Source organism: Azospirillum argentinense, assembly GCF_000632475.1.
Lineage (GTDB): Bacteria > Pseudomonadota > Alphaproteobacteria > Azospirillales > Azospirillaceae > Azospirillum > Azospirillum baldaniorum.
The window spans coordinates 222,344-278,127 of sequence record NZ_CP007793.1 but is presented as its reverse complement, the minus strand read 5'-3'; the positions used below and the strand labels follow the sequence as shown (position 1 = coordinate 278,127).

The 55,784-nt window shown below is 69.5% G+C and carries 53 protein-coding genes and 1 tRNA gene (2 of these 54 running past the window's edge); 24 read left to right on the top strand and 30 right to left on the bottom strand.

Annotated elements, in window-relative coordinates; translation table 11 throughout:
* The 3 genes from aroB to ABAZ39_RS01295 all read left to right on the top strand — a co-directional run.
* On the top strand, positions 1-234 hold the final stretch of the coding sequence (gene aroB, locus ABAZ39_RS01305; RefSeq protein WP_038525933.1) for a 3-dehydroquinate synthase. The gene continues 915 nt to the left of window position 1, outside the view; 234 of the gene's 1,149 nt are visible here — the last part of the coding sequence; its start codon lies off the left edge, out of view; its stop codon occupies positions 232-234.
* A gap of 113 nt (positions 235-347) precedes the next feature.
* Positions 348-833, top strand: coding sequence for a CBS domain-containing protein (locus ABAZ39_RS01300; RefSeq protein ID WP_038525930.1), 486 nt, complete (start codon positions 348-350; stop codon positions 831-833).
* A 124-nt stretch (positions 834-957) separates the two neighbouring features.
* A complete protein-coding gene (locus ABAZ39_RS01295; RefSeq protein ID WP_035671124.1) occupies positions 958-1,572 on the top strand; it encodes a DUF2889 domain-containing protein in 615 nt (204 codons plus the stop codon).
* Between the two features lie 160 nt (positions 1,573-1,732).
* Here ABAZ39_RS01295 and ABAZ39_RS01290 read toward each other — a convergent pair whose 3' ends face one another.
* Both ABAZ39_RS01290 and ABAZ39_RS01285 read right to left on the bottom strand, forming a co-directional pair.
* Entirely contained in the window at positions 1,733-2,155 is a 423-nt protein-coding gene (locus ABAZ39_RS01290; protein WP_247875127.1) for a ribbon-helix-helix domain-containing protein, read from the bottom strand.
* A 311-nt stretch (positions 2,156-2,466) separates the two neighbouring features.
* Positions 2,467-2,739, bottom strand: coding sequence for a BolA family protein (locus ABAZ39_RS01285; RefSeq protein ID WP_014239259.1), 273 nt, complete (start codon positions 2,737-2,739; stop codon positions 2,467-2,469).
* Between the two features lie 165 nt (positions 2,740-2,904).
* On the opposite strand from ABAZ39_RS01285, the gene ABAZ39_RS01280 reads away from it, so the two are divergent.
* The 5 genes from ABAZ39_RS01280 (at position 2,905) to cobT (ending at position 7,130) form a co-directional block, all read left to right on the top strand.
* Positions 2,905-3,489, top strand: a complete 585-nt coding sequence (locus tag ABAZ39_RS01280; RefSeq protein WP_038525925.1) for a J domain-containing protein — start codon at positions 2,905-2,907, stop codon at positions 3,487-3,489.
* A gap of 73 nt (positions 3,490-3,562) precedes the next feature.
* A complete protein-coding gene (gene cobS, locus ABAZ39_RS01275) occupies positions 3,563-4,567 on the top strand; it encodes a cobaltochelatase subunit CobS (protein WP_014239256.1) in 1,005 nt (334 codons plus the stop codon).
* A 29-nt stretch (positions 4,568-4,596) separates the two neighbouring features.
* Positions 4,597-4,863, top strand: coding sequence for an AbrB/MazE/SpoVT family DNA-binding domain-containing protein (locus tag ABAZ39_RS01270; protein ID WP_038525922.1), 267 nt, complete (start codon positions 4,597-4,599; stop codon positions 4,861-4,863).
* Entirely contained in the window at positions 4,860-5,255 is a 396-nt protein-coding gene (locus ABAZ39_RS01265; RefSeq protein WP_038525919.1) for a type II toxin-antitoxin system VapC family toxin, read from the top strand. Before ABAZ39_RS01270 ends, ABAZ39_RS01265 begins: the two co-directional genes overlap by 4 nt.
* Positions 5,256-5,264: 9 nt before the next feature.
* Positions 5,265-7,130: a cobaltochelatase subunit CobT gene (cobT, locus tag ABAZ39_RS01260; RefSeq protein WP_038525916.1), complete on the top strand. Its 1,866-nt coding sequence runs from the start codon at positions 5,265-5,267 to the stop codon at positions 7,128-7,130.
* 93 nt (positions 7,131-7,223) lie between these two features.
* Here cobT and ABAZ39_RS01255 read toward each other — a convergent pair whose 3' ends face one another.
* The gene (locus ABAZ39_RS01255; protein ID WP_014239253.1) at positions 7,224-7,736 is read right to left on the bottom strand and encodes an invasion associated locus B family protein; all 513 of its coding nucleotides are present in this window, start codon (positions 7,734-7,736) and stop codon (positions 7,224-7,226) included.
* A gap of 278 nt (positions 7,737-8,014) precedes the next feature.
* Between ABAZ39_RS01255 and ABAZ39_RS01250 the strand changes: the two genes are divergently transcribed.
* Complete coding sequence (locus tag ABAZ39_RS01250; protein ID WP_038525913.1) at positions 8,015-9,043, top strand: Fe(3+) ABC transporter substrate-binding protein; 1,029 nt, start codon at positions 8,015-8,017, stop codon at positions 9,041-9,043.
* Between the two features lie 66 nt (positions 9,044-9,109).
* Here the strand turns inward: ABAZ39_RS01250 and ABAZ39_RS01245 are convergent, their stop codons facing one another.
* The 12 genes from ABAZ39_RS01245 to ihfB all read right to left on the bottom strand — a co-directional run bounded on the left by ABAZ39_RS01245 (position 9,110) and on the right by ihfB (position 19,116).
* The gene (locus ABAZ39_RS01245; protein WP_038525910.1) at positions 9,110-9,958 is read right to left on the bottom strand and encodes a pirin family protein; all 849 of its coding nucleotides are present in this window, start codon (positions 9,956-9,958) and stop codon (positions 9,110-9,112) included.
* Positions 9,959-10,062: 104 nt separating this feature from the next.
* The gene (locus ABAZ39_RS01240) at positions 10,063-11,787 is read right to left on the bottom strand and encodes an ABC transporter permease (RefSeq protein ID WP_038525907.1); all 1,725 of its coding nucleotides are present in this window, start codon (positions 11,785-11,787) and stop codon (positions 10,063-10,065) included.
* A gap of 153 nt (positions 11,788-11,940) precedes the next feature.
* The gene (gene upp / locus ABAZ39_RS01235; RefSeq protein WP_014239248.1) at positions 11,941-12,591 is read right to left on the bottom strand and encodes a uracil phosphoribosyltransferase; all 651 of its coding nucleotides are present in this window, start codon (positions 12,589-12,591) and stop codon (positions 11,941-11,943) included.
* 108 nt (positions 12,592-12,699) lie between these two features.
* Complete coding sequence (locus ABAZ39_RS01230; RefSeq protein WP_038525904.1) at positions 12,700-13,614, bottom strand: diguanylate cyclase; 915 nt, start codon at positions 13,612-13,614, stop codon at positions 12,700-12,702.
* A gap of 184 nt (positions 13,615-13,798) precedes the next feature.
* Positions 13,799-14,443: a phosphoribosylanthranilate isomerase gene (locus ABAZ39_RS01225; protein WP_038525902.1), complete on the bottom strand. Its 645-nt coding sequence runs from the start codon at positions 14,441-14,443 to the stop codon at positions 13,799-13,801.
* 12 nt (positions 14,444-14,455) lie between these two features.
* Positions 14,456-15,169 (bottom strand): orotidine-5'-phosphate decarboxylase, encoded by a 714-nt coding sequence (gene pyrF / locus ABAZ39_RS01220; protein WP_038525899.1) that lies wholly within the window; start codon positions 15,167-15,169, stop codon positions 14,456-14,458.
* 104 nt (positions 15,170-15,273) lie between these two features.
* Entirely contained in the window at positions 15,274-15,894 is a 621-nt protein-coding gene (locus ABAZ39_RS01215) for a hypothetical protein (RefSeq protein ID WP_038525896.1), read from the bottom strand.
* A gap of 42 nt (positions 15,895-15,936) precedes the next feature.
* Positions 15,937-16,080: a hypothetical protein gene (locus ABAZ39_RS36005; RefSeq protein WP_014239243.1), complete on the bottom strand. Its 144-nt coding sequence runs from the start codon at positions 16,078-16,080 to the stop codon at positions 15,937-15,939.
* Between the two features lie 100 nt (positions 16,081-16,180).
* A complete protein-coding gene (locus ABAZ39_RS01210) occupies positions 16,181-17,293 on the bottom strand; it encodes an NAD(P)/FAD-dependent oxidoreductase (RefSeq protein WP_038525894.1) in 1,113 nt (370 codons plus the stop codon).
* A gap of 14 nt (positions 17,294-17,307) precedes the next feature.
* Positions 17,308-18,264: a bifunctional Delta(1)-pyrroline-2-carboxylate/Delta(1)-piperideine-2-carboxylate reductase gene (gene lhpI, locus ABAZ39_RS01205; RefSeq protein WP_038525893.1), complete on the bottom strand. Its 957-nt coding sequence runs from the start codon at positions 18,262-18,264 to the stop codon at positions 17,308-17,310.
* A gap of 88 nt (positions 18,265-18,352) precedes the next feature.
* Complete coding sequence (locus ABAZ39_RS01200) at positions 18,353-18,742, bottom strand: lipopolysaccharide assembly protein LapA domain-containing protein (RefSeq protein WP_038525891.1); 390 nt, start codon at positions 18,740-18,742, stop codon at positions 18,353-18,355.
* Between the two features lie 89 nt (positions 18,743-18,831).
* Positions 18,832-19,116 carry an integration host factor subunit beta gene (gene ihfB, locus ABAZ39_RS01195; RefSeq protein ID WP_014239239.1) on the bottom strand — a complete coding sequence of 95 codons (285 nt, stop codon included), beginning with the start codon at positions 19,114-19,116 and terminating at the stop codon, positions 18,832-18,834.
* 261 nt (positions 19,117-19,377) lie between these two features.
* On the opposite strand from ihfB, the gene ABAZ39_RS01190 reads away from it, so the two are divergent.
* Positions 19,378-20,184, top strand: coding sequence for a DUF2189 domain-containing protein (locus tag ABAZ39_RS01190; protein ID WP_038525889.1), 807 nt, complete (start codon positions 19,378-19,380; stop codon positions 20,182-20,184).
* A gap of 122 nt (positions 20,185-20,306) precedes the next feature.
* Here the strand turns inward: ABAZ39_RS01190 and rpsA are convergent, their stop codons facing one another.
* The 4 genes from rpsA to ggt form a co-directional block, all read right to left on the bottom strand.
* A complete protein-coding gene (rpsA, locus tag ABAZ39_RS01185) occupies positions 20,307-22,013 on the bottom strand; it encodes a 30S ribosomal protein S1 (RefSeq protein WP_038525887.1) in 1,707 nt (568 codons plus the stop codon).
* A gap of 155 nt (positions 22,014-22,168) precedes the next feature.
* Entirely contained in the window at positions 22,169-22,831 is a 663-nt protein-coding gene (cmk, locus tag ABAZ39_RS01180) for a (d)CMP kinase (RefSeq protein WP_038525885.1), read from the bottom strand.
* Positions 22,832-22,836: 5 nt separating this feature from the next.
* Entirely contained in the window at positions 22,837-24,174 is a 1,338-nt protein-coding gene (aroA, locus tag ABAZ39_RS01175; RefSeq protein WP_038525883.1) for a 3-phosphoshikimate 1-carboxyvinyltransferase, read from the bottom strand.
* An 87-nt stretch (positions 24,175-24,261) separates the two neighbouring features.
* A complete protein-coding gene (gene ggt, locus ABAZ39_RS01170; protein WP_038525882.1) occupies positions 24,262-26,028 on the bottom strand; it encodes a gamma-glutamyltransferase in 1,767 nt (588 codons plus the stop codon).
* A 206-nt stretch (positions 26,029-26,234) separates the two neighbouring features.
* Between ggt and ABAZ39_RS01165 the strand changes: the two genes are divergently transcribed.
* From ABAZ39_RS01165 to ABAZ39_RS01150, 4 genes are all read left to right on the top strand, one after another.
* A complete protein-coding gene (locus ABAZ39_RS01165; protein WP_038525880.1) occupies positions 26,235-26,630 on the top strand; it encodes a TIGR02300 family protein in 396 nt (131 codons plus the stop codon).
* A 141-nt stretch (positions 26,631-26,771) separates the two neighbouring features.
* Positions 26,772-26,847: transfer RNA gene (locus tag ABAZ39_RS01160), tRNA-Ala, on the top strand.
* Between the two features lie 169 nt (positions 26,848-27,016).
* Positions 27,017-27,295: a hypothetical protein gene (locus ABAZ39_RS01155; RefSeq protein ID WP_035671069.1), complete on the top strand. Its 279-nt coding sequence runs from the start codon at positions 27,017-27,019 to the stop codon at positions 27,293-27,295.
* A gap of 89 nt (positions 27,296-27,384) precedes the next feature.
* Entirely contained in the window at positions 27,385-28,287 is a 903-nt protein-coding gene (locus tag ABAZ39_RS01150) for a pirin family protein (protein WP_014239231.1), read from the top strand.
* Here the strand turns inward: ABAZ39_RS01150 and ABAZ39_RS01145 are convergent.
* Genes ABAZ39_RS01145 through ABAZ39_RS32770 form a run of 5 tightly spaced genes read right to left on the bottom strand, consistent with a single transcriptional unit; the run spans position 28,265 to position 38,624 of the window.
* The gene (locus ABAZ39_RS01145; protein ID WP_038525878.1) at positions 28,265-30,235 is read right to left on the bottom strand and encodes a molybdopterin biosynthesis protein; all 1,971 of its coding nucleotides are present in this window, start codon (positions 30,233-30,235) and stop codon (positions 28,265-28,267) included. The two genes, ABAZ39_RS01150 and ABAZ39_RS01145, sit on opposite strands and share 23 nt — an antisense overlap.
* Positions 30,236-30,260: 25 nt before the next feature.
* Positions 30,261-31,493: a molybdopterin-binding protein gene (locus ABAZ39_RS01140; protein ID WP_038525876.1), complete on the bottom strand. Its 1,233-nt coding sequence runs from the start codon at positions 31,491-31,493 to the stop codon at positions 30,261-30,263.
* Positions 31,494-31,524: 31 nt separating this feature from the next.
* A complete protein-coding gene (locus ABAZ39_RS01135; protein ID WP_038525874.1) occupies positions 31,525-32,445 on the bottom strand; it encodes a diguanylate cyclase in 921 nt (306 codons plus the stop codon).
* Between the two features lie 57 nt (positions 32,446-32,502).
* Complete coding sequence (locus ABAZ39_RS01130; protein ID WP_144243442.1) at positions 32,503-36,402, bottom strand: response regulator; 3,900 nt, start codon at positions 36,400-36,402, stop codon at positions 32,503-32,505.
* A 59-nt stretch (positions 36,403-36,461) separates the two neighbouring features.
* Positions 36,462-38,624, bottom strand: a complete 2,163-nt coding sequence (locus ABAZ39_RS32770; protein WP_051657733.1) for a response regulator — start codon at positions 38,622-38,624, stop codon at positions 36,462-36,464.
* A gap of 591 nt (positions 38,625-39,215) precedes the next feature.
* Between ABAZ39_RS32770 and ABAZ39_RS01120 the strand changes: the two genes are divergently transcribed.
* The 5 genes from ABAZ39_RS01120 to ABAZ39_RS01100 all read left to right on the top strand — a co-directional run bounded on the left by ABAZ39_RS01120 (position 39,216) and on the right by ABAZ39_RS01100 (position 43,028).
* On the top strand, positions 39,216-40,319 hold the full coding sequence (locus tag ABAZ39_RS01120) for a glycosyltransferase family 2 protein (RefSeq protein ID WP_038525873.1): 1,104 nt from the start codon (positions 39,216-39,218) through the stop codon (positions 40,317-40,319).
* A complete protein-coding gene (locus ABAZ39_RS01115; protein WP_038525871.1) occupies positions 40,316-40,741 on the top strand; it encodes a GtrA family protein in 426 nt (141 codons plus the stop codon). The genes ABAZ39_RS01120 and ABAZ39_RS01115 overlap by 4 nt, the downstream gene beginning before the upstream one ends.
* A 188-nt stretch (positions 40,742-40,929) precedes the next feature.
* A complete protein-coding gene (locus ABAZ39_RS01110; protein WP_014239222.1) occupies positions 40,930-41,409 on the top strand; it encodes an Hsp20 family protein in 480 nt (159 codons plus the stop codon).
* Positions 41,410-41,484: 75 nt separating this feature from the next.
* The gene (locus ABAZ39_RS01105) at positions 41,485-41,718 is read left to right on the top strand and encodes a DUF1150 family protein (RefSeq protein ID WP_038525869.1); all 234 of its coding nucleotides are present in this window, start codon (positions 41,485-41,487) and stop codon (positions 41,716-41,718) included.
* A 212-nt stretch (positions 41,719-41,930) separates the two neighbouring features.
* Positions 41,931-43,028 carry a hypothetical protein gene (locus tag ABAZ39_RS01100; RefSeq protein WP_035671054.1) on the top strand — a complete coding sequence of 366 codons (1,098 nt, stop codon included), beginning with the start codon at positions 41,931-41,933 and terminating at the stop codon, positions 43,026-43,028.
* 42 nt (positions 43,029-43,070) lie between these two features.
* Here the strand turns inward: ABAZ39_RS01100 and ABAZ39_RS01095 are convergent, their stop codons facing one another.
* Positions 43,071-43,472: a DUF2141 domain-containing protein gene (locus ABAZ39_RS01095; protein WP_051657732.1), complete on the bottom strand. Its 402-nt coding sequence runs from the start codon at positions 43,470-43,472 to the stop codon at positions 43,071-43,073.
* Between the two features lie 186 nt (positions 43,473-43,658).
* On the opposite strand from ABAZ39_RS01095, the gene ABAZ39_RS01090 reads away from it, so the two are divergent.
* Together ABAZ39_RS01090 and ABAZ39_RS01085 are read left to right on the top strand one after the other, a co-directional pair.
* Positions 43,659-44,510: a LytTR family DNA-binding domain-containing protein gene (locus ABAZ39_RS01090; RefSeq protein ID WP_038525866.1), complete on the top strand. Its 852-nt coding sequence runs from the start codon at positions 43,659-43,661 to the stop codon at positions 44,508-44,510.
* A gap of 444 nt (positions 44,511-44,954) precedes the next feature.
* Entirely contained in the window at positions 44,955-46,877 is a 1,923-nt protein-coding gene (locus ABAZ39_RS01085; protein WP_051657731.1) for an acyltransferase family protein, read from the top strand.
* A 63-nt stretch (positions 46,878-46,940) separates the two neighbouring features.
* Here ABAZ39_RS01085 and acnA read toward each other — a convergent pair whose 3' ends face one another.
* Complete coding sequence (acnA, locus tag ABAZ39_RS01080) at positions 46,941-49,631, bottom strand: aconitate hydratase AcnA (RefSeq protein WP_038525864.1); 2,691 nt, start codon at positions 49,629-49,631, stop codon at positions 46,941-46,943.
* Positions 49,632-49,863: 232 nt separating this feature from the next.
* Here acnA and ABAZ39_RS01075 point away from each other — a divergent pair, with 232 nt between their 5' ends.
* Positions 49,864-51,192: an ABC transporter substrate-binding protein gene (locus ABAZ39_RS01075; protein WP_038525862.1), complete on the top strand. Its 1,329-nt coding sequence runs from the start codon at positions 49,864-49,866 to the stop codon at positions 51,190-51,192.
* A gap of 7 nt (positions 51,193-51,199) precedes the next feature.
* Here ABAZ39_RS01075 and ABAZ39_RS01070 read toward each other — a convergent pair whose 3' ends face one another.
* On the bottom strand, positions 51,200-51,925 hold the full coding sequence (locus ABAZ39_RS01070) for a class I SAM-dependent methyltransferase (RefSeq protein WP_247881602.1): 726 nt from the start codon (positions 51,923-51,925) through the stop codon (positions 51,200-51,202).
* A 614-nt stretch (positions 51,926-52,539) separates the two neighbouring features.
* Between ABAZ39_RS01070 and ABAZ39_RS01065 the strand changes: the two genes are divergently transcribed.
* Both ABAZ39_RS01065 and ABAZ39_RS01060 read left to right on the top strand, forming a co-directional pair.
* A complete protein-coding gene (locus ABAZ39_RS01065; RefSeq protein WP_038525860.1) occupies positions 52,540-53,130 on the top strand; it encodes an NUDIX domain-containing protein in 591 nt (196 codons plus the stop codon).
* A gap of 11 nt (positions 53,131-53,141) precedes the next feature.
* Positions 53,142-53,765, top strand: coding sequence for a 3'-5' exonuclease (locus ABAZ39_RS01060; RefSeq protein ID WP_038525858.1), 624 nt, complete (start codon positions 53,142-53,144; stop codon positions 53,763-53,765).
* A 19-nt stretch (positions 53,766-53,784) separates the two neighbouring features.
* Here ABAZ39_RS01060 and ABAZ39_RS01055 read toward each other — a convergent pair whose 3' ends face one another.
* The 3 genes in view from ABAZ39_RS01055 to ABAZ39_RS01045 are tightly spaced (each overlapping or abutting the next) and all read right to left on the bottom strand, a layout consistent with a single transcriptional unit that may run on beyond the window.
* Positions 53,785-54,249, bottom strand: a complete 465-nt coding sequence (locus ABAZ39_RS01055) for a DUF2141 domain-containing protein (protein ID WP_063922617.1) — start codon at positions 54,247-54,249, stop codon at positions 53,785-53,787.
* A complete protein-coding gene (locus ABAZ39_RS01050; protein WP_038525856.1) occupies positions 54,246-55,397 on the bottom strand; it encodes a glycosyltransferase family 2 protein in 1,152 nt (383 codons plus the stop codon). Before ABAZ39_RS01050 ends, ABAZ39_RS01055 begins: the two co-directional genes overlap by 4 nt.
* On the bottom strand, positions 55,394-55,784 hold the final stretch of the coding sequence (locus ABAZ39_RS01045; protein ID WP_038525854.1) for a lysophospholipid acyltransferase family protein. 443 nt of this gene lie beyond the right edge of the window; the window shows 391 of its 834 coding nt (coding positions 444-834); its start codon lies beyond the right edge, outside the window; its stop codon occupies positions 55,394-55,396. The genes ABAZ39_RS01050 and ABAZ39_RS01045 overlap by 4 nt, the downstream gene beginning before the upstream one ends.

Sequence of the window (55,784 nt, the reverse complement as noted above, 5' to 3'; positions counted from 1 at the left end):
GCCGAGAAGGCGCGCGCCCATCTGGCCCGCGTCGGCCTGCCGGTCCGCCCCGCCGACGTGCCCGGCGTGGAGTGGGACGTCGACGGGCTGATCCTGTCCATGGCCAAGGACAAGAAGGTCAAGGACGGGCGCATCACCTTCGTGCTGGTGCGCGCGCTGGGCGACGCCTTCACCCAGCGCGATGTCGATCCGGCGGTGGTGCGGGCGCTACTGGAGGATGCCGTCGCGCGCTGATGCGCTGCACCATAATCCCTTGACCGTTGGGGTGGCAAACTGTCAGAGTTAACGACAGTTCCGATTCGCGTCCAAGATGCGAGGAAAAGCCGCCCCAAAAAGGGAGACTGGACATGCCGAACCGCAAGCTCATCCCCGACGTCATCAAGGACCAGCAGCTCGTCTGCCTGCCCCCGGAGGCCAGCGTCCGGGATGCCGCCGTTCTGATGGCGGAGCGCCGCGTCGCCGCCCTCCTCGTCACTCAGGACCGGCCGAAGGGGGGCCGGACGCTGAAGGGCATCTTCACGGAGCGCGATCTCGCGGCCCGCGTCGTCGCCGCCGGCCGTGATCCCGCGGCGACCCGGCTCGCCGAGGTCATGACCGCTTCTCCCGACACGCTGGGACCGGACGCTCACGCCTATGAGGCGCTGGACCTGATGGAGCGCCACCACTACCGCCACCTGCCGGTCACCGCGGACGGCGAGTCGGACGGCATGGTGATGGGCATCGTCTCCATCCGCGACCTGTTCGCCGTAGTCCGCGCCCATCTGGAAGACGAGATCCGCGACCGCGAGGCCTTCATCTTCGGGTCGAACTACTCCGCCAGCGTTCCCCCATGAACCACGGGGACGTAATGCTGCAATGCGGCGAAGCCGGCTTGACCTGAACGCTGGCCCCACCGATATTCCAGGGTACGCCCCAACAACCCGGCCATCCGAATTAGGCCGAACGTCAGAGAGTCCCATGCCGCTGTCCGAGCCCGCCGCACGCGAACCGATCCACACCCGGGAAGTCACTTGCCGGGGCTATCGGCGGACCGATGGGTTGTGGGATGTCGAAGGCCATCTGACCGACGTGAAGAGCTACGCCTTCCACACCGAGCAGCGCGGCCAGATCCTGCCCGGCGACCCGGTGCACGGCATGTGGCTTCGCCTGACGGTGGACAACGACCTGACCGTCCAGGCGGTCGAGGCGGTGACGGAGAAGAGCCCCTACCGCACCTGCGGCTCCGTCACCCCCAATTTCCAGCGGCTGGTCGGGCTGAAGATCGGGCCGGGCTGGACCCGCGCGGTGAAGGAGCGTCTGGGCGGCGTCCAGGGCTGCACGCATCTGGTGGAGCTTCTGGGGCCGATCGCCACCACCGCCTTCCAGACCATCTACCCCATCCTGGCGCGCGAGCAGGCCGAGAAGGCCCGGGCGGCCGGTGGCGGCGAGGCGGGCAGCAAGGAGGACATGCTGCGCACCAAGCGCCCGGTGCTGCTGAACACCTGCCACATCTTCGACAGCAACGGCGAGGTCGTGCGGAAGAACTGGCCCGACCACTACACCGGCGACCGTCCGCGCGACGCCGCGGACTGAGACGGCGGCCGGTTTACGCGAGAGCCCCCAACCCCGAGGAACCGCGCTTCCCCGCCTCGACCGCAGCACACTCGGCCGTGGCACCCTCGACCACAGAAAAAAAGGGCGCGCCCCCATGGACGCGCCCTCTCTCTTTTCCCGAATCGGGACGGTCGGACCGTCACGCCTCCAGAGCGGACCGCAAGCCTTCGCCCGGCGTGGCCGGGCTGGCCGCCGGCGGCATGGTGGACGCCGTGGTGTCGGCACCGCTTTCCGGCCGGTCCAGCTCGTCCAGCGGCGGCAGGTCGAAGGGCGTGCCGACGAAGGGGTCTCCCCCGCCATGCCCGGCCTGGACATGGCCGTCCTCCGTGCAGGCCCGGCGGAAATAGGCCGCGATGAAGACGCGGACCGCCGAGGTCAGGGTGACCTCCGCATTGTCCGCGCCCGGGCCGCGCCGCCGGATCTGCTCGTCCAGCCGGTCCTTGATCAGGGTGCAGAGACCGTTGACCGTCAGGCCTTCGCGGCGGGCGATGTCCTCCAGAGCGTCCCACATGGTCGGCTCCAGACGCATGCTCGTGCGGCGCCCGGCAATCATGATGTTCATGCTCTTCAGCGGCTCCACACACGCGGTGGGATTCACTGTTAACCGCTTCTTCGGCCCGCGCTTCGCCATACGCCGCCCTCTCCACGAACCCGCCGGACGACGCGCGAAAAGTGCATCGCCCACGGCGCATTGATTGGTTGCATGCGCTGCACTCTACTAAATACAGCGAGAATTGCAACCACGGCAGCACTCCAATTATGTTTGAAGACGGAAAAGAACCTCTAGTAGTTGCATGCGTATGTATGCATTTGCAGGTGGCGCTTTTCCCTTGCTGCACGGATGGCGGCCGGGCGTTCTTGTCGGCGTTGCTGTCAGCGGGCCTCCTCGGGCGTCAGCGTGGTCAGGCCGAGGGCGTGAACGCGCTCCGCCATTTCTTGGGCCAGCAGGCCATAGACCAGCCGCTGGCGCTCCACGCGCGACTTCCCGGCGAAGGCGGCGGAGACGATGGTGACGTGGAAATGCGTCTCGCCCTCCGGGTGGGCGCCGCCATGGCCGGCGTGCCGACCGGAATCGTCCTGGATGTCGAGCCGCTCGGGGGCCAGCGCGTCGGTCAGCTTCCGGCGCATGCGGGTGGCGTATTCCATGGGGGTCCTCACTGGGTTTGGGCTGGGTCGGGTTTTGGATTGAGGTGACGGCGCGGCATCGCTCCCGTCAAGACGCCAATGCCGCAGACCGGCCATTTTCCGCAGGTCGGCACCGTCCCCTTGCGTGCGCTTGCCAGAAAGGATGCCTCTTCCCATACTTCGCACATGAGCAAGCCACGCACCCGCTACGACTTCAGCCGCTACGACCAGCCGCGCACCGCCGTGCGCGCCTGCGATCATCCGGGCTGTGCCGGCGAGGGCGAGTACCGGGCGCCGAAGAGCCGTCGGCAGCTCAACGACTACTACTGGTTCTGCCTTGACCATGTGCGCGAATACAACCGCGCCTGGGACTATTACGCCGGCATGAAGCCCGAGCAGATCGAGGCCGAGGTCCGCCGCGACACCACGTGGCAGCGGCCGAGCTGGCCGCTCGGCTTCTGGGGGGTGCAGGAGAAGTTCCTGCGCGACCGCGCGATGCACGGCTTCAGCTTCGAGTTCGGACGCGAGGCCGGCAAGGACCAGTCCGAGGAGAGCAAGCAGCGCCGCCAGGCCGCCCGCAGCGCGGAGGAGGAGGCGCTGGTCGTCCTCGACCTCGCCCCGCCGGTGGATTTCCCGCGCATCAAGGCGCGCTACCGCGAGCTGGTGAAAATCCACCATCCCGACGCCAACGGCGGGGACAAGGCGGCCGAAGAAAAGTTGAAGGAGATCAATCAGGCCTACAACACGCTGAAAGCCTGCTATGGTGCGTAACCCCGACGGTTGGCCGGACCAGATTGGCCGGGCGGCCCCGACAACAGACACGTTGGAACGATAAGAACCTCCCATGCCTTCTCAAGGAGCCACCCAGGCCAGCTCGGCCCTGTTCGATCACGTTCCCGACATCACCCTGTCGGTGCGTCAAGTGTTCGGCATCGACAGCGACATGCAGGTGCCGGCCTTCAGCCAGCGCACGGAGCATGTGCCGGACATCGACGAAGCCTACCGCTTCGACCGCGACACGACGCTCGCGATCCTGGCGGGCTTCGCCTACAACCGTCGCGTCATGGTCCAGGGCTATCACGGGACCGGCAAGTCCACCCACATCGAACAGGTGGCTGCGCGCCTGAACTGGCCCTGCATCCGCATCAATCTGGACAGCCACATCAGCCGCATCGACCTGATGGGCAAGGACGCCATCGTCCTGCGCGACGGCGTCCAGGTGACGGAATACCGCGAAGGCATCCTGCCCTGGGCGCTCCAGCACGCCTGCGCGCTGGTCTTCGACGAGTATGACGCGGGCCGTCCCGACGTGATGTTCGTGATCCAGCGCGTGCTGGAGGTGGAAGGCAAGCTGACCCTGCTCGACCAGAACCGCGTCATCCGCCCGCACCCGGCCTTCCGCCTGTTCGCCACGGCGAACACCGTCGGCCTGGGCGACACCACCGGCCTCTACCACGGCACGCAGCAGATCAACCAGGGCCAGATGGACCGCTGGAACATCGTGGCGACGCTGAACTACCTGCCGGTGGACGCCGAGGTGAAGATCGTCGCCTCCAAAGTGCCGGAGTACGACAGCGAGGCCGGCCGCAAGACCGTGGCGTCGATGGTGCGCTTGGCCGACCTGACCCGCGCCGGCTTCATCAACGGTGACATCTCCACCGTGATGAGCCCGCGCACGGTCATCACCTGGGCGCAGAACGCCAACATCTTCAACGACATCGCCTTCGCGTTCCGGATCACCTTCCTGAACAAGTGCGACGAGGTGGAGCGGCCGACCGTCGCCGAATACTACCAGCGCTGCTTCGGCACCGAACTGCCGGAGACGGGGGTTCAGGCCAACCTGGTGTGACGGGGGGCGAGCCGAGGGAAAGGCCGGCAATGGGGTACATCGAGGTCGGACCAAACGGCGAGTTGGCGTTGCCTCAGGATCTGCGCGAGCGGCTGGGCGTGAAGCCCGGCGACCGCGTCGAGTTGATCCTGCGCGACGACCGCACCGTCTTGGTCAGACCCCGCCCCCACAGTCTGGACGATCTCATCGGCAGCGGGGGCACGTTCACGCGCGCCCTGTCCCAGGAAGAAATGGACGACGCGATCCGCCGGCGCATGGCGGAACGGCACGCCGAACCACAGGACCGGACGTCGTGATCGGATTGGACACCAACGTCCTGCTTCGGCTGGTGGTGGAGAACGATCCGGACCAAGCCGCCAAGGCGCGGACCGCCGTTCGCGCCCTGGTCGCCGATGGTGAGGTTTGCTTCGTCGGCGACATCGTCCTGTACGAGTTCGTCTGGGTTCTGGAAGGCGTCATGCGCCGGGACCGTGAGACCATCGCGCGCATCCTAGACCTCATCCTCGACAACGCGGACATCCGGGTGGAAAGCGAAACGGCCGCGCGGACCGCATCGGCCCTGCACCGGCAAGGCTTCGACTTTTCCGACGCCCTGATCGGCCTCCGCAACCGGGACGCCGGCTGCGCCACCACGCTGACGTTCGACCGAAAGGCAGCCCGGCTGCCGGAATTCCAGATTTTGAGCTGACAGCCCACCATGACCGACCGTGAAAACCCCGTCGAGGCCTTCAAGCGCTCCACCGCCGCCGCGGTGCGGGCCCTCTCCCGCCGGGCCGACGTGCAGGTGGGCTTCTCCACCGAGCCGCCCGGCGTCGCCGGCCTGCGCGTGCGCATTCCCACCCCGGCGCGCGACCTGAACCCGCATGACGTCGCGACGCTGCGCGGCGCCGCGGACGCCGTGTCGCTCCGGCTGCGCTTCCATGACAACGCCATCCATCTCCAGCGCATGCCGCTGGGCGACAGCGCCCGCGCCGCCTACGACGCGCTGGAGCAGGCCCGCTGCGAGGCGCTGGGCGCCAGCCACATGCCCGGCGTGGCCGCGAACCTGGAAGCGGCGCTGGACGAGCGCTACCACAAGCAGGGCTTCGAGCGGCTGGAGGAGCGCGAACAGGTCCCCCTGCCCGAGGTGCTGCGCCTGATCGCCCGCGAGGCGATGACCGGCGCCGCCCCGCCCCCCGCCGCCGAGCACGCGGTCAGCCTGTGGCGCGGCTGGATCGAGGAGCGGCTGGGCAAGGACCTGCACGGGCTCGCCGGCCACATGGCCGACCAGGACGCCTACGCCCGCGCCGTGCGCAAGCTGCTGACCGAGCTGGACATGGAGGTCGGCAACGACCCCGACGAGCCGCAGGAGCCGGAGGAGGACGAGCGCGACTCCGGCGAGAACGAGAACGAGCCGAACAAGGGCCAGACCCAGGGTGAGGACGACACCCAGAGCCAGGCCGAATCGATGACCTCGCAGGAGACGCAGGAGTCCGACCAGGGCGAGCAGGCCGAGGAGGGCACCGGCGAGGAGGGCGACACCGAGATGGGCCAGGGCGAAGGGGCGGAGGAGCCCGCCGGCCCCGGCCAGCCCTGGCGCCCGGAGGCCAGCCGCCGCAACGAGCCTGACCCCAACGCCTACAAGCCATTCACCACCCGCTTCGACGAGGTGGTCGACGCCGCGGAGCTGTGCGACCCGGAGGAGCTGGCCCGGCTGCGCCACATGCTGGACCAGCAGCTCGTCCATCTCCAGGGGGTGATCTCCAAGCTGGCCAACCGCCTGCAGCGCCGCCTCCTGGCCAAGCAGCAGCGGTCGTGGGAGTTCGACCTGGACGACGGCATCCTCGACGCCGCCCGTCTCGCCCGCATCGTCGTGAATCCGGTCCTTCCCCTCTCCTTCAAGAAGGAGAAGGAGATGGATTTCCGCGACACGGTGGTGTCGCTGCTGATCGACAACTCCGGCTCGATGCGCGGGCGGCCGATCTCCATCGCCGCGATGAGCGCCGACATCCTGGCCCGCACGCTGGAGCGTTGCGCGGTGAAGGTGGAGGTGCTGGGCTTCACCACCCGCGCCTGGAAGGGCGGACAGGCGCGCGAGAACTGGATCTCCTCGGGCAAGCCCGCCAACCCCGGCCGCCTGAACGACCTGCGCCACATCATCTACAAGGACGCCGACCAGCCCTGGCGCCGCGCCCGCAAGAATCTCGGCCTGATGCTGCGCGAAGGCATCCTGAAGGAGAACATCGACGGCGAGGCGCTGATGTGGGCGCACAACCGCCTGATCGGGCGGCCCGAACAGCGGCGCATCCTGATGGTGATCTCCGATGGCGCGCCGGTGGACGACTCGACCCTGTCGGTCAACGCCGGCAACTATCTGGAGCGGCATCTGCGGCAGGTGATCGATTACATCGAGACCCGCTCGCCGGTCGAGCTGGTGGCCATCGGCATCGGCCACGACGTGACCCGCTACTACCGCCGCGCCGTCACCATCGTGGACGCCGAGCAGTTGGGCGGCACCATGATGAACAAGCTGGCCGAGCTGTTCGACGAGGACGACCGCCGGGGCCGCAGCGGCTGGCGCTGAGGCCGAAGACAGGACCGGAAACGACAACAGCACAATCGACAACGGCGCGGATCACTCCGCGCCGTTTCTGTTGATGCCGCCCGGTTCGTCCGGTCACTGCAGGCTGCGCTGCATCTCTTCGAAGTTGCGCGAGAAGCCGTTCAGCGGGAAGTCGATGTCGCGCTTGCCGGCGCGCAGGAAATTCACGCGGACCAGCACCGTGGAGCCGTTGCGGAACTGGTCGACCACGCGGCCCGACACGAAGTTCGGGAACATGCACATGTTGAGCGTGGCGATCTGCGTCTCGATCCGCGGCTGACGGTCGACGCGGATGGCGCAGTTGTCGATCATACCCTGGCTGGTCGTCAGGAACAGGTGGTAGTCGTTGCCGGTCGGGATGACGCTCAGCGCCACGAAGCCGACCTCCTTGCCGTCGTCGAACAGCCGGTAGTTCATCAGCCGGCAGACCTTGGTGTCGGTCATCCGGTCGATCTCGCAGCGGCTGGTCCAGGCGCCCTCCGGGCCGTACTCGGCGGCGGACTTGGAAAAATCGACGGCAGAGGCCGGCGTGACGGCCAGCGCGGACAGCAGCGCCGCACCAAAAGCGAAGAGACCTGTCCAACGCATCCTGACGCTCCCCATCTGTCGTCCCGTTCGGCCGCTCGACCTCCCGCCCGACGGCGGGTATCGCGAACGGATTATAGGCATACCCCAAAGACGAACAAGCCTTTACACCTTTGGTTGGCGTCTTAGTCCGCGATGATCGTTCCGCTCCGCATCCTTTTTGAATATTGAGAATGCTTATCGTTCACGCTTGACACCCCGGCCCCCGAATGGTCAAGTCGGCGCATGAGAACGCTTCGCAATTGCGGGCGTGAACCGACAAGAATTCGGGAGTCACGAGGATGCACATCGGATCGCGCGGCGTCTTTGCCGCCACCTTCGCCGCCACGCTGCTGACCATGACGGGTCTCGCCAGCGCCGCCGAGGTGAACGTCTACTCCGCGCGCCATTACGATGTGGACAAGGACCTCTACGACGCCTTCACCAAGAAGACCGGCATCAAGATCAACGTCATCGAGGGCAAGGAAGAGGAGCTGATCGAGCGGATGAAGACCGAAGGCGGCAACAGCCCCGCCGACGTGTTCATCACCGTCGACGCCGGCCGCCTGTGGCGCGCCCAGGAAGCCGGTCTGCTCCAGCCGACCCGCTCCAAGGTCATGGAGGAGGCCATCCCGGCCCACCTGCGCGAGCCGGAAGGCCATTGGTTCGGCATCTCCAAGCGCGCCCGCATCCTGGTCTACAACAAGGCCTCGGTGAAGCCGGACGAGATCAAGACCTACGAGGAACTGGCCGATCCGAAGTGGAAGGACCGCGTCCTCGTCCGCTCCTCGACCAGCGTCTACAACCAGTCGCTCGTCGGCTCGCTGCTCGCCGCCCACGGCGAGAAGGCGACGGAGGATTGGGCCAAGGGCGTCGTCGCCAACATGGCGCGCAAGCCGCAGGGCGGCGACACCGACCAGATCAAGGGCGTGGCCGCCAACGAAGGCGACGTGGCCGTGACCAACACCTACTACTTCGCCCGCATCGCCTCCTCCGCCAAGCCGGAGGACAAGGCCATCGCGGACAAGCTGGGCGTGATCTTCCCCAACCAGGACGGTCGCGGCACCCATGTGAACGTCTCCGGCGCCGGCGTCATGAAGAACGCGCCGAACAAGGAGCAGGCCATCCAGTTCCTGGAGTATCTGGTCAGCCCCGAGGCCCAGAAGATGTTCACGGAGAAGAACTACGAGTACCCGATCGTCGCCGGGGCCGAGACCGCGCCGGTGCTGGTCACCTGGGGCAAGTTCAAGGAAGACCCGCTGAACGCCGCCGTCTACGGCAAGAACAACGCCGAGGCTCTGAAGATCATGGATCGCGCCGGCTGGAAGTAAGCCACCGTCCGGCGTAGCGAAGGGGCGCGTCCCAGCGGTGGAGACGCGCCCTTTTTGTTTGTGGATTTAGAACTTGTCCTCTTCGTAGTCGCGGTAGGCCTGCATCACCTCCTCGCGGCTGTTCATGACGAAGGGGCCGCCCCAGGCCACCGGCTCGCCGAGCGGGCGGCCGGAGAGCAGCAGGAAGCGCGCGCCGGACGGGCCGGCGGTGATCTCCGCCCGGTCGCCCTCGCCCAGCACCAGAACCCGCGGCCCGCCCAGCCGGACGGAGCTGCCGGGCGCCACCACCGATCCTTCGAAGACCACCAGCGCCGCCGCGTGGCCGGCGGGCACCGGCTCGGAGAAGGTGGCACCCGCCGGCAGATTGACGTCGAAGTAGCGGGCCTCCGTCGGGCCGCTGCGCACCGGGCCGGCGGTGCCGTTGCCGGTGGTGCCGGCGATCACCGTCACCGTGGTCCCGCCCTCGCGCGTCTCGACCGGGATGCGGTCGGCGGCGAACTCCTGGTAGGCGGGCTCCGACATCTTCAGCCGCGCCGGCAGGTTGATCCAGAGCTGGAAGCCCTTCATCAACCCTTCGGTCTGCTCCGGCATCTCGGAATGGATCACGCCGCGCCCGGCGGTCATCCATTGCACGCCGCCGGTCTCGATCACGCCCTCATGGCCGTGGTTGTCCCAGTGGCGCATGCGGCCGGCCAGCATGTAGGTGACCGTCTCGAAACCGCGGTGCGGGTGGTCGGGGAAGCCGGCCAGATAGTCCTGCGGCGTGTCGGACCCGAAGTAGTCCAGCATCAGGAAGGGGTCGAGCATGCGCAGGCGCGGCGTGCCGACCATGCGGGTCATGCGCACGCCGGCCCCGTCGGACGCTTCCATGCCTTCGACGGCGGTCAGGACGGGGCGGACGGTTTCGGCGGTCATCGGACGCTCTCCTCAAGCAACATCGCTGAGAGAGAGGTATTCTTTCCAGGGCACCGGATAAAGCCCCACCGCCGCTCAACACTGTTGCGGCGGGGACAACAGCCTCACTCGTCCGTCTGGCCGGGGCGGGAGCGGCTGATCGACAGGCTGAGCAGGATCACCGGCACGATGCCCACCGCGACGATGGCCAGCGCCCCCGTGGCGGCCTCGGTCAGCCGCTCGTCGGAGGCCAGCGTGTAGACGCGCACGGCCAGCGTGTCGAAGTTGAAGGGCCGCACGATCATCGTCGCCGGCAGCTCCTTCATCACGTCGACGAAGACCAGCAGGCCGGCGGTCAGCAGGCTGCCCCACATGATCGGCGCGTGCACCCGGATCAGCGTCCGCCCCGCCGTGTGGCCGAGCACGCGCGAGGCGAAGTCCATCGTCGGGCGGATCTTGCCCAGGCTGGCCTCGATCGTGTTGAAGGACACCGCCAGGAAGCGCACCAGATAGGCGAACAGCACCGCCGCGATGGTGCCGCTCAGCAGCAGGCCGGTGGACACGCCGAAGGTCTGGCGCATGAAGGCGTCGACGGCGTTGTCGAGATGGGCGAAGGGAATCAGCACGCCAACCGCGATCACCGAGCCGGGAATGGCGTAGCCCATGGCGGCGACGCGCACCGCGCCCTTCAGCAGCGGCGTCGGGCGCAGCCGCTGCCCGTAGGCCAGCACCAGCGCCAGCGACACCGCCAGCACCGCGGCCAGCGCCGCCAGCGTGAAGCTGTTGCGGGCCAGCGTCAGGAACACCGGCCCAAAGGCCTGGTCCCCGGCGGTGACCGCCATGCGCACCAGCAATCCGGCGGGCAGCAGGAAGCCGAGCAGCAGCGGCAGCCCGCAGGCCGTCATGGCGGCGGCGGCGCGCCAGCCGGTCAGCTGGTGCTTGGGCAGGCGGCGGTAGCGGGTGGTGGTGTGGTGGTAACGGGCCTGACGGCGCGACCAGCGCTCCATCAGCACCAGCACCAGAACGAACATCATCAGCACGGCGGCCAACTGCGCCGCCGCCACCGGCTGCCCCATGGCGAACCATGTCCGGTAGATGCCGGTGACGAAGGTGTTCACCGCGAAATACTGCACGGTACCGAAATCGGCCAGCACCTCCATCAGCACCAGCGCGAGACCAGCGACGATGCTGGGGCGGGCCAGCGGCAGCGCCACCGTGAAGAAGCTGCGCCACGGTCCGCGGCCGAGCGTACGGCTGACCTCCAGCACGCAGACGGACTGCTCCAGGAAGGCAGCGCGCGACAGCAGATAGACGTACGGGTACAGCACCAGCGTCATCATCAACGCGGCGCCTTCGAGCGTACGGATGTCGGGAAACCAGTAATCCCGCCGCGACCAGTGGAAAAGCTCGCGCAGCGCGGTCTGCACCGGGCCGACGAACTGGAGCAGGTCGGTGTACACGTACGCCATGACGTAGGCCGGCACCGCCATCGGCAGCAGCAGCGCCCACTCCAGCGTACGGCTGCCGGGGAACCGGCACATGGTGACCAGCCAGGCGGTGCCCACCCCGATGACCAGCGTGCCCACCCCCACCCCGAAGACGAGGCGCACGGTGTTCAGCAGATACTCCGCCAGCACCGTGTCGACCAGATGCTGCCACACCCCGTCCGTTGGCACGAAGACGCGGCTGATCACCGCCAGCACCGGCAGGGTGACCAGCGCCGCGATCACCAGCGTCGCCAGCGTCCAACCGCTGAAACCGATGCGTTGCCACAGGGAGGAATGGAAGCCGGCGGCCTGAACCGGGCCGCCCGGTGTCGGGCCGGGGGTTTGAAAGGTGTCCGTCGTCAAGGCCGGTTACGCCCATAGGGATGTGTCGAACGGGAGCCCTATGGTCTCACACTGTGCGAATAACTCGCAATGACAACATGCCGCATCCCTTTCCCCTGATGGTATGACAGGGATGCGGCCGCCGTTTACGGTTACTTGGTGCCGAACATGCGGTTACTTGGTGCCGAACATGCGGTCGCCGGCGTCGCCCAGGCCGGGGACGATGTAGGCGTTCTCGTCGAGATGGCTGTCGAGCGAGGCGGTGAAGACCTTCACCCGCGGGTGGGCGGCGGCAAAGACGCGCATGCCCTCAGGCGCCGCGACCAGCGCCATGAAGCGTATGTTTTCGTCGTCCACGCCGTGGCGGTTCAGCACGTCGCAGGCGTGGACGGCGGAGTTGCCGGTCGCCAGCATCGGGTCCACCACGATGAACAGGCGGCCTTCGGCCTCCGGCAGCTTCACCAGATACTCGTGCGGCATCTTGGTGTCGTGGTCGCGGTAGAGGCCGATGTGCCCCTCGCGCGCCGACGGCACCAGCTCGTGCAGGCCCTGGGCCATGCCGAGGCCGGCGCGCAGCACCGGCACGATGGCCAGCTTCTTGCCGGCGATGACCGGCGCGTCCATGGGCTGGAGCGGCGTGTCGATCCGCTCGGTCGTCAAAGGCAGGTCGCGGGTGATCTCATAGCCCATCAGCAGCGAAATCTCGCGCAGCAGGGTGCGGAAGCCGCCGGTGGAGCGTTCCTTGGCCCGCATCAGCGTCAGCTTGTGCTGGATCAGCGGGTGGTCGAGGATGAACAGATTGGGAAATTCGGTGTGGGTGCGCATGGATCTCGTGCCGCGGCCTGTCTAGACCCCGATCCTAACCCGGCGGACCCGCTTCGGCCAAGCCGCCCTTAAGCGATCCCGCCGGATGCACCGCTCGCGAGACGAAAATCAGCGGCGGTTGGGAAGCGCCGATCGCCCCGCCGCAACCTCCGGCTGGTCGACCCCGTAGCGGACCACGCGGTTGCGGCCGCTGTTCTTCGCCTGATAGAGGGCGCGGTCGGCGCAGACCACCATCTCCTCCACCGGCAGATCCTCCCCGGCCTCGACCAGCCCGAAGGAGGCGGTGACCGCGATCCGCCGCCCGTCCGGCAGCGTCACCGGCGTCCGCGCCAGCTCGCCGCGCAGCCGCTCGATGACCCGGAAGCCCTCGGCGAGGCCGGTTTCCTTCAGGCAGATCAGGAATTCCTCCCCGCCCATGCGGAAGGCCTCGTCGAAGCTGCGGATGCCCCGGCTGATGGCGGCGGCGGTGGCGGCCAGGACGCGATCCCCGATGTCGTGGCCGTAGGTGTCGTTGATGCCCTTGAAGCGGTCGATGTCGCAGATGGCGACGCAGAAGGCCGGGCCGTTGCGGCGGAAGCGGTTGTGCTCGCGCTCCAACGCCTCCTGCATGCCGCGGCGGGTGCGCAGGCCGGTCAGCGGGTCCAGCCCGCTCGCCGCCGCGCCGAAGGCGCGCTCGACCCGGCGCAGATGCAGGACGAACTCCTCGAACCGGGCGATCACCCCCTCATAGTCGGCCTCGCTGGGGCTCTCGCCGCCGGCCGCCTTCAGCAGAAGCAGCTTGGCCTTGCGGTGCATCTGCTCATGCAGGGTGACCAGCTTCTCGACGGCGGGCTGGTGGGCCAGATCGTCGGCGTTGACCGCCACGCACCACGCCGCGAAGGAGGCCGGGGCCGACACCCGCTCGCCCCCCTGCCCGCCGCGGAAGAAAACGGCGCGGTGCCACTGCCCGATCCATCGCAAATGCTCGTCGAGGACGAGGCCGAGGCTGTCGGATGGCGAGCGTGTGTCGGACGAGTTGGTCATCGGGCTTGCACGGCTTCCCTTCGGACACATCCATCGGTCGCAGCCGGCGGATGCCAACAGTATCGCACGAAGTCATACCCCGGGTCCGCAACCCGGTCGTGCGATTAAGTTGTGCCTATGCGCCAAAAGGGAAAGCCCCGCGGCAACATCAAATTTTATTCAAATGCCTCGCCGCGACGCGGCGTCACAGCCCGGCCACGCTGTCCAGGAAGCGGCGGATCAGCTCCGGGTCCTTGTGGCCGGGACGGTCCTCCACGCCCGACGACACGTCGAGCGCCGTGGCGCCGGTCGTCCGCACCGCCTCCGCCGCGTTCTCCGGCTTCAGCCCGCCGGACAGCATCCAGGGTTTCGGCCAGCTCCGCCCGGCGAGCAGCGTCCAGTCGAAGGCGATGCCATTGCCGCCCGGCAGGGCCGACACCTTGGCCGGCGGCTTGGCGTCGAACAGCAGACGGTCGGCGACCTCGGCGGCCTCCAGCGCGGCGGCCAGATCCTCCGGCCCGCCGACCTTGATCGCCTTCATCACCGGGATGTTGAAGGCCGCCTTCACCTCGGCGATGCGGCGCGGCGTCTCCTTGCCGTGGAGCTGGATCAGGTCGAAGGGGACCTGGCTGACCACATGCTCCAGGAAGTCGTTTTCCGGATCGACGAACAGCCCGACCGTGCGCACGCCCGTCGGGACCAGCCGCGCCAGCTCCGCCGCCATGGACGGTGCTATGGAGCGCGGGCTCGGCGGGTAGAAGACGAAGCCGACGTAGCGCGCCCCGCCGGCGACCGCGGCGTGCAGCGACAGGGGCTCGGTGAGGCCGCAGATCTTCACGCTGACGGACATGGGAACAGATCCTTACAGTTCCGAAACGATACGTCGGGCGGCGGCTTCCGGATCGGCGTCACCGGTGATCGGGCGCCCGATGACCAGATGGTCCGCCCCGGCGGCCAGCGCCTCGGCCGGGGTCATGACGCGCTTCTGGTCGTTGGCGGCGGCCCAGGCGGGGCGGATGCCCGGCACCATCAGGATGAAGTCCGGCCCGCAGGCCTCGCGGATCAGCGCCACCTCGGCGGGGGAGCAGACGACGCCATCTACCTCCGACTCCTTGGCGAGCAGCGCCAGCCGCTTCACCTGATCGGCCACCGGGACGCTCTGCCCAACGGCCTGGAGGTCGGCAGCGTCCATGCTGGTCAGCACGGTGACGGCGAGGATCTTCGGACGGTCCGCGCCCGCGCTGGCCGCGGCGTCCGCCGCCGCGCGCATCATCGCCGGGCCGCCGGAGGTGTGGATGGTCAGGAAGGCGGGCTTCAGCGGCAGCGCCGCCCGGATGCCGCCCGCCACCGTGTTGGGGATGTCGTGCAGCTTGAGGTCGAGGAACAGCGGCGGGCCATCCTCGCCGATCACCGTGCGGATGCCCGTCGGGCCATGGGCGATGAAGAACTCCAGCCCCAGCTTGATCCCGCCGACCACCCCCGCGATCCGCCGGCCGAGGTCGCGGGCGGTGTCGAGGTCGGTCGTGTCGACGGCGCAGAAGATGCGCGAGGCGGGCGCGATGCTGGGCGTGCTCATGGAAAAACGGCTCTCCGAACCCTGGAAGGTGGTGATGGCGCGCAGCCTAACAAGGGCCGGCGGCAATCACCAGACTTCCGGGGCCGGAGAGTGGGTCGGAACCGCTATTCGCGGTTCACGTCGACGCGGCCGGTCGGCGGAGTCGCCGGGGTGCCCATCGGAGTCGCGATCGGCGTGGCCGCCGGAGCGCCTGCTGCCGGGTTGGCGCCCTGCGTGTTGACGTCGCGCAGCGAGGCGGCGGCGGCGCGGCGGCGCTCCTCGGCGACCTGGGCGCTGTCGTAATCGGCGGTGGCGGCGTCATAGCCGCTCCAGCCGGCCTCGCGGTAGCCCTGCGCCCGGCCGGGAATGTCCACCGAGCCGTGGCGCTGCATGACGGCCAGCGCGGAGTCGCACATCGACTCCTCGACCCGGCCAACCAGCAGCACGCCGCCGCGGCGCACGCCCTCGGCGAAGACCTCTGCGTCCTCCCGCGTCACGCCGACACCGGTCAGCATGGAGACGCGGCGGTCGCGGGCGTCGAAGTTCGGGTCCCCCCCGAAGTCGGCGGCGTGGCGCCAGCTTTCCAGCCGGTTCTCGGTGGCCAGACTGGACGAGGAGCCCAGCTTCGCGCTGTCGGCGCCCATCATGGTGAAGTCCTGCCGCAGATTGGCGGCTTCGAGTTCGCTCAGCGCGCGTTCGGCGCCGGACAGATCGTCATACAGCGCGACAATGGTCTTCTTGTTCATGAACCCGCTCCTGTGCTGGTCCGATCCGGACGCGGTCCGGACTCAGAGGAAGAAATAGAGGAGGGCGAGGACCACCAGCACGACCAGCGCGATGACCCACCAGTTCATGGAGCCGGCCGCACCGCCCGTCGCCGTCCGGTTGCCGTCCGTGTCATAGACACCCACTTTGCGAGGTTCGTCGGCCATGGATGCTTCACTCCCTGTCGGTAAGGCTTCAGCCAAAGCAGGCTGATTGCCCTCTCAACAGGGGTGGAGCCGCACCGTTCCGCCGGTTCCGGGAGGGCGCTCAGCGCCCGGCGGCCCAATCAGGCAGTTCGGACGCCCGCGCCGGATCGCCGATGGCGTCCGCCAGCGCCTCGCCCAGCGCCGGGGCGAACTTGAAGCCGTGGCCGGAGCAGGCGCTCATCAGCCAGCAGCGGGCGGACAGCGGCTCGACCACGAAGCCCTCGTCGTCGGTCACCGTGTAGAAGCAGGTCGCCGCGTTGGCGAGGCTGTAGCGGTGGCCGCCCGCCAGCACCCGGCGGGCGCGGTCCAGCACGTCGCGCGCCTCGTCCGGATCGGGGTCGCGGTCGGTGTCCGGGTCGCCGACGCGCGAGAAGCGGTGGTCGCCCGCCTTCATCGTCGTGCCGGCCACCGGGGGAACGACGTAGACTCCGCTCTCCCCGTCCGCGTCGATCAGCATCGGCGCCTTGGCCCAGACGCCGCGCAGCCCCTCCGGCGGCATCAGGTAGGCCACGACCTGCCGTGACGGGGTCAGGCGCGCCGCCGTTTCCGGCAGCAGCTTGGTCACCCAGGCCCCGGCGGCGACCACCAGCGCGTCGGCGCCGATGGTGCGGCGGTCGGCCAGCGTCACCGTGGCGCGCTCGGCGTCGATGGCCGTCACGGGGGCACGCGCGTGAACCGTCACCCCCAGCGCGTTCAGATGGTGGCTGAGCAGCTCCACGATGCGCCCGGCGAGCAGCACGCCGCCCGACTCCAGATGCAGCCCCTCCGCCACGGCGTTGGCGTCGACCAGCGGGAACTCCGCGGCGATCTGCGCCGGGGTCAGGCGGCGGACAGGATGGCCCAGCGACTCCAGCACTTCGACGCTGTCGGCCAGCCAGCGCCGCCCGTCCTCCGCCGAGGCAGTGCAGAGCGTACCGCTGGGGACGAGCAGCCGTTCGCCCAGATCGGTCCACAGCCGCTCCCACGCCTGGAAGGCGGTGTCGGCCATGCGGGCGTAGCCGGCGCTGGCGCCGTAGGCGTGGCGGAACAGCCGGTGCTGGTCGACGGAGCTGCCGAAGGGGTTGGGCACCTGTCCCTGGTCGAAGACCGCGACTTCGTGCCCGGCGCGGGCCAGCGCCCAGGCGGTGCACAGCCCCATGATGCCGGCGCCGACGACGGTGATGCGGAGAGTCATGATGGAAAAACGCCTCAGCGGATCGTGTCGTTGTGGATCACCATCTCCACCGCCAGCTGGGCGGCGCAGAGATCCTCCAGCGCGGTGCCGACCGACTTGAACAGGGTGATCTGGTCGTAGAAGCGGCGCCCGGCGCGCTGGCCGCGGGTCAGGTCGTAGAGGTCGCCGGCGATGTCCGCGTCGGTCAGGATGCCGGCCTTCATCGGCTGCACGATGTCCCCCGCCTCCGTGCAGGCGCCCTCGCGGGTGTCCACGAAGACGCGGGAGCGGCGGATGCAGTCGTCGTCCGCCTCGCGCATCTCCGGGGTGAAGCCGCCGACGAGGTCGAGATGGGCGCCCGGCTGAAGCCACTCGCCGCGGATCAGTGGCTCCTTCGCCAGCGTGGCGCAGGAAATCACCTGGGCGCCGCGCACCGCCCCCTCCAGATCGGCGGTGGCCTCGATGCGGAATTTCGGGCGGTGGAAGCGGCTGGCCACCTTCTTCGCCTTCTCCAGGCTGCGGCCCCAGACCAGGACATGCTTGATCGGCAGGACGGTGGCGAAGGCCTCGATCAGCTCGGGCGCCAGCGCCCCGGTGCCGACCATCAGCAGCCGCTCCGAGTCGGGCCGCGCGAGGTAGGAGGCGGCGAGCGCGGAGGCCGCCGCGGTGCGCCGCTTGGTCAGGGCGGTGCCGTCCAGAACCGCCTGGGGCATCCCCGTCTTGCCGTCCATCAGCAGGTAGAGGCCCTGAACCGCCGGCAAGTCCTTCGCCCCGTTGTCGGGGAAGACGGTGACCACCTTGACGCCGATGGACTGGTTGACCTGCCACGCCGGCATCAGCAGCAGCGTGCCGTCGTTCTGGCCGTAGGTCTCGACCGTGTGGTGGTGCCGCATCGGCACCTCGACCCCGGCGCGGAAGGTCTGCCGCATGCGCTCGATCAGCATGCGGAAGTGCAGGACGGATTTCAGCTCGGCTCCGGTGACGGTGCGCATCGGCGGCTCCCTCCACAGGTCCGGCAAAGCGGAACCCCCCTCCCGCCCCCCGGCCGGACGGGAGGCCGAAGGGGTTACCGGCGGGCGGTCAGTGGACCGTGGTCGCCGGCAGGGCGGCGCCGGACCCGGTCACCGCGGGCAGGCCGGCGGTGCCGGACAGCGGGCGGTTCATCTCGGCCAGACGCTTTTCCGCGGCGGCGGCGCGGGCCTGCGTCTCCTTCAACTCGCGCTCCAGGTAGGACACGCGGTCCGAGGAGCGGCGGGCGCGGCGGCGGTGGCGGCGCTGGGCGTTCCAGGCGACGACGCCGCCAGCCAGGAAGCCGATCACCAGCGCCACCAGCGTGGCGAGATAGACCGGAACCTCCAGCGTGAAGGGCAGCGGCCAGAGCGACAGCGTGACCAGGCCACGGTTGGAAATGGCGAACAGCACCGCGGCCAGCGCGATGGGAACGGCGATGATGAGGGCGATGAAACGCACGGGTGTGGTCCTCGTATCCATGATCGGGGGCCGGGTCAGCGCCGGGTCCGGGCCGATTGAGTCAGCGACGGTCTGTCAATGAACGGACATCATTCGTCGGTGTTCAAGCGCTCGCGCAACTGTTTTCCGGTCTTGAAGAAGGGGATCGCCTTCTCGCCCACCTCCACCGCCTCGCCGGTGCGCGGGTTCCGGCCCGTGCGGGCGTCGCGGCGCTTGACCGAGAAGGCGCCGAACCCGCGCAACTCCACCCGGTCGCCGCGGGCGAGCGCTTCGGAGATCTCGTCGAAGATGGTGCCGACGATCTTTTCGATGTCGCGCTGGTACAGATGCGGATTGCGCTCCGCGAGCCGTTGGATCAGCTCTGATTTGGTCATGGCGATTCCGTTTCCCCCGGTTCGAGCGCCCTTGCACCGCGCTCCTTGACCTGCGCGCAAGCGTGCCACCGGGTCCGGTGACCGTCAAGCTAAGCCTTTCTGGCGGAACCCTTTTCCCGGCAACGCTCCGGCTTGCCCGACCTCCGCCCCGAAAAAGGCCCGAAATGTGATTAATCCGTCTTACGGATTGCCTTTGAACGCACCATTTCCGATGAGTTGGTTGGCACGGTCCCGGTTGCCGGACCCGGTTGGAGGTTCGCCATGACACACACTCACCACACCGGCCCCGCCGACCCGCTGGCCGGCCTGCCCTACGCGGACCGCGTCCGCACCGTCACCACCGCGCAGGCGCTGGGCTGGCTGCGGGCGGGCTGGATGGACCTGCGGGCGTCGGGCTGGGTCAGCCTCGCCTACGGCGCCCTGTTCGTCGCCATCGGATTCGCGCTGACCGGCGGGCTGGTGCTGGCCGGGATGGCCTATCTGATCGCGCCGATGATCGGCGCCTTCCTGCTGATCGCTCCGCTCCTGGCGCTCGGCCTCTACCGGATTTCCAAGGACGTCGAGGAGGGGCGGCGGCCCAGCCTGTGGCGGGCGCTGACCGCGTGGCGGGCCAACCCCTACCACATCCTGACCGCCGGCCTGATCCTGATGCTCTATGTGATGATTTGGGCGCGGATGAACGTGGTGGCCTTCGCCCTGTTCTTCCCGCACGAGGCCATCGCGCTCGACCACTTCGTGGCGCAGATGTTCAGCTTGGACGGTCTGGTGTTCACCGTCTTCATCACGGCGCTGGGCTTCGCCTTCGCCGCCTTCGCCTTCATCACCAACGTCACCGCCCTGCCGATGATGATGGACCGCCCGGTGGACGTCTTCGCCGCGGCGCTGGCCTCGGCGATGGCGGTGCTGCGCAACCCGCGCGTCCTGGCGCTGTGGGCCGGGCTGATCGTGCTGGTGACCGGCGCCGGGCTGCTGACCGGCTTCCTGGGGCTGATCGTCGCCCTGCCCCTGGTCGGGCACGCGAGTTGGCACGCTTACCGCGACCTCATCAAGGAGGATGAGGAGGGGTGAGAGCGGTTTGAAAAAGGAAAAAGCCGCCGCGGGGTGACCGCGGCGGCTTTTTCGTAACCGAGTGCGAGAGGCGGGCCCCCCGACCCTCCCCCGCTTGCGCAGGGGAGAGGGAGAGACATGCCTTACTCGTCGTTCTGCTGCTTGCGCTTCAGAGCCGCACCCAGGATGTCGCCCAGCGAGGCGCCCGAGTCGGACGAACCGTACTCGGCCATCGCCTGCTTCTCCTCCTCCATCTCGCGGGCCTTGATGGACAGCGAGATGCGGCGGGAGCCGCGGTCGATCTGGGTGACCTTCGCGTCGACCTTCTCGCCGACGGCGAAGCGGTCCGGACGCTGCTCCGAACGGTCGCGGGACAGGTCCGACTTGCGGATGAAGCCGGTGTAGCCCTCGCCGACCGTGACCTCGATGCCACCATCGGTGACCTGGGTGACGGTGCAGGTGACGACCTCGTTCTTCTTCAGGCCGGCCGTGGCAGCCTCGAACGGATCGTTCGCGAGCTGCTTGATGCCGAGGGAGATGCGCTCCTTCTCGACGTCGACGTCCAGGACCTTGACCTTGACGCGGTCGCCCTTCTTGTACTCGGCGATGGCCTCCTCACCCGACTTGTTCCAGTCGAGGTCGGACATGTGGACCATGCCGTCGATGTCGCCCGGCAGACCGACGAACAGACCGAACTCGGTGATGTTCTTGACCTCGCCTTCCAGCTCCGTGCCCGGGCCGAACTTGTCGAGGAAGGTCTCCCACGGGTTGTCCAGGCACTGCTTGAGGCCCAGGCTGATGCGGCGCTTCTGCGGATCGACGTCCAGGACCATGACCTCGACTTCCTGAGACGTCGACACGATCTTGCCCGGATGGACGTTCTTCTTCGTCCAGGACATCTCCGAGACGTGCACCAGGCCCTCGATCCCCGGCTCCAGCTCCACGAAGGCGCCGTAGTCGGTGATGTTGGTGACGCGACCCTTGAACCGCGAGCTGACCGGGTACTTGGCTTCCACGCCTTCCCACGGATCGGCTTCCAGCTGCTTCATGCCGAGGCTGATGCGCTGGGTCTCCGGGTTGAAGCGGATGACCTGGACCGTGACGGTCTGGCCGATCTGCAGGGCCTCGGACGGGTGGTTGATGCGGCGCCACGCGATGTCCGTGACGTGCAGCAGGCCGTCGACGCCACCCAGATCCACGAACGCGCCGTAGTCGGTGATGTTCTTGACCACACCCTGCAGAACCTGGCCTTCCTTGAGGTTGGCCACCAGCTCCGAACGGGCCTCGGCGCGGCTCTCTTCGAGCACGGCGCGACGCGACACGACGATGTTGCCGCGCGAGCGGTCCATCTTCAGGATCTGGAACGGCTGCGGGGTGCCCAGCAGCGGGGAGATGTCGCGGACCGGACGGATGTCCACCTGCGAACCCGGCAGGAACGCCACGGCGCCCGACAGGTCGACGGTGAAGCCGCCCTTGACGCGGCCGAAGATGACGCCGGTGACGCGGGTCTGGTCCTGGAAGGACTTCTCCAGCAGCGCCCAGGCCTCTTCGCGCTTGGCCTTCTCACGCGACAGAACGGCTTCGCCGTTCTTGTCTTCCATGCGCTCCAGATACACCTCGACGGTGTCGCCCGCCTTCAGCTCGGGCGGCTGGCCGGCAACGGCGAATTCCTTCAGCGCGACGCGGCCTTCCGACTTCAGGCCGACGTCGATGGTGACCATGTCGTTCTCGACGGAGACGACGCGGCCCTTGACGACCGAGCCTTCGAGGGACTCGGCCGTGCCGAGCGACTCCTCGAGCAGAGCCGCAAAGCTTTCCTTCTCGCCGGTCCGGGCCATAGCTTGTGCCATTGAAACTCCTAAGGTTGGCCGAAAGCGATCCCGCCATGGTCCGTCCCGCGGCAAAACGGGCCGGCCCCCGATGGGACCACCGCGCCGGGCACCACGCCCGGCGACTTGGTTGACATATGTTCCGTTGGAGGGCCGAAGCGCCCGGACCCTGATGCTCAGACCTTGGGGCCGAAACCGGTTTTCGTTCCGATAAAGGCGGTCGCCGCTGCGAACGCCTGGTCGGCGTCGAGGGCGGAGGTATCAAGCACAAAAGCGTCGGCAGCCGGCAGGAGCGGTGCTACCGTCCTCTGGCTGTCGCGCGCGTCACGGGCCTTCATGTCCTCCAGGACGTCGGACGGTATAGCCGGAATCCCGCGTTCCCGCAACTCCTTGAGTCGCCGTTCGGCCCGCACCTCCACGGAAGCGGTAACGAACAGCTTGGCATCGGCGTTCGGGCATACGACCGTTCCGACGTCCCGCCCGTCCAGCACCGCCCCCGGCGCGCCGCCGGGCGGGGTGGTGGCGAAGCGCCGCTGGAAATCGAGCAGGGCGGCCCGCACCGCCGGCACCGCGGCGACCTTGGAGGCCGCCTGCGCCGCTTCGTCGCTGCGCAGGGCGGGGTCGTTCAGGATGCCGTCGTCCGGCCGCAACGCGCGGGCGGCCTGTGCCGCGGCCTCCGCATCCGCCGGGTCGCCGCCGGCGCGCAGGACGGCGACACCGACGGCGCGGTAGAGCGCCCCGGTGTCGAGATGCGCGAAGCCGTAGGTCTGGGCGACCCGCTTGGACAGCGTGCCCTTGCCCGCGGCGGCGGGGCCGTCGATGGCGATGACCAGACCCATCGCCCTCACACCCCCGCGATCTTGGCGCCGACGCCGTTCATCAGGGCGACGAAGCCGGGGAAGCTGGTGTCGATGAAGGCGCCGTCGTCCACCTGCACCGGCTCGGCCGTGGCCATGCCCAGCACCAGGAAGCTCATGGCGATGCGGTGGTCCATGGCGGTGGCGACGGTGGCGCCGCCCTGCGGCGGCTTGCCGGTGCCGTAGACGGTCAGGCTGTCGTCGGCCCCGACCTCCACCTTCACGCCGCACTTGGTCAGCCCGTCGGCGACCATGGCGAGGCGGTCGCTCTCCTTCACGCGCAGCTCCTTCAGGCCGAGCATGACGGTGGTGCCCTCCGCGCAGGCGGCGGCGGCGGCGAGGATCGGATACTCGTCGATCATGCTGGGGGCGCGGTCCGCCGGAACGACGATGCCCTTGAGCGGGCCGTGCTTCACCCGCAGGTCGGCCACCGGCTCGCCCGCCTCGTCGCGGCGGTTCTCGAAGGCGATGTTCGCGCCCATCTCGACCAGCGTGTCGTAGAGGCCGGTGCGGCGCGGGTTCATGCCGACGCCAGGCAGCAGCAGCTCCGAGCCGGGGCGCAGCAGCGCCGCGACCGCCGGGAAGGCGGCGGAGCTGGGGTCGGCGGGCACGACGATCTCGCGCCCGGTCAGCTCCGGCTGGCCGACGACGGACACGGCCAGCGCGCCGTCCTCCATCCGCTCGGTCGTCACGGTGGCGCCGAAATGGCGCAGCATCAGCTCGGTGTGGTCGCGGGTCGGCTCCGCCTCGATCACGGTGGTGGTGCCGGCGGTGTTCAGGCCGCAGAGGATGACCGCCGACTTCACCTGGGCGGAGGCCACCGGCAGGCGGTAGGTGATCGGCACCGTGCGGTCGCTGCCGACCACGGCCAGCGGCAGCCGCCCACCGGACCGTCCGACGAAGCGCGCGCCCATCTGCTCCAGCGGGCCGGTCACGCGGGCCATCGGGCGCTTGTTCAGAGAGGCGTCGCCGGTGAAGACGCAGGTGATCGGGTGCGACGCGACGAGGCCCATCAGCAGGCGCGCCGCCGTGCCGCTGTTGCCCATGTCGAGCACCTGCGCCGGTTCCGCCAGCCCGCCCAGACCGACGCCGCGCACGCGCCACACGCCGTCCCCGCCGCGCTCCGCCTGGGCGCCCAGCAGGCGCATGGCGGCGGCGGTGTTCAGCACGTCCTCCCCTTCCAGCAGGCCGTGGATGACGGTCTCGCCCACCGCAACGGCACCCAGCATCAGCGACCGGTGCGAAATCGACTTGTCGCCCGGCACGCGGATGGTGCCGGCCAGCGCGCCGGTGGAGGATGAGCGAAGCGGCTTCGCCTGCAGCATGGGAGGACTCCCCAGACAAGAATGTGACCAGGGCGGAGTACCTAGCACAGCGGGCAAGGCGATGCGAGCGATGCGCGGCTCCCGCGATCAGTCGCCGACCGCCACCCCCTCGCGCCGGGTGTCGGCGCCGCCGGACAGCCCCGGACCGGTCACCACGATCGCCTGGGTGCCGGAGGTCAGCTCCATCGCCTTGACCGTGTGCCCCCGCGCCTCCAGCGCCGCGATCCAGCCCTCCGCCTCGGTGCCCTGCTCCAGCTCGGTCGGGCCGTTGCGGCTGCCGAAATTGGGGGCGTCCACCGCCGCCTGTGGGTCGAGGTTCCAGTCGAGCAGCGCGACCAGCGTCTTGCCCACGTAATTGATGATGTTGCTGCCGCCCGGCGACCCCACCGAAGCCACCAAGGCGCCGTCGCGGAAGACCAGGGTCGGCGCCATTGAGCTGCGCGGCCGCTTGCCCGGCTCGACCCGGTTGGCGACCGGCTTGCCGTCCTCCGTCGGGGTGAAGGCGAAGTCGGTCAACTCGTTGTTCAGCAGGAAACCGCGCACCATCAGGCGGGAGCCGAACCCGTCCTCAATGGTGGTGGTCATGGCGACGGCGTTGCCCGCCCCGTCCACCACGGAGATGTGGCTGGTGCCGTGCTCCTCGGCCTCGGCGAAGCCCCAGGCGCGGCCTTCCCGGAAGGGCGGCTCGCCCGCCTGCGCCTTGCCCATGGACCGCTCGCCGACGAGGGCGGCGCGGCCCGCCAGATAGCCACGGTCGAGCAGCCCCTTCACCGGCACCGCCACGAAGTCCGGGTCGGCCAGGTAGAGCCCGCGGTCGGCGAAGGCGAGCCGCCCGGCTTCCGACATCCAATGCGCCGCCAGCGCTGGATCGCCGCGGGTGGCGGCCATGTCGCGGCCCTCCAGGACGGCCAGCATCTGCAGCACCGCGACCCCGCCGGAGCTGGGCGGCCCCATGCCGCACAGGGTGTAGGCGCGGTAGGGGCCGCAGACCGGTTCCCGCTCCTTCACCCGGTAGGCTTTCAGGTCGGCCTCGGTCATGTCGCCGGGGTTGGTGGGGTGGCCGGTCACCGCCTTGACGAGGTCGGCGGCGATCGGACCCTCGTAGAAGGCGGCGGAGCCTTTCTCGGCGATGGCGCGCAGGGTCGCCGCGAACTCCGGGTTCTTCAGCACCTGGCCGACCGGCCAGGGCGTGCCGTCCGGCTGATAGAAATAGGCGTGCGCCGCAGGGTTGGACGGCAGGTGCTTCTCCATCGCCAGTTGGCCGTTCAGCCGCGGGCTGACCGTGAAGCCGTTCTCGGCCAGCGCGATGGCGCGCTCGAACAGGCGGGGCCAGGGCAGTTTGCCGTGGGTGCGGTGGGCGTGCTCCAGCAGCATCACCGTGCCCGGCACCCCGACGGACCGGCCGCCGACCACCGCGTCGTAGAAGGGCATCGGCTTGCCGCCCGCCCCCAGGAAACGCTCCGGAGTCGCCGCGGCCGGCGCCGTCTCGCGCCCGTCGAGGGAGGTCACCGCCTTCGTTGCGGCGTCGTAATGGATCAAGAAGGCGCCGCCCCCGACGCCGGAGCTTTGCGGTTCCACCAGATTGAGGACGAGCTGCACGGCGATCGCCGCGTCCACCGCGCTGCCGCCTGCGCGCAGGATCTCCCGCCCGGCCTCCGCCGCCAGCGGATTCGCGGCGGCCACCATGTGGCGCGTGGCGGTGTCGACGCTGCGGCTGCCGCGCCCGGTCGCGCGTTCCGGCGCCACGTCGCCCGCCGCGGACGGCGCCGTCTGGGCTGCGGCCTCCAGCGGCAGCGCCGCCAGCAGGCCGGCGGTCAGCAATGCCCGCCAGCGGCGGGACAGCAGGATCGGCATCGGCTTCCTCCCCCATTATCATGGTATCCTTGTCGGCGACCCGAAGGACCACCGCAGGGTGAAGTTTGGCACCGGCCGACGGCCCTGCCACGTCGACGGCGACATTCAGCGAACTTTTTTTTGACAAGCGCCCGCTGGCGTGGCAAAGGGCGCGGCTTGCAATTCCCGAATTGGGCATTCCCTAGGAACGTGACGGAGGACGAGGCGTGGCCAAACCCGAATGGGGCGTCAAGCGCATCTGCCCGAGCTGTGGCGCGCGCTATTACGATCTGCGCAAGGACCCGCCGGTGTGCCCGAGCTGCGGAGCGCAGTTCGATCCCGAGGCGTTGCTGAAGTCCCGCAAGGCGCGCCCGGCGCCGGTTGACGATGTCAAGAAGGCCCCGGTGGTCTCCTCGGACGAGGACACCGAGACCGAGACCGAGGACGAAGAGTCGACGGAACTCGACGAGGTCGAGGACGATGTGACCGTCGACGACATCGAGGAAACCGACGAGACGCCCGAGGACGAGGACGATGTCCTGATCGAGGACACCTCGGAGCTGGGCGAGGACGACATGGACGAGGTCGTCGACGTCGAAGGCGAGGACGAGGAGGAGCGCTGATCGCGCTCCCCCTTGAAAGACGGGGGCGGGTGAGCGGAAAAAAGCTGGGCGGGGCTGAATTTTTCTCTTGCATCGGACCCCCGTCCTGACCAATATCCCGCTCCACCGAGGCAGGCCGCAAGGCTCGCCGCCCAGAGTTTCGGGGCCATAGCTCAGCTGGGAGAGCGCTACAATGGCATTGTAGAGGTCAGGAGTTCGATCCTCCTTGGCTCCACCAAACACCCGAAGGGCCTGCGCAACACCGCGCGGGCCCTTCGGCGTTTCAGCGTCTTTTTCTTCCCATTCCTTCCGCCACCACCGTCTTGACAGGCGTCAAGGAACGCTCTTTGGTCGGGCGGCACCGTCGGCTTCCGCCGATTCCCCTTTCCTCCCGCTTCGGACACGCCATGGCCGACATCCTGATCGCTAACACCTTGACGGGCGAGACCACCCTGGGCGCGCTGAACGCCGTCGATCCGGACGCCGTGGGCCGGCTGGCGCAGATCCACCCGGTCTTCAACCCCGGCGTCGGCGTGCCCGACAGCGCCAGCCTGAACGATCTCGCCAAGGCCACCGGCATCCCGCTGGACGTGCTGCTGGCCACGGCGCGCGGCGCCATCCATGTCACCGCCCCGGCCGGCGGCTGCGGCTGCGGAAGCGGCGGCTGCGGCACCCCCAAGCACTGAACGCTTTCCCCCTCCCATTCGCGGCGCCGGTCCCCACCTGTTGGTGGCACCCACCATTGGGAACAGGCTTCGGGAACGGGAGAACAAGCATGACGACGGCGCCAACATCGACCGAGTCTCCGGACGGCTGGCTGGAAACGGTGGTCGTCCCGCGCACCAGCGACATCGGCGGGTTCGAGGTGCGGCGCGCCCTGCCCTCCGTCCGCAAGCGGATGGTCGGGCCGTTCGTCTTCCTCGACCAGATGGGGCCAGCGATCCTCAAGGCCGGGGCGGGAATCGACGTGCGCCCCCACCCGCACATCGGGCTGGCCACCGTCACCTACCTGTTCGACGGCGAGATCCTGCACCGCGACAGCCTGGGCACCGTCCTGCCGATCCGTCCGGGGGCGGTGAACTGGATGACCGCCGGGCGCGGCATCGCCCATTCCGAACGCTCCGCCACCGACGAGCGCGGGCGCGACCGGCTGCTGTCGGGCATCCAGTCCTGGGTCGCGCTGCCCAAGACCCATGAGGAGACCGACCCCGCCTTCGTCCATCTCGGCGCCGACGAGTTGCCGGTAGTGGAGGGCGAGGGCAAGCGGCTGCGCGTCGTCGCGGGCGAGGCGTACGGTGTACGTTCGCCCATGAACACGCTGTGGGACACGCTGTACGTCGATGCGTCGCTGGACGCCGGCGCCCGCCTGCCCATCGACCGCGAGACGGAGGAGCGGGCGCTCTACATCGCCGACGGTACCGTGACGATCCACGGTGACCGCTTCGAGTCCGGGCGGCTGCTGGTGCTGCGTCCCGGCGACGCGGTGACGGTGGAGGCCGAAACCGCCGCCCGCCTGATCCTGCTAGGCGGCGCCGTGATGGACGGCCCGCGCCACATCTGGTGGAACTTCGTCTCCAGCCGCCAGGACCGCATCGAACAGGCCAAGGCCGAATGGAAGGCCGGCCGGTTCGACGCCGTTCCCGGCGAGACGGAGTTCATTCCGCTTCCGGAACGGTGAAGCCGAGCGCCGTCAGCTTCTCCCGCACCGCCGGATCGGCCAGCGCCGCCAGGAAGCGCTGGACCGCCGGCCGGTCCCGGCGGTCGTTGGGGATCACGAAGTCGTAATGCTCCGCCTGCAGAGGCAGGAAGCCCAGCCCGTAGAGGGTGGCGACGCTTTCGATGGCGACGCCCCAGTCGGCGCGGCCCTGGGCCACCGCCACCGCCACGGCGTTGTGCGACTTGGCCTGCGACCAATAGCCGGTGGGACGCGCCGCCCCGAGCAGCCGGTCGGTCAGGATGCGCGTGCCGCTGCCGGCGTTGCGGTTGACCAGGATGCAGTCGGGATCCTGCGCCGCCGCCAGACCGGCTTCCTCCGCCGTTTTGCCTTCGAAACGAACGTCGCCCTTGCGGAAGACGATGCCCTGAAGGCGGCGGTAACCGGTCACGAGGCCGAGCGCCGGGGTCAGGAAGGGGTGGTTGTACGCGCCGCTCTTCGGGTCCATCAGATGGATGGCCGCCACGTCGCACTCGCCGCGCCGGGCGGCGGCGAGGCCGCCCATGGAGCCGACGTTCAGCGCCTTGACCGTCAGCCCCTCCCCGACCAGCCGGCCGGTGATGGCGTCCAGCCCGACGCAATGGCTACCGATCACGATCAGGTCGGCGGGGCGGGTGTCGCGCCCGATGCGCTGGACCGACACCGGGGTGCCGGCCTCCACCGCCTCGGCCTGCGGGTCGATGGCGATGAAGCCGTCCGCCGCGCTGAAGGCGGTCACCGCGCCGGAGCCCTTGGACAGCGGATAGGCCGCCAGCCCCCCGTCCGCCCCGCGCACCAACGAGACCATCACATATTCGGTTCGGCCCCGTTCCGATCCCAGCCGCATCGGCACCGTCGCGTCCACGCTCTCCTTCGCTGCGGGCGGCAGACCAGCCAGCGCGCGCAGAACCGGGGCGACAAACTCGTGGAAGGTGAACATGGCGGAGGTCGGGAAGCCGGGCAGGACCACCACCGGCTTGCCCTTCGTTACGGCCAGGCACAGAGGCTTGCCGGGCTTCAGCGCGACGCCATGCGCAACGATCCCGGGGTCGCTCAGGCGGCTGATGATGCGGTGGGACAGGTCGCCCGCCCCCTTCGACGTGCCGCCCGACAGCAGCAGCGCGTCGCAGGCCAGACCCTGCTCGACCAGCGGCGCCAGCTCCGCCTCGTCGTCGCGGGCGATGCCCAGCCGGACCGGCTCCCCGCCCAGTTCCTCCACAGCGGCGGCGAGGACGGCGGCGTTCGAATCATAGACGGCGCCGGGCCGGATCGGTTCGCCCGGGGCGACGATCTCGTCGCCGGTGGACAGGATCGCCACGCGGGGGCGGCGGACCACCGACACCTCGCCCCGCCCGATGGCCGCCAGAACGCCGATCTCGCGCGAGGTCAGCACCTGCCCGCGGCGCATCACCGTCTCGCCGCGCCCGATGTCCGACCCGGCGGCGGCGACGAAGGCGCCGGGCACCACCGGCTTGCGGATCTCCACCAGAAGGGCGTCGCCCTCCTCATGCGACTCGGTGTGTTCGACCATCACCACGGCGTCGGCGCCGCGCGGCAGCATGCCGCCGGTGGCGAGCACCGTCGCCGTGCCGGGGGCGACGGTCAGCGCCGGGACGCGCCCGGCGGACAGCACCTCATCGTTCAGGCGCAGAACGACCGGCGTGTCCTCGCCCGCCCCCTGGGTGTCGGCGGCGCGCACCGCGAAGCCGTCCACCGAGGAACGGTCGAAGCCGGGGACATCGACCTCCGCCACCACATCGGCGGCCAGCACACGGCCCAGCGCGGCGCCCAGCGGCACCGTCTCCGCCCCCTTGGGCGTCAGGTCGAGATGGCGGCGGAACCGCGCCTCCGCCTCATCGCGGCTCACCACCTCGAGAAACTGCTCCTGCCGGGCCGCCTGGGCGACAAACCGCCGGATGTCCTGGTTGGACACGCCCTCCCCCCTCGCTTAATTCTGTTCAGAGACTTGTACCGTCAAAACAGCGCAGGGTCACGGTCGCCCCCGCCGGGACGCCCTCGCTGTCCGCGGGGATCAGCACGAAGCCGTCGGCCAGCACCGCCCCGGCCAGACCCGGCCGGTGCGGGGAGGCCACCGGCTCGACCAGCCCATCCGCCGTCCGACGCACGCGGTGCAGTTCGGTGCAGCCGATCTCCGACACCAGCTTGCGCACCGTCACGGCGGGGACCGCCGGATGCGGTAGCGCCGGGTCCCGCCCGGCCAGACGGCGCACCGCCCGCCCGGCCAGCAACTCGTAGGCCGTCAGGCAAGCCATCGGTTCGCCGGGCAGCAGCACGGCGGGCGCGCCGCCGGCCGTCCCCAGCGCCGCCGAATCGCCGGGGCGCAGAGCCACGCCGTGCAGGGCAAGCCCTCCCGCGTCGGCCAGTGCCAGGGGGGCCACGTCGTCGTCCCCCACCCCGGTGCGCCCGGCGGAGATCAGCAGGTCGGCGCCGGGGGCCGCGTAGGCGGCGGCCAGGACGGTGCGGTCCGCCGGCAGCGGCCCCACCAGTTCCACCACGCCGCCATCCCGCGCCACCAGCGCGGTCAGCATGGCGCCCAGCGTCTCGGGACCGGACCGCGGCCCTCCGGCCAGCACGACGCGCACCCACGGGCGGGCGCCGACGCGCACCGTGTCGATCCCCAGCGCGGCGAGCAGTCCGAGATCTTGCGGGCGCAGCCGGTGCCCGGCCACCCGCAGAACCGTCCCGCCGCGCAGGCCCTCCCCTTGCCGCTCTACGCCTTCGCCGGGGGCGGCGCTGCCCAGCGCCTCGACGAAGGGGCCGTCGGTCTGGATGCATTCGACGGGCAGGATCGCGTCGGCTCCCGGCGGCATCGGCTCGCCCGCCGCCACCGTCACGGCATCCGGCAGCGGAACCGGGTTGTAGGAGCCGGCGCCGAGCGTGTCGCTGGAGGCGACCGCCACACCGTCGCGGGCGGCCCGGTCGGCGGGCGGCCAGTCTCCCGGCGCGGTCAGCGGCGCGGCGAGAACCACGCCCTCCGCCAGGGTCGCGGCGAGGTCGGCGAGCGCCACGGCGCGCGGCGGCAGAGGAGTGACGGCGGCGTCGATCCAGCCTTCCATGACCGGCAGGGAGGCGCGGCTGGAGAATCCGCGCCCGCGCACGTCGGACGGAGTCGCTGCAAAAGGAAGCCGGCCTCCGGTCGCGCTGTCGTCTCCGGCTCTGGCCGCGGTCATGGCTGCACCCGTGATGCCTCAGGTCAGCCCCTTATACCGCAACCTCCACGCCGCCGCTGCACACACGGTTGCGGCCGGCGCGCTTGGCCTCGTAGAGCAGGCCGTCGGCAAGCTGGCTCAGCCGGTCCGGCGTGTCGTCCAGCGTCGGCCGGGCGGTGGCGACGCCCAGGCTGATGGTGATGTGGTCGGCGACGTGGGACACCGCGTGCGGCAGGCGCCGCTCGGCCACCGTCCGGCGCAGGCGTTCGGCCACCTGGACCGCCCCGTCCTCGTCGGTTTCGGGAAGCAGGCAGACGAACTCCTCGCCCCCGTAGCGGGCGGCCAGGTCGCCCGGCCTCATCATCTGCTCGGCCAGGAGCTGGGCCACGGCGCGCAGGCACTCGTCGCCCGCCTGATGGCCGTAATGATCGTTGTAGGGCTTGAACTGGTCGACATCGAGCATGATGAGCGACAGCGGAAGCTGCGCCCGCCCGCAGCGCCGCCATTCGCGCAGCATCACCTCGTCGAAGCGGCGGCGGTTGGCGATGCCGGTCAGGCCGTCGTTGAAGGACAGGGTGCGCAGCAGGTCGGTCTGCCGCTTCAGCAGCAGATGGTTGCGCACGCGGGCCTTGACGATGGGCGGGCTGATCGGCTTGGAGATGAAGTCGATGGCGCCGACCTCCAGCCCATAGGTCTCGTCCTCCACCTCGCTCTTGGCCGAGATGAAAATGACCGGGATGTCGCGGGTGACCGGCTCGGCCTTCAGCCGGGAGCAGACCTCGTAGCCGTCCATGCCCGGCATCATGATGTCCAGCAGAACGAGGTCGGGAAGCCGGGACTGCGCCAGCTCCAGCGCCTTCGCCCCGTCGGTGGCGAAGTAGATGTCGTGGTCGTCCTTCAGGATGCGGCTCAGCACATGCACATTCGACGGGATGTCGTCGACCACCAGGATCTTGGAGCGTGCATCGGTCATGATCGGTTCCTGGAGAACGGGTTCCCGGAAGGCGGTATGCGTGTGGTGCGAAGCGGGTCAGTCGGCCGGCAGGGACAGGCCGAGATCCAGCATGATCCTGCGCAAGATTCCTTGAGCTTTTGTAAAGTCGAGGCCATCGACCGCCGACGACAGCGCCTTCATCGACACCGGATCGATCCAGTCGGCCAGCGGCGGCGCAAGGACGGCGAACTCCTCCGCGGCGGCGAAGTTGCTGTCGCGCAGCAACCGGGCGAAACGGTCCAGCATGGGTTCCAGCGTCTGGATGTCCATCGCCGGTTCCCCACCGCCCCCGACACCACCGGAAGCACCGCCGGAACCGCCGCCAGGAGCGCTGCCGTGGGCGCGCCCCGGCGCAACGGTCAGCCGGGCGGCGGAATCCAGAACCGCTTCCAGCTCCGCGCGGAGAACCGGCAGCTGCGCCGCCGCCGCCGCCCCGTCCCCGCGGAAGGCGGCGATCTGCACGGCGTCCGCGGCGGCGGACAGCGTGCGGGCGCCGATGTTGCCCGCGAGACTCTTCAACTCGTGCCCCAGCGCCTTGGCCCGCGGCAGATCCCCGGAGGCCAGGGCGACGGCGATGCCATCGGCCACGCCGTCATAGGTCCGGGCGAAATCGGTGACGAACTTGCGGAACAGCCCGACATCGCCGTCGAGCCGATGCAGCGCGTCCTTCACGTCGATGCCCGGCAATTCGGAGGGAAGCGCCGCGCGGGCCGCGGACGGCATGGGCTTGGGCAGGATCGGCGCGCCCGCCCCCAAACCACCTACTCCCAAGCCACCGGCCCCCAGACCGCCCGCCGGCTGGCCGAGCCAGCGCGTCACCACGGAGAACAGCTGGTCCACGTCGATCGGCTTGGCGATGTGGTCGTCCATGCCGCCGTCCAGGCACCGCTGACGGTCGGACGGCAGGGCGCTGGCGGTCATGGCGATGATCGGCAACCCCTGCCCGGCGGGCCGGGCGCGCAGCCGGCGCGTCGCCTCGAATCCGTCCATCTCCGGCATCTGCACGTCCATCAGGACGAGGTCGAAGGGCGGATTAGCCTCCTCGACGCAGGCGATGGCCTCGTACCCGTTGCCGGCCAGGGTGACGCGGGCACCGGCGCGCTCCAGGATTTCGCGAGCCACCTCCTGGCTGATGCCGTTGTCCTCCACCAGCAGCAGGCGCTGCCCGAACAGGGGGCGCAGTTGCTGCGGCCGCAGGAGACCGGCGGAATGCGCCGCGCAGGCGTGCAGCGGCGTCGCCTCCGGCGCGTCGCCCCGGGTGCCGCACCCATAGGCGTCGATCACCGCGTCGAGCAGGGAGGAGGCGGTGACCGGCTTCACCAGCGCGCCGCCGAGTCCCAGCTCCTCCAGCCCCTCGTCCCCCGACCCGGCGCCCATCCGCTCGCGTCCGAAGGCGGAGACCACGATGATGACGGGCGCCTTTACCAGCCCGTCGTCGCGGATGCGGCGGGAAGTTTCCAGCCCGTCCATCCCGGGCATCTTCCAATCCATCAGCACGATGTCGTAGGGCTGCCCCGCGGCAGTCGCGCGCTCCAGCTCCACGATCGCTTCGGCCCCCGACGCGCAGAGCGAGGTCTTCCAGCCGAAGGACGTGACCAGCTCCCCCAGCACCTCGCGCGCGGTGAGGTTGTCGTCCACCACCAGCACGGACAGGCCGCGCGGCACCACACGGGAGCGCATCGGCCGCTCTCCCGCCCGCCCGGCGCCCATCCGCCCGGCCCCGGCCAGGCCGGCCAGCCCGAAGGCGGGATTCCCGAAGACGGCGGTGAAATGGAAATCGCTGCCCTGGCCCGGCTCGCTCGCCACATCCATCACGCCGCCCATCAGGGCGACCAGGCGCGTGCAGATGGCCAGCCCGAGGCCGGTGCCGCCGTAGCGCCGGGTGGTGGAGCTGTCGGCTTGGCTGAAGGCCTGGAACAGGCGCTCCTTCTGCTCGGCGTCGATGCCGATGCCGGTGTCGCGGATGGAAAAGGCCAGAACCGTCCGCTCCTCCGCCACCTCGACGGCGCGGACGGACACCACCACCTCCCCCGCCTCGGTGAACTTGATGGCGTTGCCGGCGAGGTTGATGAGCACCTGCTGCAGGCGCAGCGGGTCGCCGACGAGGTCGAGCGGAACCTCCGGCCCGACCGAGAACAGAACCTCGATGTCCTTGTCCTGCGCCGCCGCGCCGACGATCACCGCGAGGTTCTGCAGCAGGTCGTCGAGGCGGAACTCCACCCTCTCCAGCTCCAGCTTGCCGGCCTCGACCTTGGAGAAGTCCAGGATGTCGTTCAGGATGCCGAGCAGCGACTGCGCCGAGACGCGGATCTTCTGGGCATAGTCGCGCTGGCGCGACGACAGGTCAGTCTGCTGGATCAGATGGACCAGACCCAGGATGGCGTTCATCGGCGTGCGGATCTCGTGGCTCATGTTGGCCAGGAATTCGCTCTTGGCGCGGCTGGCCGCCTCGGCCACGGATTTGGCCTGGCGCAGCGCCTCCTCGGCCCGCTTGCGCTCGGCGATCTCGTGGAAGACGACGACGGCGCCCTCGACCCGCCCGTCCTCCAGCATGGGCGACGCCGCGAACTCCACCGGGAAGCTGGTGCCGTCCTTGCGCCAGTAGATGTCCTCCGAGCCGCCCCGCGCCTCGCCGGTGCGCAGCACCTCGAAGACCGGGCAGTCGATGGTCGGTGCCGGCGTGCCGTCGGCGCGGGTGTGATGCAGCAGCACATGCAGGCTGCGGCCCAGCATCTCCTCGTTGGTGTAGCCGGTCAGCGCGCAGGCGGCGGGGTTGGCGAAGGTGATCCGCTCGTCCCGGTCGACGCCGCAGATGCCCTCCGACGCGGATTGCAGGATCAGGTTCAGCCGGCGGTTGGCCCCCGCGAAGGCGCGATTGGCCTGTTCCAGGCTGCGGGCGGTGGCGTCCAGGTCGGCGTTCGTCTCGGCCAGCCGGCGGCGTCCCACCTCCTCGCGCGACAGGCTGCGCGCCGCCGCCGCCGCCGCCAGCGCGGCGCAGGCGGCCACCGCCAGCAGGACCAGCAGGCCGCCGTGAATCGTGCGCTCGCGCCAGGGTGTCAGCGCCTCCTCCTGCGACATGCCGACCTGAACGATCAGCGGCAGATCCTGGACCCGCAGGTTGGCGACGATCCGTTCCGACCCGTCCACCGGGGACCGGCTGAAGACCGTGCCGCCGGTGGACCGCGGCGCCTCGTCCATCGGGGGAGGCACCGGGGGCAGGTCCGGTGATGCCGCGGACGGCGGCGCGCCGCTGTCCTGGCCGGACAGGCTGAACAGCAGGGTTCCGTCCTCGCGGTACAGGGCGACGGCGCCCCCGCGGCCGATGTTCAACCCTTCGAAGAAAAAGCGGAAGTAGTCCAGATCCAGAGCGATGTGGGCAACGCCCTGGAAATTCTCCACCGTTCCGATGCGGCGGCTGATGGTGAAGGTCGGCCGGCCCGACATCCGGCCCCGGATCATCCCGCCGATGTGGAACGCCTCGCCGCTCCGGTGGGCCTGGAAGAAGGCGCGATCCGCGTTGTTCATCGGCGGCGTCGGGAACTGACGGGTGGTCAGCAGCCCGTTGCCGGCGGCATCGTGAATCAAGATGGCGCTGACCTCCGGCATGGCGTCGGCCATGGCGCGCAGTTCCTGCCACAGCGGCACGTCGCGCCCGACCACCTCCATATCCCGCACGCGCAGCCGGTCGTCCACGCGCTGCAGCACGAGATCGCTGGTGGCGACGGTGCGGCGCACATGCTCATGCAGCAGGCGGGCGGCGCTCAGCGTCCGGTCGCGGGCGTGGCTCACCGCCTCGTCGCGGTCGGCCCAGGTGGCCGCCCCCCAGAGGCCGACTCCGAACAGGGTGATCACCCCGACGATGGTCGTCAGCAAGGTCCGCAGCCGCGTGCGGGTGGCCGCGGCGGGCCCCTCCGCCGTCAGGAAAGCTTCGTCCATCACCGGTGTCCGCCCAGTCCGGCGCACGCCGGAGGAGAAAAAATTGCCGCACATGGCAATTATGGCGTCCGGACGATGTCCTTCGCAAGAGACTTGAAAAGGGCCTCCGCCCGGTCGCCGGGCAGGGCCTCGCGCAGGGCCCGCGCCCCCTCCTCCGCCGCATCCACAACGCTGCCGGCCAACCCGGCCGCCTCGTCCCGGCGCCCCGCACGGAGGGCGGCGCAAAGCGCGCGGCAGGCGGACGCCAGCCGGACCAGCCCCAGGCTGGCCGACGGCGCGATCAGCGCCTGCGCCTCCACCGCCATGCCACCCGCCAGGACGAAGGCCACGCCGCCCGCGCGCAGCCGGCTCATCCGCCGGGGGAGTTCGTCGAGGAAGGCGGCGGCCAGACGGGCGCAGGCGTCCTCCCCCAGGTCGTCCGACAGCTGGCGCAGCATCGCCAGATCGAGCGGCTGGCGGAGCGGAATCGGCTCCGCCACGGTATCCGGCAAAGCGCCCATTCCCATCGCGGCCACCGGGACCGCCGTGGCGGTACCATACTGTTGGACCTTGCCCACCGCGTGATCGATGGCGTCCAGCATGGCGGCACGGTCCACCGGCTTGGCGATGTGGCCGTTCATGCCGGCGTCGTGGCAGCGCTGGACCTCGTCGGGCAGGGCGCTGGCGCTCATCGCCAGGATCGGGATGCTTCCCACCGGCGACGGCAGGCCGCGAATTGCCCGCGTGGCGGCATGACCGTCCATCTCCGGCATGTGCACGTCCATCAGCACGAGATCGTAGACGCCGCGTTGCACCGCATCCACCGCCTGCCGCCCATCGGCGACGGCGTCCACGCGGTGGCCCGCCCCCAGCAGCATGGCGACGATCAGTTCCCGGTTCATCGCCAGATCCTCGGCCAGCAGGATGCGCACCAGACGGCGGCGGACCAGCAGTTCCGCCGCGCAGTTGGCGATCAGGTCGCGGATGGCGAAGGGGGTGTCCGTCAACACCAGCCGTCCCGCCTCGATCCGGGAAAAGTCCAGCACATCCTCGATCACCGTCAGCAGCGACCGCCCGGCGTCGCGCACCAGACGGGCGTGGTGGTTCTGGCGGGGTGTCAGGTCCTCGTCCAGAAGCAGGCGGGCAAAGCCCAGGATGCCGTTCAGCGGCGTGCGCATCTCGTGGCTCATGGTCGCCAGGAACTCGGCCTTGGCGCGGCTGGCCGCCTCGGCCTCCAGGCGGGCCTGGATCAGCGCCTGCTCGTTGCGCTTGGCCTCGGTGACGTCGGTGACGATGCCGTCCCACACGATGTCGCCGTTGTCGCGCCGGACGGCGCGGCTGGAAGCGCTGATCCAGCGGATCTCGCCGTCGGACCGGACGATCCGGTATTCGAGATTCCAGGGGTCCAGCGTCTCGGCGGAGGCGTGGATCGAGGCGTAGACGCGCGGGCGGTCTTCGGGATGGAGGATGCGGTTCAGCGCCTCCAGCGTCACCCGCTCCGTCGGCGGCAGGCCCATCACCTGGAAAAATCCGGGGCTGCAATAAGGAAAGCGCAGCCGGCCGGCCGCCCCGAGCACCCGCTGATACACGCCGCCCGGCAGGTTCGCCACCGTCGCGGCGAAGCGGCGCTGGCTTTCGGTGAGGGCGATCTGGAGATCGAGGCGCTCCTGCTCCTTACGCAGGAAGGTGCCCAGCGCCAGCGTTCCGAAGAAGTTGCCGAGACTCAGCGGCACCAGAGCGGTGTCCATCAGCCGGCGCGCCATGTCGGGCGGCAGCAGCAGGAAGCTGAAGGGCGCCATCACCGTCACCAGCAGGGCCAGCACGGCCAGATGCCGGTTGCCGAACCGCCCGCTCCGCCGCGCCGCCACGGCCACCAGAACACCGATCAGGCCCGCCCCGGTCAGAGAGGTGACTCCCGCCACCGCTCCCGGACCGCCCATCCAGACGCGGAAGGCGCCGGACACCGCCGCCGCCCCCACCCCGGCCAGAGGACCGCCGAACGGGCCGGCCAGACCGACAATGACGTTGCGCGCGTCGATGAACAGGCCCGGCGCCACCTGCACCGGATCGGCCATGCCCAGCACCGCCACCCCGCCGAACATCAGGCCCAGCAGGGCGTTGGCCAGCGGCGCCGGCCAGCCGGCGGCGCGGCTGCGGATCTGCAGGAAGACGACCGCCACGACCGCGAACAGTCCAATGTTCTGGGCCAGCCCGAGCAGCAGTTCGCTGGAAACCATGTTCATTGCAACCCCTTCGGCCATCGCAACCCTCTGGCGATGCCGTTTTGCATTTTGCTTGTGTGGCGCGACACGGATTCGCATCGTGCGATGCATTCCCGGCATACGGGCGGATGCCGCTCCGTTCCGGTCCGCCCGTTCGCCGTTTTCACGCAAGGGACGTGCCGCTCCGGAGGTGGTCGCCCGTCATAGGCAACCCGGTGGAGGCACCCCACCCGGCATCGCCGTCCGGGGTGGCGGAGCGGCGGTGCCCCGGCACGGGAAAGGCCCCGCGTTCCGCGCTGCATCACGCCCTTTGGGGCACCCCGTACGCACCGGCAATCGTCGCAAATGCCATAGGCCTGTGACGTTCCGGGGACTTTTGCCGGCCGGGCCGGCGTGGTGGGCGCATGACCGGATTAGTACCGAATTCCGGCGAGGCAAAATGGCCTGCGATCCCGTTGGCGAAACGGGATGCCGGCGGTACCGCGCCGGTGTCGCCCGAGGTCTGCGCGCTCGCCTGAAGGGGTCCTCCGTTGGGTTTCACGCCGTGAAAGCCGGCGGCGGGACAGCATCGGGCCGGGGGTGTGGACGGGAGGCGGTGACGGGAGAAGGTTCATGCAGCACGCCGTTGCCGGGGCCCCGCGGTTGTCCGTGGTGGTTCCCTGCTACAACGAGGCCGAGGGGATCGGCGAATTGCACCGCCGGGTGTCCGCGGCCTGCCGCGCCGAGGTCGGGGAGAGCTATGAGCTGATCCTGGTGGATGACGGGTCGCGGGACGGCACCTGGGGCCGCATCGCCACTCTGGTGCGAGACGATCCGGCGGTGACGGGGGTGCGGCTGTCGCGCAACCACGGCCACCAGCTCGCCCTGACCGCCGGTCTCCATGTCTGCCGGGGCGAGCGCATCCTGATCATCGACGCCGACCTGCAGGACCCGCCGGAGCTGCTGACGACCATGATGGCCCGCATGGACGCCGGGGCCGACGTGGTCTACGGCACCCGCATGGCCCGCGACGGCGAGACCTGGTTCAAGAAGGGCACGGCGGCGCTGTTCTACCGTCTGCTCGACCGGCTGGTCGACATCGATATCCCCAAGGACACCGGCGACTTCCGCCTGATGAGCCGCCGCGCCCTGGAGGTGCTGAACGCCATGCCGGAGCAGCACCGCTTCATCCGCGGCATGGTGAGCTGGATCGGGCTGAAGCAGGAGCCGCTGCCCTACGACCGGCAGGCCCGCGCCGTCGGCGAGACCAAGTACCCGCTGGGCAAGATGATCCGCTTCGCGGTGGACGCCATCACCAGCTTTTCCATCAAGCCGCTGCGCGCCGCCTCCTACGTCGGCTTCTTCTTCGCTCTGTGCGCGCTGCTGGCGCTGGGCTACGCGCTGGTGAGCTGGTCGCAGCACGCGACGGTTCCCGGCTGGACCAGCGTGATGGTCGTCTCGCTGGTGCTGGGCAGCACGCAGCTCCTGATTCTGGGCGTCCTGGGCGAGTATCTGGGACGGCTCTATATGGAGACCAAACAGCGGCCGCTGTTCGTGGTGGACCGCATCGCCCGCCATCCCGACGCCATGGCCGCCCAGATCGCCGCCCAAGCCGCCGCCGCCGAAGCCGGCGTGCAGGCCGTGCCCGACCCCGTCGTGGTGCATCTGGGAACCGGCATCGCCGCCGCCGCCGGAGCCTTCTCCCGCATCGAAGCCAAGAGCGGGGCCAACAGTTGAGCGGCACGGAAGGCCGGAGACGGGCCGTTCCCTGGACGGCCATCCGCTTCGCCCTGGTCGGCCTGCTGAACACCGGGGTGGATTTCGCGCTGTTCCTGGCCCTGGTGTCGCTGGCCGGCGCTCCCGTTCTGGCCGCCAACGCCGTGGGCTACGGCGCCGGCGTGCTGTGCAGCTTCCTGCTGAACCGCAGCTGGACCTTCCGGATGCGCCGGGAAGCCGCCCCGATGGCCCGCCGCCTGCCGCTGTTCCTGGCCTTCAACCTCGTCGGGCTGGGGCTGTCCACGCTGGTGGTCGGCCTGCTGGTCCCCGCCGTTCCGCCGCTGGTCGCCAAGATCGCGGCGACCGCCGTCACCTTCGCCTGGAACTACTGGTCCAGCCGGCGCTTCGTCTTCACCGCACCGGCCGCCAATCCCCTCGTCTGAGTCCGCGGCCCGAGCGACCCCGCCGGAGGGCGGGGTCGCTTTGCCGCAACGGCGAACCTTGACCGCCGGGCGGCCTACCCCAATCTATGACGGAGCGGCGCCGATCCTCCCCTTTCGGGCCGCCAGCCAGCCGGGCGCCGGAAACGGGCCCAATGTGCAACTCGCTCGCCTCTCGAGGAGGATGCGCCGTGACGACACGTCTTTCGCTCTTCAACAGTCCGCTGCTCCTGGGCTTCGACCAGTTCGAGCGCACGCTGGACCGCATCGCCAAGAATTCCGCGGAAGGCTATCCGCCCTACAACATCGAACAGATCGGGGACGAGGGCCTGCGCATCACGCTGGCCGTGGCCGGCTTCACCTCCGAGGACCTGTCGGTCCAGATCGAGGACAACCAGCTCGTCATCCGCGGCCGCCAGACCGACGACCGCTCGCGCATCTACCTGCACCGCGGCATCGCCGCCCGGCAGTTCCAGCGCAGCTTCGTGCTGGCGGAGGGGATCGAGGTGGTCGGCGCCTCGCTCGACAACGGCCTGCTCAACATCGACCTCAAGCGGCCCCTGCCGGAACCGAAGGTCCGCACCATCAAGATCGAGCAGCCCGCCCAGGCCGCCAGCGGCACCGCCGGACCGCAGACCATCGACGTCGCGCCCGACCGCGGCGACGCCTGACCGGTCTTCACGCTCAACCAGCGCGATTGCCCGCCGCTTACACCTCCTCGACCGTTTCGTCCAAAGGACTGCGTCATGAACAGCTTCGACACCGACAAGGCCGCGGCCTACCTGCGCCAACTGTCGCCCCAGGACTTCGCCACCTTCGGGCTGGACCATGTGGCCTATGTCCGGCCGGTGACCGTCGACGACGCCCCGGCCTTCTCCGTCCACGCCGCCGACGGCACGCCGCTGACGGTGCTGGCCGAGCGCGACGTCGCCTTCGCCACCGTCCGCCAGAACGACATGGAGCCGCTGAGCGTCCATTGACGCCCGGGACGTCCTGCCGATGACGCCCGGAGGTTTCGAAAGGGCCGGTCCACCGCGGACCGGCCCTTTTCGTTTCTGTACGTCCGGTGCTATGACATTGCTCCGGGACGCCCCCTTCAACCCTTGCCTGCCCCCCTCAACCCGCTATCCTTGTGGGGGACCTCGAAAGTGGACGAGCGGGCGGATGGGCGCCGGCTTGCGGGGAGATGGCATTGAGCGACGGGGCAGACACCAGCGAGGCTGTGGCCGAGGGTGCGGGGGACAAATCGGCACGTCCCCAGGGCGGAGGACGGCGCAGGCAGTGGGAGGACGAGGCCCGCGACGCGCTGCACATCATGCCGCTGTCGGCCATCCCGCTGGAAACGCCGGGTCTTCAGCACGCCCGGCTGATCAAGAACGTGCGGTTGCAGACCGTCGTCGAGATGTTCCACGACGTCCAGACCGGCAGCGGGCAGGTCTCGCCGCGCCACCTCACCGCCTATTTCGAATCCTACAAGGAGGAGGTGGAGCGCGACCTCGTCAAGATCGAGAAGATCGCCGCCGCCTCCAGCTTCGACGTCTACACCTCCCGCATCGAATTGCGCCGGATGAACATCGACGTCAACAGCGTCGAGTCGCTGACCCTGTCCGACCGCAAGAAGGAGGAGCTGACCAACTACATGCGCGTCTTCACGCGCCCGCTGGTCGAGTATGTCTACGGGTCCGAGGACATGCAGGTCCAGGACGTGAAGGACATCATCGGCATGTTCTCCAACCCCAACCGGGACGAGGCGCTGCGCAACCTGCGCATGATGGCCGACCGGCTGGACATCGAGCTGGGGGAGATCCCGCAGTTCCTTGAGGAATACGGCGACATCTTCCTGTCGCTGGCCTATTTCAAGAAATGCCTGGACGACATCGTCCCGGAGATCCAGCGCTTCCTGTCCTGGATGGCCGAGATCCGCAGCTCCACCGAGGTCAAGCGCGACGCCCGGCAGATGCGCATGCTCGACGAGATCAGCCGCGACCTGACCGACATCTCGACCTCGATCACCGGGCGCTTCGAGAGCTTCGACAACCGGTCCAAGGACTTCTGGCGCGACATCAACGCCGAGACCTTCCATTCCATCCGCGAGCTGATCGCCTCCCACCACGTCACCATCGGCGGGGTGCTGTGCGGTCTGGCGGTGAAGATGGACCTGTGGAAGGCCCGCTTCGCCCGCGGCGGCGGCGGCCCGAACCGGCGCATGGAGTTCGTGAAGTCGGAAATCCTGCCCGGCCTGTCCCACATCAAGTCGCTGGAACAGTCCGCCCGCTCCGCCAGCGCGTGAGGAGCCCTCCACGGCACGGCTCCGGTTGCCCGGAGCGGCGGCTCACTCGGTCAGCGGCACCCTGGTGGTCACCGTCCCCCCGTCCGGCACCTCCAGGGCGAAGGCGTCGAAGGCCGGCGGGCCGAAGGCGCTGCCCGTCGCCCCGCCGCTGAAGCCGTAGGGCTCACTTGGTATGCCCACCATGTTGGTGGTGAGCACCGAGTCGCCGTTCCGATCCTGGAACACCGCGATTCCATAATGCCCCGCCGGCAGACCGACGAAGACCGCCGTCACCTCCGTCCCCAACGCCTCCAGAATTTGCCCGGCGAAACGCCGCTCCGCTTTGTAGGCATCGGCGCCGTCATACAGCGCGACCCACAGCTTGCCCTGTTGGGGCTTGACGTTGCCGATGGTTGCGCGAAGCTCCGCCGAGTTGACCCCCGCCGCGGCAAGGGTCAGCGTCATCGCACCGACCAACCCCAATCCAATCCGACATGCGGTTCCCATTTCCTGTCCTTTTCCTTCGCCGTGGGCGAACCGTCGCCCTTCCGAACCGGTCCCTTCCATGCCTGACGGAGCGGGCGGCGGGCCACCGCCATTGCGGGAGCGGCGGGATGCGGCTTCGCGAAACGCGGGAACCGGCGTTTCACGATGCGTGAAGCGACGGTTCCCGCGGCCGGGCAGCCCCGCACGCCCTACCGCCGCCGGCTGCTGGGGCGGCGCCTGCCGGTGCTGCTGGCCGCCGCGCTGGTGCTGACCCTGCTGGGTCCGTTCGGCACCTTCGCGGATCTGACGCTGGCGCAGCGGCTGGCTTACTGGTGCGGGCTGATCGGACTGGGCGGTCTTGCCTTCGAGCTTCTGACCCTGGCCGCCGGCCATCGGCTGCGGGAGCGGGCGGGAGCGTGGCGCGCCATGCTTGCCGGGGTGGTCCTGGCGGTGGCGGCGCTGATGACGCTGACCGTGGCGCTGCTTGAACGGACATTGCGCGGGATGGATTTCCTGCGCCCGCTGGGGTTGGCGGAGCTGTTCGTCTACGTCGTCCTCGTCACCCTGCTGGTGTCCGCCATTCCGGTCTGGCTGGAGCTGCGCGACCGCGGGCTTCTTGCCGGCCCCACGACGCCGCCATCCCCGCCCGTCCCGGACAACGCACCGGCACCCCCGGCGGAGCGGCCGGAGCCCGCCTTCCTTGCCCGCCTGCCCGCGCGGCTCGGCCGGGACCTGCTGGCGCTGGAGATGGAGGACCATTACGTTCGCGCCCACACGGCGGAAGGCAGCGACCTGATCCTGATGCGGCTGCGCGACGCCATCGCGGAGCTGGCCGGACTTCAAGGGATGCAGGTCCACCGCTCCCACTGGGTCGCCGCCGCGGCCGTCGCCGGGGTGGAGCGCAAGCCGGACGGCAAGCTGGTGCTGGTCCTGCGCAACGGCCGTCGCGTGCCGGTCAGCCGCAGTTACGCAGCGGCGGTTCGCGAGGCGGGCTGGACGGAGAAGACGGGGCCGTAACCAGCGCCCCCTCAACACACACGAAGACACTGTGAAAACCCGAACAGACGCGGACACCCCACGCAATAACGGGTGCTTTCTCTATCCCCATCGGGCGGCCATTACCGTTGAATTCTTGTTAGGTCATTCAAAGTGCCGACACCCTAAGGCTTTCATTCAATAATTCACTTCAACCCGCCGCCACGATGCCATACCATCGAAATCACAGGGATTTTCCCATCAAGGGCATCGAAAACAATAAAGCAATCCAGGGGACAAAAGCGCCAACCTTACGCCTATACCGTGAAGTCTTTTCGGCATCATTGGACTGTCAGGAAGCAATCTTACCGCTTTCCCTCGCGTAGCCGGACACTCCCATACTCCCTCGTCGTTCGCCTCCCGCCGCAGAACCGGGTTCGGGACAGCCGACCCGCGTCTCCATTCCACCCAAACCTTGCGGGTCCCATGACGTACCGCCCCGACATCGACGGCCTTCGCGCGGTATCGATCCTTTCGGTTCTGCTGTTCCACGCGAAGTTTTCCCTGTTCAGCGGCGGATACATCGGCGTCGATGTGTTCTTCGTGATTTCCGGCTACCTCATCGGCTCGATCGTCCTGAACGACGCGCAGCGCGGCCGCTTTTCCCTCGCCGACTTCTATGTCCGCCGCATCCGTCGAATCCTTCCCGCCCTGTTCGCGGCGCTGGCGGTCACGACGGTGCTCGCCCTGTTCCTGCTGTCGCCCCAGGAGTTGAAGAGCTTTGCCCAGAACTTGGCGGCGACCACGCTGTTCTCGTCCAACATCGTCTATTATCTGAAGTCCGGTTACTTCGAAAACGCGGCGGAGATGAACCCGCTTCTCCACACTTGGTCGCTGGGGGTGGAGCAGCAATTCTACATCGTCTTTCCCCTCGCCGTGCTGGCCCTGATTCCGTACAGGCGTTCGGTGTGGGTTGCCGTTCTGCTGGCGGCGGCGGCGGCGTCCTTCGCCTTGGGCGTGTCGCTGGTCCGGGATCATCCGGTGGCGGCCTTCTACCTGCTGCCGCCCCGGCTGTGGGAACTGGTGCTGGGCGCCCTTCTGGCCTTCGGCGCCGTTCCGGACAGCCGCAGCCGCGCGGTGCGGGAACTGGCCTGCGCGGTCGGTGCCGCCCTGATCCTCGTCAGCGTGTTCGCCCTATCCGAGGCCACGGCCTTTCCGGGCTACGCCGCCCTGCTGCCCTGCCTGGGCGCGGCGCTGGTGATCCACGCGGGGCGGAGCGGTCCGACAGCGGTCGGGAGGGCGCTGACGCTGCGCCCCATGGTCTTCATCGGCCTGATCTCCTACTCCATGTACATCTGGCATTGGCCGCTGATGGTCTTCGCGCGCTTCTACAAGGGGCGGGACCTGTCCACCAAGGAGACGCTGATCCTTCTTGCGGCCATCGCCGCGGTGTCCGTGCTGTCCTGGCGGCTGATCGAGGTGCCCTTCCGCAAGCCCAGGGCAGCGTCGGGGGCACAGTCGGGGGTGGAGTCGGACCGCCAGCCGGCCAAGGTCTTCGCCCGGACCGGCTGGGCCATGGCCGGACTGGCGGGGGTCGGGCTGATCGGTCATCTGTCCAACGGGCTGCCGCAGCGCTTCGCCGACTACGCGCCGCAGGACATCTCAGGGCGGGAACTCTACAAGGAACACACCTGCTTTCTCGAAACCGACCAGCCGCCCGAGGCGTGGCCGGGCCTGGAGAATTGCCGGATCGGTTCGCCGAAGGCGGACGCGCCCACCGCCCTGCTCTGGGGGGATTCCTTCGCCGCCCACTATGTGCCGGGGCTTCAAGCCGTCGCCGACACCCTGCCCTTCAACATCGTCCAGTACACGGCATCCGGCTGTCCGCCCATCAAGGATCTGTCCGTCAACGCCCGCCCGAACTGCCAGGAGTTTAACCGCCGCGTCGAAGAACTCATCGACCGCAACGGCATCCGCATCGTCATCATGGCGGCGCGGTGGGAATGGTACATGGACACCAACGCCCTCGATCTCCGCCGCCTGCACGAGACCGTGGACGCGCTGCTGAACCGGGGCATCCGGATCGTCGTGCTCGGGCAGAGCCCGGTCTTCCGCTTCCGCAACCCCTACGACCACACCTATTTCATGAAGTCGGAGCGGGCCTACTCGATCACCGGCCAAGCCGCCGACCAGCCGGTCATCGCCGCGACGCAAGGCGCGCGGTTCATCGACACCTCCGACTATTTCTGCGATCCCGATCCCTGCAAGGCTCTTCCGCTCTGCCGGATCAGGGACGACCAGGGCTTCTACTTCCTGGACCAGGGCCATTTCTCGACCCACGGCAGTACCCTGATCGTCCAGAGCATCCAGGAAATACTGCGCGCTCCCGACCCGTCCTATGGAGAGTGAGGCCCGGCCGGGACGCCGCGCAGCGGGAAGGCGGTGCCGCCGCCCCCGCTGCGCCGGCGTCCGTCACTTCGCCAGATTGCGCAGGACGAAGTTCAGCACGCCGCCGTTCCGGTAATACTCGACCTCGTCCACCGTATCGATGCGCAGCAGCAGCGGCACCTGCCGCGTCTGCCCGTCGGCGCGGGTGATGGTCATCGTCACGTCCTTGCGCGGGCGCAGGTCCTGCTCGATGCCGTCGATGTCGAAGGTCTCCGTGCCGTCCAGCGCCAGATCGTTGCGGGTCAGCCCGTCCTTGAACTGGAGCGGCAGGATGCCCATCCCGACGAGGTTGGAGCGGTGGATGCGCTCGAAGCTCTCGGCGATCACCGCACGGATGCCCAGCAGCTTGGTGCCCTTGGCCGCCCAGTCGCGGCTGGAGCCGGTGCCGTACTCCTTGCCGGCGATGACCACCAGCGGCACGCCCTCCTGGGCGTAGCGCATCGCCGCGGTGTAGATCGGCAACTGCTCGCCCGAGGGATAGTGCCGGGTCTCGCCGCCCTCCACGCCCGCCAGCATCTCGTTGCGGATGCGGATGTTGGCGAAGGTGCCGCGCATCATCACCTCGTGGTTGCCGCGCCGTGCGCCGTAGGAGTTGAAGTCCTGCGGGCGCACCTGATGGCTCAGCAGATACTCGCCGGCCGGGCTGGTCTTCTTGATCGAGCCGGCGGGCGAGATGTGGTCGGTGGTGATGCTGTCGCCGAGCACGGCGAGCGCGCGGGCGCCCCGCACGTCGCTCACCGCGTCGGGGGTCTTGGGCATGTCGGCGAAGAAGGGCGGCAGCTTCACGTAGGTGCTGCCCGCCTGCCACTCGTAGGTCTGGCCCTCGGCCGTCTGGATGCCGCGCCACTGCTCCGGCCCCTCGAACACGTTGCCGTAACGGCTGCGGAACATCTCCGCCGACAGCGAGGCGTCGATGGCGTCCTGGACCTCCTGGTTGGTCGGCCAGACGTCCTTCAGGTAGACGGGCTGACCGTCATGGCCGGTGCCGATGGGGTCCTTGCTCAGGTCGATCTTCATGTTGCCGGCCAGCGCGTAGGCGACGCACAGCGGCGGCGAGGCCAGATAGTTCGCCCGCGTGTGCGGGTTCACCCGGCCTTCGAAGTTGCGGTTGCCCGACAGCACCGCGGCGACCACGAGGTTGCCCTCCTCCACCGCCGCAGCGATGGGGTCGGGCAGCGGGCCGCTGTTGCCGATGCAGGTGGTGCAGCCGTAGCCGACGATGTTGAATCCGAGCTGGTCGAGGTAGGGCTGGAGCCCGGCCTTGGCCAGATAGTCGGTGACCACCTGCGAGCCCGGCGCCAGCGAGGTCTTGACCCAGGGCTTGGACTTCAGCCCCTTCTCCACCGCCTTGCGGGCGAGCAGGCCGGCGGCCACCAGAACCGCCGGGTTGGAGGTGTTGGTGCAGGAGGTGATAGCGGCGATCACCACCGCACCCTGGTCGAGGTTGTAGCCGCAGCCCTTCACCGGAACGGAGCGGTTGGCGTCCTCCGCCTTGAAGGCGCCGACCAGATCGCTGCCGAAGCTCTGCGCCGCCTGGGACAGCGGCACGCGGTCCTGCGGGCGCTTCGGGCCGGCCAACGACGGCTCGACCGTCGTCATGTCCAGTTCCAGCGTGTCGGTGAAGACGGGGTCCGGCGTGCCGGCGTCGCGCCACATGCCCTGGGCGCGGGCGTAGGCCTCGACCATCGCCACGCGGTCGGCGTCGCGGCCGGTGAAGGTCAGGTAGCGGATGGTCTCCGCGTCGATCGGGAAGATGCCGCAGGTGGCGCCGTATTCCGGGGCCATGTTGCCGATGGTGGCGCGGTCGGCCAGGGTCAGGTGATCCAGACCCGGCCCGTAGAACTCCACGAACTTGCCGACCACGCCCTTCTTACGCAGCATCTGGGTGACGGTCAGCACGAGGTCGGTGGCCGTCGTGCCCTCCTTCAGCCGCCCGGTCAGCTTGAAGCCGACGACCTCGGGGATCAGCATGGAGATGGGCTGGCCGAGCATGGCCGCCTCCGCCTCGATGCCGCCGACGCCCCAGCCGAGCACGCCCAGCCCGTTCACCATGGTGGTGTGGCTGTCGGTGCCGACCAGCGTGTCGGGATAGGCGACCAGCTTGCCCGCCGGGTCGGTGTCGGTCCACACGCCCTGCGCCAGATACTCGACGTTCACCTGATGACAGATGCCGGTGCCCGGCGGCACGACGCGGAAATTGTCGAAGGCCTTCTGGCCCCAGCGCAGGAAGGCGTAGCGTTCCAGGTTGCGCTCGAACTCCAGCTCGACGTTCTTCTCGAAGGCGGAGGGGTTGCCGAAGTAATCGACCATCACCGAGTGGTCGATGACCAGATCGACCGGAACCAGCGGGTTGATCTTCTTGGGATCGCCGCCCAGCGCGGCCATCGCCTCGCGCATCGCCGCCAGATCGCAGACCGCCGGCACGCCGGTGAAGTCCTGCATCAGCACGCGCGCCGGGCGGTAGGCGATCTCACGGTCGGACCGCTTGTCGTGCAGCCACTGGGCCACCGCCTTGACGTCGTCGGTGGACACCGTGCGCCCGTCCTCGAAGCGCAGGAGATTCTCCAGCAGCACCTTCATCGAATAGGGCAGCCGGGAGAGGTCGCCCAGTCCGGCGTCCTCCGCGGCCTTGATGCTGAAATAATCGTAGCTCTTGCCCCCGACGGACAGGGAGCGGCGGGTTTTCAGCGAGTCCTGACCGGTGAACGTCGTCACGGTACCCCTCCTTCGCGTTATTGGCGGACCGGCCGGGCGGCGGCCGTGGTTTCCGCATGTCTCAACCGCCTGATTTAGTGCCGGTCCCGCCCCCCTTCAAACGGCGCCGTGCAAAGGGCAGGCAAGCGGAAGCGTGGGGGCTGCGCTCTCTTCGTGCGAAACGGGGCCGGTCCGTACTAGAATCGCGCGAACGGGCGGAACGGCCCGGCGTACGACGGGTGGAGGAAACGGAATGGCATGGCGCGCCCCAGCTTTGGCGGCGGTGGCCCTGGCGGCGGTGGTGCTGTGCGCCCCGGTTGCGGCCGCCCCGGAGCCGCCGCAAGGGGCGCAGTTCTTCCCGCACCTCGTCTACCGCAGCGGCCCCTATGCGCCCTATGGCATCCCGCTGGCCGACGGCGTGGCCGATTATCTGACGCTGGTCAACCGGCGCGACGGCGGCATCGGCGGCGTGCCCATCGCCTGGGAGGAGTGCGACACCGGCTACAACACCGACCGCGGGGTGGACTGCTACGAGCGGCTGAAGGCCAAGGGGCCGACCGGGGCCGCCGCCGTCCTGCCGCTGTCCACCGGCATCACCTACGCCCTGATCGAGCGCGGCGCCGCCGACCATATCCCGGTCTTCTCCTCCGGCTACGGGCGGGCGGACGTGTCCGACGGGCGGGTCTTTCCTTACGCGGTCAACGCCCCGGCCAGCTATTGGACGGGCATCGACGCCGCGATCAGCCACATCGCAACGGAGTTGGGCGGGACGGAGCGGCTGCGCGGGCGCAAGATCGCCTACGTCTACCACGACAGCGCCTTCGGCAAGGAACCGCTGCCCATGCTGGAGGCGCTGCGCGGCCCGCTCGGCTTCGAGATGCGCAGCTTCCCCGTCGCCCCGCCGGGGCTGGACCAGCGCGCCGTGTGGACGCAGATCGCCCGCCACTACCGGCCCGACTACGTGATCCTGTGGGGCTGGGGCGTGCAGAACTCCACCGCCCTGCGCGAGGCCGCCGCCGCCGGCTATCCGGCCGACCGCATGATCGGCGTCTGGTGGGCCGGGTCGGAGCTGGACGTCCGGCCGGTCGGCCCTGCTGCGATCGGCTACAAGGCGGTGGCCTTCCACGCCGCCGGGAGTGACCTGCCGGTGATCCGCGCGATCCGCGAACAGGTCCACGCTCGCGGGCTGGGGGCCGGCGACCCCGGCCAGATCGGCACGGTGCTGTACAACCGTGGGGTCTTCAACGCCGCCGTCCTGGTCGAAGCCATCCGCACCGCGCAGGGCAAATACGGGCGCCGACCGCTGACCGGGGCGCAGGTGGCCTGGGGCTTCGACCATCTGGACCTGACCGCCGAACGGCTGGCCGATATGGGGCTGGACGGCTTCATGCAGCCGCTGCGCATCACCTGCGCCGACCATGAGGGGATCGTGCCGCTGCATGTGCAGCAATGGGACGGGGAGCGCTGGCTGGACGTCTCCGGCCCCATCGAACCGCGCCGCGCCCTGATCCGCAAGCTGGTGGCGGAGTCGGCCCGGCGCTTCGCGGCGGAACGCAAAATTGAACCGCGAGCCTGCGATTAGAAGTCCTTCAGGTCGGGCGCATCGCCACGTAGCGGCAGAAGCGCAGCCCGCTGCCCAGCACGCGCAGGCGCGACCACCACAGCGCCAGTTCGCGGGCCAGCGCCTTCAGGACGCGGGGCTCGGGGACCGCGGTCTTCAGCGCCTCGCCCAGCCGGCGCACCCGCTCCACGGCTTGGCGGCGGTGGAACTGGGTCAGATCCTCGGAAATGCGCAGGTCCAGGTTGCGCTGGGTCAACTCGTCGGCCATGCGGGTGGCCGACCAGGGATAGACCTCCAGCGGCTCGGAGTCGCGCCAGCCGTTCCAGCTTTCCCAGGAGGACGGGGTGCCCTCGATCACATAGTCGAACAGCAGCACGCCGCCCTTCGGCTTGACGCAGTCGCAGACGCGGTCGAGGAAATTCTCCTTGTCGCGCACCCGGTGCATCACCCGGTCGGCCAGCACGAGATCGAAGGAGCCCGCCTGATTGAAATGCTCGGGGTCGTAATGGCCGATCGGCGCCTTCTTCGACACGCCCAGCGCCTTGGAGCGCTCCATCCCCAGCTTCGCCAGCAGAGGCGACATCTCCAGCCCGGTCACCCAGGTGTCGTAGCTGTCGACGATGCCGCGCGCCGGCCCGCCCAGCCCCGCCGAAAGGTCCAGCACGCTCTTGGCCGGGTTCAGCCCGAAGGAGCGGACGGATTCGACCATCCATTGCGAGTCGCCGGGCCCGACGCAGTCCTGGCCCCACAGCATCTGCGCCCCTTCCGTGCGGGCGACCGACCAGACCGGCTCGCCCTGGCGGTCCAGCTGCAGGTTTTCCAGACGTTCCAGGTCGGCATCGGCCCGCGGCGCCTCGGGCGGCAGCGCGCCAGCGGGCGCGGCGGAACCAGCGCCGCCACCGGGCCGCGCAGGGGCAGGCGGGAGGCGGGGGCGGTGCGGGCGAGCCGGGACAGGGCGGCGAGGTCGTAGCCTTCCCACCAGGCGACGAATTTCGTCCGCCAGTCGGGATTGCGCCAACGCTCCCTATCCTGAAAATTGTGCCGCATCCGGCGCTGCGTTTCCAAAATTGCTGCCCCACGAAGGACGGCCACCGCCGGCATCAACGGATACCGCACAATATAGAGGTAGACCTCAACAGTCGGGGAGTCAAGTAACCAGCGCGAACAGTTGGAGAGGACTTGCATGAACTGTCGCGAAAATTTTATCTAACTGTGAAATATTTCCGCAACACCCACGGCTTGCGGTCCCGAAGGCGACGCGCGGCACGGTGGCCGAAGCGCACCGCGTTGCAGCATCGAGACGCAATGCCTATAGTTCCGCTCCAGCACCCCCACAGCCCGTCCCCACCCCGCGCAAGGAGCACCGGCGTGCCGCACAAGACCGGCAACCCCTGGACCGTCCTGACGACCAAGCCGATCTACGAGAATCCGTGGATGCGGGTGGTGGAGCACGACGTGCTGACCCCGCTCGGCAACCCCGGCATCTACGGCGTCATGCACGCCCAGAATCTGGCGACCGGTGTGGTTCCCATCGACGACCAGGGCCGCGTCACTCTGGTCGGCCAGTACCGCTTCCCCTTGGAGCAATACAGCTGGGAGATCCCGGAAGGCGGCGGCAAGAAGGGCGTCGATCCGGTGGAGTCGGCCAAGCGCGAGCTGCTGGAGGAAACCGGCCAGACCGCCCGCCACTGGCTGCCGATCCTGACCATGCACCTGTCCAACAGCATCACCGACGAGACCGCCCATTGCTTTCTCGCCTGGGGGATCGAGCAGGGGCAGGCCGAACCGGAGGAAACGGAGGTCCTGCAACTGCGCCACGTTCCCTTCGTCGAGGCCTACGCCATGGTCAAGCGCGGCGAGATCACCGACGCCATCGCGGTGGCCTGCCTGATGAGGGTCCGCCTGATGGCGCTCGACGGCGACCTGCCCGAGGACGTCACCCGCCTGATCCTGGGTTGAGGAACGACGTCATGCAGGCTGTCGCCATCGACTTCGAAACCGCCAACGAATCGCGGACCAGCGCCTGCTCCATCGGCGTCGCCTGGATCGAGGACGGGCGCGTGGTGGAGACGGAGGAGCATCTGATCCGCCCGCGGGAGATGCGCTTCAACCCCTTCAACACTGCCGTCCACGGCCTGCGGGCGGAGGATGTCGCCGGCGCGCCGGAGTTTCCGGAGGTCTGGCACCGCTTCGCCCGCCGGCTGGAGGGCCGTCTGGTGCTGGCCCACAACGCCTCCTTCGACATCAGCGTGCTGCGCCACACGCTGGACGATTACGGGCTGGAGTGGCCGGCCTGCCGCTACCTCTGCACCGTGGTTCTGGCGCGCAAGGCGTGGCCGCAGCTGGCCGCGCACAAGCTGAACTACTTGGCCGACCATCTGGGCATCGCGCTCGACCACCACCACGCCGGCAGCGACGCCGAGGCCTGCGGGCGCATCGCCCTCGCCGCCGCCCGCGTTCTGGGGCTGGAGCGGCTGGGCGACATCGCCGCGGCGACCGGCATCACGTTCGGGCAGCTGGCGCCCGGCGGCTACAGCCCCTGCAAGGGCGGCAACCCGCCGCCCCGGCGGCGGCGTCTGGTGCCCGTGATCTGAAGGCGGTGATCTCTCACGATCAGCGCTCGACCAGATAGCGCAGGGACAGCGTCGTGCGCGTCGCCGGCTCGGCAACCGCCAGGGCGGCGTCGGCGTAGCGCGGCGGGCCGAAGCGCATGGGGGCGTCGTTGCTGAAGCCGACGCCCTCCTTCGGCAGGCCGAGGAAGTTGCGGTCGAGTTCGAGATTCTGGTTCTCGTCATGAAAGGACTGCACGGCGTAGGTTCCGGGTGGAACCTTGTGCACCACCACGGTGACGCTGCCCGGCCGAGCCGGTTCGGCCGCGGTGTAGGGACAGTTGGGCCCCAGGAAGGTCTCCGGCGTGCACACCGCGACCAGCACCTTCCCCTGCGCGTTCGCGACGTTGGCGACGGTGATGGCAAGGTCGGCGGCGGCCGCCTGGGCCGTTGCAAGACCGAACGCCAGCGCGGCCAGCGATCCGCCCACCGTGGCGTTGCGGGCGTTCCGGAACTGCCATTGAGTCATGGTGCACCCGTTCGTGAGGTGGACGGATAGGCGCGCCCCCGCCATTCCGCCGGGCGGCCCCGGCGGGCGCGCAGCAGCGCCGACCATTGGATCGCCAGCAGGATCAGGATGCCCACGGGGTGGAGCAGCGCGCCGGCAAGACTCTGACGAAAACGCAAGGCCAGCAGCAAGCGGAACGACAGCCCCGCCGCCGCGGCCAGCGCCGCCAGGGCGAGGACCATATCCGGCAACGGGACCAGCGCCGCGCAGCCCAGCAGCAGCCAGGGCAGGACATGGCCGCCGAACAGCAGAAGGGTCCAGACCGGCAGGGCGACCGGGGTCGCCATGCCCTCCGTCGCGTTCTTCGAGAAGCCGGACCACACCTCCCGCCAGCCGCGGTACATCCGGCAGCGGGCGAGGCGGGTCGCGTCGAACAGATCGCTCCCCTGCCCCGCCCGGCGGAAGGCGCGCGGCAGCGTCACCCCGTCGTGCAGCGAGGTCGCGATGGCGGCGTGGCCGCCGGCCGCCGCGTAGGCCTCCCGCCGCACCGCGATCAACTGGCCACAGGCGGCGGCGAATCCCGGACTGCCCGACAAGCGCATCCCGACCATCGGCAGATAACCGAGCAGAAGCACATGGATCAGAGGGATCACCAGCGCCTCGGCCAGGGTACCGGTCTCCTGGCGCGGGAAGCCACTGACCAGCCCCGCCCTGCCCGCCAGCAGCGCGCCGCAGGCCAGCCGGGCGGCGTTCGGGGCCAGCCGCACGTCGGCGTCCTGGAACAGCAGCACCGGGTGCCGCGCGAGACCGGCGAGCGCTTGGCAGGCGTGCTGCTTGCCCGACCAGCCCGGCGGCAGCGGTGGCGCCGTCTCCAAACGCAGGCGCGGGTCGCGGGCGGCAATGGCCCGGACGATCGCCGCCGTGCGGTCGGTGGAATGGTCGTCCAGCACCACCACCTCCACCGTCACGCCGCAGCTGGACAGCGCCGCCCGCACCGCGGCGGCGACGGTGGCCTCCTCGTTGCGGGCGGGGATCAGGATGCTGACGGCGGCGCCCGGCGGCGGCTCGGCCTTTGGGCGGCGGTAGAGGCACAGATTCAGGAGCCCCAGCCCCAGCGGCAGCAGGGCGAGCGCCAGCGACAGAGCGGCCAGCAGCGTGAGGACGCTCATCGGCGGGGAACCCCTTCCTTATCGGATGCATCACCATGCGCGGGGCTGAAGCGTTGCCCGCCGGCCCAGGCGCGCGCCCGGCGCCACAGGTCGTAGACGCCGCCGACCCCCGCCGAGCCATCGATCAGCGTCAGGAAGCGCGCCGGGTCGCGGCTCTGCGCGTCGAGCGCCAGCGCGTCCATCACCGCCTCCAGCCGCCGTTCCAGTGCGGCGGCGATGTCCGGCACCGGCTGGCCGGCAAAGGCGGACGCCGGCATGGGCTCGCCGAAGCGGGCCAGCGCCTCCGGCGTGCTCTCGTCCCAGAACGGGTATTCCACGGCGAGCGGCACCACCACCGCCTCCGGCGCGCGGCGGACCAGATGGGCGATGCCCGGCCGCAGGCGGACC

Excerpts from the sequence above, each read along its gene's own strand:
- ABAZ39_RS01130 (WP_144243442.1), bottom strand. The coding sequence starts at position 36,402 with ATGGACGAAGCTTTCCTGACGGCGGAGGGGCCCGCCGCGGCCACCCGC.
- ABAZ39_RS01230 (WP_038525904.1), bottom strand. The coding sequence starts at position 13,614 with ATGACCAACTCGTCCGACACACGCTCGCCATCCGACAGCCTCGGCCTC.
- upp (WP_014239248.1), bottom strand. The coding sequence starts at position 12,591 with ATGCGCACCCACACCGAATTTCCCAATCTGTTCATCCTCGACCACCCG.
- pyrF (WP_038525899.1), bottom strand. The coding sequence starts at position 15,169 with ATGAGCACGCCCAGCATCGCGCCCGCCTCGCGCATCTTCTGCGCCGTC.
- ABAZ39_RS01285 (WP_014239259.1), bottom strand. The coding sequence starts at position 2,739 with ATGGAATACGCCACCCGCATGCGCCGGAAGCTGACCGACGCGCTGGCC.
- ABAZ39_RS01135 (WP_038525874.1), bottom strand. The coding sequence starts at position 32,445 with ATGACCGATGCACGCTCCAAGATCCTGGTGGTCGACGACATCCCGTCG.
- ABAZ39_RS01270 (WP_038525922.1), top strand. The coding sequence starts at position 4,597 with ATGGGGTACATCGAGGTCGGACCAAACGGCGAGTTGGCGTTGCCTCAG.
- ABAZ39_RS01290 (WP_247875127.1), bottom strand. The coding sequence starts at position 2,155 with ATGAACATCATGATTGCCGGGCGCCGCACGAGCATGCGTCTGGAGCCG.
- ABAZ39_RS01255 (WP_014239253.1), bottom strand. The coding sequence starts at position 7,736 with ATGCGTTGGACAGGTCTCTTCGCTTTTGGTGCGGCGCTGCTGTCCGCG.
- ABAZ39_RS01190 (WP_038525889.1), top strand. The coding sequence starts at position 19,378 with ATGACACACACTCACCACACCGGCCCCGCCGACCCGCTGGCCGGCCTG.
- ABAZ39_RS01085 (WP_051657731.1), top strand. The coding sequence starts at position 44,955 with ATGACGTACCGCCCCGACATCGACGGCCTTCGCGCGGTATCGATCCTT.
- ABAZ39_RS01055 (WP_063922617.1), bottom strand. The coding sequence starts at position 54,249 with ATGACTCAATGGCAGTTCCGGAACGCCCGCAACGCCACGGTGGGCGGA.
- ABAZ39_RS01155 (WP_035671069.1), top strand. The coding sequence starts at position 27,017 with ATGGCCGACATCCTGATCGCTAACACCTTGACGGGCGAGACCACCCTG.
- ABAZ39_RS01245 (WP_038525910.1), bottom strand. The coding sequence starts at position 9,958 with ATGACCGCCGAAACCGTCCGCCCCGTCCTGACCGCCGTCGAAGGCATG.
- ABAZ39_RS36005 (WP_014239243.1), bottom strand. The coding sequence starts at position 16,080 with ATGGCCGACGAACCTCGCAAAGTGGGTGTCTATGACACGGACGGCAAC.
- ABAZ39_RS01050 (WP_038525856.1), bottom strand. The coding sequence starts at position 55,397 with ATGAGCGTCCTCACGCTGCTGGCCGCTCTGTCGCTGGCGCTCGCCCTG.
- ABAZ39_RS32770 (WP_051657733.1), bottom strand. The coding sequence starts at position 38,624 with ATGAACATGGTTTCCAGCGAACTGCTGCTCGGGCTGGCCCAGAACATT.
- ABAZ39_RS01250 (WP_038525913.1), top strand. The coding sequence starts at position 8,015 with ATGCACATCGGATCGCGCGGCGTCTTTGCCGCCACCTTCGCCGCCACG.
- ABAZ39_RS01070 (WP_247881602.1), bottom strand. The coding sequence starts at position 51,925 with ATGCTGTGGGGCCAGGACTGCGTCGGGCCCGGCGACTCGCAATGGATG.
- ABAZ39_RS01060 (WP_038525858.1), top strand. The coding sequence starts at position 53,142 with ATGCAGGCTGTCGCCATCGACTTCGAAACCGCCAACGAATCGCGGACC.
- ABAZ39_RS01295 (WP_035671124.1), top strand. The coding sequence starts at position 958 with ATGCCGCTGTCCGAGCCCGCCGCACGCGAACCGATCCACACCCGGGAA.
- ABAZ39_RS01280 (WP_038525925.1), top strand. The coding sequence starts at position 2,905 with ATGAGCAAGCCACGCACCCGCTACGACTTCAGCCGCTACGACCAGCCG.
- ABAZ39_RS01225 (WP_038525902.1), bottom strand. The coding sequence starts at position 14,443 with ATGTCCGTCAGCGTGAAGATCTGCGGCCTCACCGAGCCCCTGTCGCTG.
- ABAZ39_RS01120 (WP_038525873.1), top strand. The coding sequence starts at position 39,216 with ATGCAGCACGCCGTTGCCGGGGCCCCGCGGTTGTCCGTGGTGGTTCCC.
- aroA (WP_038525883.1), bottom strand. The coding sequence starts at position 24,174 with ATGCTGCAGGCGAAGCCGCTTCGCTCATCCTCCACCGGCGCGCTGGCC.
- ihfB (WP_014239239.1), bottom strand. The coding sequence starts at position 19,116 with ATGACCAAATCAGAGCTGATCCAACGGCTCGCGGAGCGCAATCCGCAT.
- cmk (WP_038525885.1), bottom strand. The coding sequence starts at position 22,831 with ATGGGTCTGGTCATCGCCATCGACGGCCCCGCCGCCGCGGGCAAGGGC.
- ABAZ39_RS01095 (WP_051657732.1), bottom strand. The coding sequence starts at position 43,472 with ATGACGCTGACCCTTGCCGCGGCGGGGGTCAACTCGGCGGAGCTTCGC.
- rpsA (WP_038525887.1), bottom strand. The coding sequence starts at position 22,013 with ATGGCACAAGCTATGGCCCGGACCGGCGAGAAGGAAAGCTTTGCGGCT.
- ABAZ39_RS01105 (WP_038525869.1), top strand. The coding sequence starts at position 41,485 with ATGAACAGCTTCGACACCGACAAGGCCGCGGCCTACCTGCGCCAACTG.
- cobS (WP_014239256.1), top strand. The coding sequence starts at position 3,563 with ATGCCTTCTCAAGGAGCCACCCAGGCCAGCTCGGCCCTGTTCGATCAC.
- ABAZ39_RS01150 (WP_014239231.1), top strand. The coding sequence starts at position 27,385 with ATGACGACGGCGCCAACATCGACCGAGTCTCCGGACGGCTGGCTGGAA.
- ABAZ39_RS01075 (WP_038525862.1), top strand. The coding sequence starts at position 49,864 with ATGGCATGGCGCGCCCCAGCTTTGGCGGCGGTGGCCCTGGCGGCGGTG.
- ggt (WP_038525882.1), bottom strand. The coding sequence starts at position 26,028 with ATGCCGATCCTGCTGTCCCGCCGCTGGCGGGCATTGCTGACCGCCGGC.
- lhpI (WP_038525893.1), bottom strand. The coding sequence starts at position 18,264 with ATGCGCACCGTCACCGGAGCCGAGCTGAAATCCGTCCTGCACTTCCGC.
- ABAZ39_RS01210 (WP_038525894.1), bottom strand. The coding sequence starts at position 17,293 with ATGACTCTCCGCATCACCGTCGTCGGCGCCGGCATCATGGGGCTGTGC.
- ABAZ39_RS01300 (WP_038525930.1), top strand. The coding sequence starts at position 348 with ATGCCGAACCGCAAGCTCATCCCCGACGTCATCAAGGACCAGCAGCTC.
- ABAZ39_RS01215 (WP_038525896.1), bottom strand. The coding sequence starts at position 15,894 with ATGAACAAGAAGACCATTGTCGCGCTGTATGACGATCTGTCCGGCGCC.
- ABAZ39_RS01090 (WP_038525866.1), top strand. The coding sequence starts at position 43,659 with ATGCGTGAAGCGACGGTTCCCGCGGCCGGGCAGCCCCGCACGCCCTAC.
- ABAZ39_RS01140 (WP_038525876.1), bottom strand. The coding sequence starts at position 31,493 with ATGACCGCGGCCAGAGCCGGAGACGACAGCGCGACCGGAGGCCGGCTT.
- cobT (WP_038525916.1), top strand. The coding sequence starts at position 5,265 with ATGACCGACCGTGAAAACCCCGTCGAGGCCTTCAAGCGCTCCACCGCC.